Source organism: Nocardia panacis, from assembly GCF_003598715.1.
Classification (GTDB): Bacteria; Actinomycetota; Actinomycetes; order Mycobacteriales; family Mycobacteriaceae; genus Nocardia; species Nocardia panacis.
This window is the reverse complement of sequence record NZ_QZFU01000015.1, coordinates 1-57,125: the sequence shown is the minus strand read 5'-3', so window position 1 is coordinate 57,125 and position 57,125 is coordinate 1. Positions and strand designations below refer to the sequence as shown.

Here is a 57,125-nt window from a genome sequence, read left to right as displayed (position 1 = left end):
CTACCGCCACGAGAATTCCAATATCCACCGCGCCGCCCACGAATTGGCCGCGCGCGCCACCGACGCCTACGAGAACGCCCGTGCCGCGGTGGCCCGCTTCCTCGGCGCACCCGCGCCCGAACAGATCATCTTCGTGCGCGGCGCGACCGAGGGCCTGAACCTCATCGCACAAACCTGGGGCCGCAGGCACATTCGCGAAGGCGACGAGATCCTGATCTCCCACCTGGAACACCACGCCAATATCGTCCCCTGGCAACTACTGATCGCCGAGACCGGCGCGACACTGCGGGTGATCCCGGTCGACGACACCGGTCAGGTGCGGATGGACGAGTTCTCTCGCCTGCTCACCGAGAAGACCAAAATAGTCGCGGTATCCCATGTCTCGAACGCACTCGGCACCGTGACCCCGGTCGAGGACATCGTCGCCGCGGCCAAGCGCGCGGGCGCGCTGACGGTTGTGGACGGCGCACAATCGGCGCCGCACATCGGGATCGATCTCGCCGCCCTCGCCCCGGACTTCTTCGTCTTCTCCGGTCACAAGATCTACGGCCCCACCGGGATCGGCGCGGTCTACGGCGCGGCCGACATACTGCGCGAGCTGCCGCCCTGGCAAGGCGGCGGCAATATGATCGCCGAGGTCACCATGGACCACACCACCTTTCAACCGCCGCCGGCGCGTTTCGAGGCGGGCACCGGAAATATCGCGGGCGCAGTCGGTTTGGGCGCGGCCATCGACTACGTATCGGGCATCGGCATCGAGAATATCGCCGCCTACGAGCATTTCCTGCTCGAGTACGCCACCGCCGCGCTGCGCGAGGTGCCGGGGCTCCGGTTGATCGGCACGGCCGCGGACAAGGCGAGCGTGCTGTCCTTCGTTCTCGACGGCTACCGCCCCGAACAGGTCGGTCGAGCGCTGAACGAGCAGGGTATCGCGGTGCGCGCGGGCCATCACTGTGCCCAGCCGATCCTGCGCCGCTTCGGACTCGATGCCACCGTGCGCCCGTCATTGGCCTTCTACAACACCTGCGCGGAGGTCGACCGGCTGGTGGCGACCCTGCGCACGCTGCGTTGAGCCGAATTCGGCCGCCCAATACACTTGCGCCATGCTCCGATTGGCCATCGCGACCTGCTTGAAGTACCCGAATCTGCTCGCGCCCTACGATGATCTGACACCGCTGCTCGCCGCCGAAGGTATCGAGGCGCACCTGCTGCCCTGGGATGATCCGGCCGTCGACTGGTCCGGATTCGACGCGGCCGTACTCATCGGCGCCTGGGGCTATCACCGCCGCATGGCCGAATTCCTGGATTGGCTTGGCCGCCTGGAGGATTGCGGCACTGTCGTGCTGAACTCACCCGACCTGATCCGCTGGAACAGCCGCAAGACCTACCTGCGCGAGCTCGCCGAACGCGGAATCCGGGTGGTGCCCACCGTTTTCGTCGAGCCCGGCGAGCAGATCCGGCTGCACGACATCCTGACCGACCGGAACTGGCCGCAAGCCGTACTGAAACCGGCGATTTCGGCGGGCGCGGACGATACCGCGCGAATCTCCCTGGCGGAGGCCGACGCCCACCAACCAAACCTCGCCACTATCCTCACCTACGGTCCCGCCATGATCCAGCCGTTCATGCCCGAGGTCAGCGCGGGCGAATGGTCGCTGTACTACTTCGCGGGCGAACTCAGCCACACGGTCGTCAAGCGTCCGGTCGCGGGCGACTACCGCGTCCAACACGATTTCGGCGGCACCGTCGAGGCCCTCGACCCGCCGACCTGGTTGCGCGACCAAGCCGAGGCCGCACTCGCCGCCCTGCCCGAATCGCCGCTTTACGCCCGAATCGATGGACTCTGCCGCGACCGTGACTTCTACCTGATGGAAGCCGAACTCATCGAGCCGTACCTGTATCTCGAGTACTCCGAGCCCGCACCGAAACGTTTCGTAGGGGCTCTGGCCGGGCGCCTTCGATAGCGCCCGGCTCCGCCGCTCAGGCCGACCGCTCGCGATATTCGTCCCGGTCGGTCTCCTCCTCCGGCTTGCGATGGCAGAGTTTGCCCAGTTCGCCGGACAGTCGCCTGCTGCGGCGGACGACGGGCTCCGCCGGATCGGCACTGCCCTTTTCCTCAGGGGCATCGGCTGCTGTACTCATACCTCGATGCTAAGCGCCCGGGGTGAACAGTCACGATTCGGAAGGCACGCTGAAACCCGGCAGGGCGCGGGCGCGGCGCAGCACATCCTCCAGGTCCGAGGGTTCGCCGACCGATTCCACCGCCGATCGCTCGATCATCGCGGCCTGTTCCAGCAGCACCAGCCGCTGCTGCGGTCGGGTCGTGCGATCGAGGATGGTGGCGATGGCGTCCAGCTGTCGAATCATGATCGCGGGCATTCCGACCCCGGACTGCCGGATCTTCTCGAAGGCGCGCTGCACCAGCCGGTCGTAGCTCACCTGCGCGGCGATCACCCGGATCCGGCCCTCCCGATCCCGATGCACCGGGTTCGGATCCCAGGAGACCGCGATCCGACACAGGCAGTCGCCCAACCAGTCGATGCAGGTCAGCGCGGTGAAAGTGTCATTGGTCGCGGCGGAGAGGGCGCGCAGCGCGATCTCGACCAGTTGGTCGATGCCGAAGGAGATATCCTGCGTCAAGGTGCGGGTCGGCCCCGCGACATGTCCGCGCGCGAACCGCTCGGCCACCTTCTCCGCCGCCGCGGCGGGCCACACCGTCGCCACCACCTGACCCTCGGTCAGAAAATGTCCGGGCCGATACGGCAGATGAATCACCGCCTGCGCCTCCGCCGCGATCCGCACCAGCCGCTCGTAGCGGAAATATTGCAGATAACCGCTGCCCGTCACCCGCACCTCGCCACCCGAGGTCGCCAGTAACCGCAACAACTCCCCGACCGAAGGACCGCTCACCACGCCCGGTTGCGGTTGCCCCGCCGCCAAAGCAGTCGACACCTCACCCGCGATACTCGCGATCACATTCGGCAACTGGATCATCACCGCCACGTGATTGATGAAGTACATGAGCACCGCGAGATCGACCACCAGCGAGGCGATCGATACCGTCGTCGAGATGTGCGGAACGAAATCCGAACCGATCGACACCAGCGCGGCAATGGCGTAGACGAAGGTCGCCACGAAGGTGCCCAGCGTGACCTGGGTGCCCCGATCCCGAATGAAGTTGCGCAGCATGCGCGGGCCGAACTGGGTCGAAGCCAGTGTCAGCGCCACGATCGTGATCGAGAAGACCACGCCGACCACGGTGATGATCGCCGCCGCGATCGCGGTCAACAATTGGCGCGCCGCATCCGGAGTGCCGCCGATGAACCACGAGGGAATATCGAACGCGCCCCGATACACCGCCCGATCCAGCAGGTAGGTGAGCACGAACAGGCCGATGGCCCCCAAGACCTCCAGAGCGGGCACGAACCACAGATTGGTCCGCAGGGCGTCCCGCCGACGATCGATCTCGAGATAACTTCGGGGCACTGCGCACTCCTGCGGTCACCGTTCCCGACTTACCTCGAAATCTATACCCTCGGGTCAGGCATGATAAAGCCGCGCACTTCGGTCAGCTTCTGCACTCACCCAGCGATCTCGACGAGTTGCTTGCCGAGGTTGCGACCCTCGAAGACCGCACGCAACGCGCTCGGCGCGGATTCCAGTCCACTACTGACGGTCTCGGCAATGGTGATCGCGCCCTGCGCATGCCAATCACGCAATGCCACAAAGGCTTCCGGAAAACGGTCGAGGTAGTCGAGGAAGATGAACCCTTCCATCCGCGCCCGATCCAGCGCCAACCGCATGTAGTTTCGCGGACCGGAGGCCGGATCGGCGCCCTGATACCCGGAAGAGATGGCCCCGGCCAGCACGACACGCGCACCACGCGCCAGATGCGCCAAACCGTGTTCGAGAATACTGCCGCCCACACCGTCGAAGAAGACGTCGACGCCCTCGGGAGCCAGACGGGTCAAACAGGCATCGATATCGTCGTTCTTGTAGTCGATGGCGGCATCCAGACCCGCCTGCTCGGTGATCCAGGAACACTTCTCCGGGCCGCCCGCGACACCGATCACCTTGCAGCCCAAAACCTTCGCGATCTGGCCCGCGATAGACCCGGTCACACCGGCCGCCGCCGAAACCAGCACCGTCTGGCCGGGCTCGGGACGGCCGATATCCCTCATCCCGAAGTACGCGGTCAAACCCGGCGCACCGAACAGACTCATCATCGACTTGGGCGAGACCCCCTCGGGCACCACATTCAACCCGAACAGCCCGCCCGCCGACCGGACGACATAGTCCTGCCACCCCACCATCCCCGCGACCCAGCTGCCCACCGGACAATCCGGGTCGTTCGACAGCACCACCTGGCCGACCCCGCCACCACGCATCACCTCGCCGAGCGGCACGGCGTCCATATAGTTGTCACCCTCATTGAGCCAACCCCGCTGGGTGGGATCGATGCCGAGCCAATGCACCCGAATCAAGGACTCTCCCGGCCCCGGAACCGGCACCGGCACACTTCGCAACTCGAAATCCTCATCCCGCAACGTCCCTTCCGGTCGTCGCCGCAATACCCACTGCCTGTTCATCGCATCAATCACCGGGCGATCCTAGGCTGCCGCACCTCATCGCTCGACCCATTTACGTCCCGCTGTCTGGTACGTCCCGCTGTCTGGGGAGGTCCAGCGTTTCGGGCCGGTACGTTTGATCCACGTATGGTCGAAGCCCGCGCGAAAGGCGCGTCCACCACCGAGGCCGTCCGCGTCGGCACCGCGCACACCGGCCGCATCATCACCGCCGCCGCCCCCACCCTGCCGGTTCCTACTGTTCTTCGAAGAGCTGAACAGCGATCCGCGCGTGATGGATGACCTGTGCATCCGTTTCGCGAACAATCATCTCCGCCAACGGCTCTCGGTACTCGGGCCACTCGGAGTACACCATGGCGCACACGGCCGCCCGACGGACCCTGGCGTCTTTGTGATGCGTCGCCTCCAGGATGCGCATGATCACCGGGTCGGCTGCCCGCTTCGGAGACCCGGCGCCCAGGATCAACACGGACCTCGTCTGCTCCGCCGGGTAGACGCTCGTATCGAAATTGACCAGCAGTTCATCGAGGCTCCAGAAGATGACCTCCGCCGCCAGACGCGTCGTCACCTCCCGCACCCGCGCGTCATCCTCACCCGAGACGACCAGGTAGCGCGCATCAACGAGTTCGTCGGCGACATAGTTGACCGACAAGCCGCCCGGGAGCGACCATTTCGCCTCATAGAAAGCCCGACTGTCCGGATCTCGGGCGGTATCTCCCTCATAGGTCCAGCCATCCGCCGCGGCCAGAGCTCGGACTTCGGCATTGTCCACAGCGTCTCGAATGACCAAACGATGACCCATGTAACGTCCGACCGCCACCCAACCTCCAATTCGTATGCCCCCCAAATCACTTCGACCCTAGCCGGTTCGGCCATCGATCCGTTCCCGGATGAGATCCGCATGCCCGTTGTGGCGGGCGTACTCCTGAATCATGTGGGCGAGGATCCAACGCAGGCTGAAGTGTTCGCCGGTCGGCCGGTGCACACCGAACGCATCGAGCGACTCGCAGCCATCGGCGATCTCGCGAGACCGATCACATGCGCTGTGCCACAACCGAAGTGACTCCTCCGCATCGGCATCTTCCACATCGAAGTCGGCGCCGTCCGGGGCATCCCCTTGCCAATACACGAACGAGTCATCCGAGCCGGACAGGACGCGGGCGAACCAGCCCAGTTCGACATCCGTCAGATGGCGGACCAGTCCCAACAATGACAACCTGGACGGATCCACTGCCCGCCAACGCAATTGGTCCGGGGTGAGTCCGGATGGCCGTGGCCATCGAGCACCCGGCGGGTAGCCAGTTCCCGGCATCCGGCACCCCTCGGCGGCAAATTCGATGACGCGTTCAGCTGGGCGAGCAGGCGTCGCGGATCGCTGCGGTGTCCCAGTAGAACGGGTGCACCTTGGTGATCCGGCCGTCTTCGATGGTGATCGTTTGCAGGATCGGGAAATCGAGGTTCCGGCCGGTGGTGCGTGAGCGGGCGCGTACCCGAGTCAGAACGACGAGGGGGCTGGTGTCGGTCAGGAAAGTCTGATCCACCATGTCGAACGTGTGCCATGTTCGGCTCATGGCGAGGAAGAACTGCTCCATACCTTCGTGACCGCGCCAAATTCCGCCGTATGGAAGGGCGTCGGCCTGGTACAGCACGACGTCCGGCGCGAAGAACGGTGCCAGCGGTGCGAACGACGCCTTCCCTGGCCCACCTTCGGAAAGGTATTCCGCTTCCGCGCGATACATGCCCTCGAGTACGGACTTGGCGGTCGTTGTCGACAGTGTGGTCATGACGATGAGTCTGAAGCGGCATGCCGAGATGTGCCGGCAAGAATCTGCCGCCGCAGTTCGAGGGCCTATGCACCGATGACCACGAACGCCGCCGGCTGGGGCGGGGGGCTTCCTCCGCGCGGGCTGTCGATTGGATTCGCGCGGGTCGCAGCCAAGGCCGCCGAACACTGCTCGACATCCTCACCACCGACCCGCCCTCGTCGCCGAACACGCGGTGCGGAGCTGTTCAAACCGATGGGGACGGCCCCCGGTTCGGTTGCGGATCGAACTGAAGAAAACCGCAGCCAGTCGACCCCACCGAAACGCAAGAAACATTCCCAAACTGCGGAAGACCAAGCCTGGTAGCCCACCCAACGCGCCCGGCACATCACCCGGGACGAACCCACCACGGTGCCAAAGCGCTCTCCCGAAAACCGGGGCAAAACCATCACCCCAAACGCAACAAAACCTACCTACCTCCACCTGTCAGAATTAGACCCACTCTCCCGACTGATCCCGGACCCGGTATCGGGAAACTCCCCAAACCTCTCATTATAAAGATGAGCAAAGAAGTAGCACATCCTCTCGCACTCGGCATCCATAACCGCAATGGAAGGATCCGCAACGACCGCCTCATAAAACTCCCGCCCCATAGCGACAATAAACCCCCGACAGTACAGAAACCCATCATCGGACCCATCGGTCATCTCATGAATATCCCGACGATCGATATCGAAAAGCACCCGCTCCAAAACCCGGTCCAGAGCAGCCAACTCCGACCCCTCCGCTCCCGAAGAAATCTCCTGCAACCGAGCAAGAAACTCATCGAGATGAGATTCGACGAGAAACGCAACCTCATCACTATCCCGCCCGGCAAGCCCTCGTCGAGTCGAATCGCCCACACCTCCGACCCGGACCCAAGCCTCCTCGATGACATCCCAAAACCGCGAAACCTCAACAACACTCGGAAGAGAACTCATAGCCCCGGACGCTACCAACCCGCACCGACAGATACCTCGAACCAGCAGGTCGGATCATGCAGCGGCCCGAAACTCCTCCTCCGTCGCATCGACAACCGAACCCCCTGGATCCCGAACAACCCACGGCAGAAAGGACCGAGTCACGAACATGAGGAGGAACCCAACCGAAGCGGCAGCGAAGGAGGCGAACGCAATGGCATACGGTGACTGGTACTCGGACCCGCTCGTGATCTGCAAAAACGAGAAGACTGTCGACACCCCGACGATCCACCGCAACCACACCCCACCGCCAACCCACGCCCCCAACAACGGGATGGCCCACAACAAATACCAGGGATGCATAACTGGAAACAGAACAACCACACAGGCAAGCGAAACCCCAAGCCCCCCAACGCAAGAAATTCGCCCACGATAGACGGAAAGCAGCATCCAAAGGGAAACGCCCCCGGCCACAGCCTCCCCCAACGGTCGGGTGAACCCGAGCAGCGAAGTGGTGTGATCCCCGATCCCGAGCAAAACCCCACCGAATCCAACCCCCATCCCCAAAGCGGTAGTAGGCGAAAGCCAACTCCGCACCACGGTAGCCGTATCAAGCGTCCGAACCCACCCGAACCCGAGCCCGCTAACCCCACTCACGGCCAACAAAACAACCCCGGCAACAACCCCGGTGACGGCGACAGACCCGAATACCCCCCAAACGCCCCGCCCCCAATATCGAGCCAAAGCAAGCCCAACAAACCCAAGCGCTGCCAACGCCGGAATCTTGACCATCGCAGCCAACCCGATCAGCGCACATCCACCCACCAGCAACCCCCAGAAAGGCCGCCCCCCATCCAGTGCGGCCAGCGCGATAGCAACACCGGCAAGCATCAGCCCGATCATCAACGACTCGTTGTGCACCCCGGCAACCAAATGAAACAGCACCAATGGATTCAAAACCCCAACCCACAAGGCAAGAGATTCCGAAACCCCACCTCTTCGAGCCAACTGCGGCACCGCCCAGATGATCAAGGCAATTCCGAGCAGCGCCGCAACCCGATGCAACAGAATGCTCGCCAAAATATCATCCCCGGTGGCTTCGGAAATGCAGCGAGCCAACGAGAGGAACAACGGCCCATAGGGTGCCGGTGTATCCCGCCATATGGTGGGAACAGCCCTGGTCAACACATTGTCTATCCCGAGGCCGGGTCCCGGCCCGAGCGTGTAGGGATCCAATCCACGCGCAAAAATCTCCCCCTGCGCCAGATAGGAATAAATATCCTGACTGAACAAGGGCGGAGCAACAACAAGCGGCCCGGCCCACAGCCCGAAAATAGCGAGCAGCGACCCCCGATCGATCCGGTCCAGAAACCGTCCGAGCAGCAACCACCCGGCCACGATCATCGCCATCCCGAGCAGGCACATGGTCATCGCCGAAATGGGCGCTCGCGCAAAGAGACTGAGAAAACGAACCCCCTGCGTGGGATCCTGCAACACGGGTTGCGCCCCGGCTCCGAGTGCTCCGATGGCCACCAGCACACTCCCGGTGGCCCCGAACAGTCGTATCCGCCCCACCTGCGTGTCCACCGATGTCACCGCCGGACAGTAGACGAACTATCCGACTGTCAGATGTCCGGCGGATGGCCGCCCGCGAAACTCAGCCCGCGTTGTACCGACGCAGATACTCGGCGAAGCGTGCCACGTCGGTGTCGGACCAGTCGTGCAGTCGCTCCTCGAATACCTCATGTCTGACCTGTTCGGCTTCGCGCGCGACGCGTTTGCCCTCGGTGGTGGGTCGCAGGATGTTGTTGCGCCGGTTGGTGTTGTCGACCTCGCGGGTGAGGTAGCCGAGTTCGGCCAGCGCGGTGACCTGCCTGCTGATGGTGGATTTGTCGAGGTGGTAGCGCTCGGCGAGGTCGGTGGCCTGGCAGCCGTCGCGTTCGATGATCAGGTCGAGGATGCTGAAGGCGACCAGGGACAGTCCGGGATGCAGGGCGGCGGCGGTGCCGCGCGCGCGGCGGGCGAAGGCGGTGAGTTCGCGCTGGATGGTGTCGATGGCCACTGTGCGATGCGCAGGCATAGTTGTATGATACAACATTGATAGTTGTATTTACCAACCATTGGGAGTCGATTCATGGTCAGGCATCAGCTCCGGCATGTGGCCGGACACCTGCTCACACCGCTGCTGATGTGCCTCGGCATGGCACTGGCCTATCTCGGCGCGTTTCATCAGCCCGCGCCGCATCATCTGAAGGTGGCGGTGATCGGAGCGACGCCGCAGACTCAGGTGCTGGCTCAAACAATGAAGGATCGCGCGGGCGATGCCCTCGAGGTGATCACGCTGCCGTCTCGTGACGCGGCCCTGACGCAACTGCGGGACCGTGATTTGGCGGGCGCGTACCTTCCTGATGGTCCGCGCCCCGAATTACTGGTGGCGAAGGCGGGTTCGGACACCACGGCCATGGCCGCCGAGGCGATCTTCCACCAGGTGGCGGGTCGGCAGGGTGTGCCGCTGACGGTCACCGATATCGCGCCGCCTTCCAAAGGTGACCCGACGGCGCAGGGGATCTTCTTCCTGCTGGTAGCACTGAGTGTCGGTTCCTACGGCAGTGTCGCGGCGATCGGTGCGGCGGGCGCGGAGCTGCGCATGGCGGTGCGCGCGGCGGTCGGTGTCGGCGCGGCCCTGGCGGTGAGCGTGATCGGGATAGTGGTCGCCGGACCGGTCTTCCATGTCATCGACCACGACTTCGGCGCCATCTGGGCCATGGCCTGGTTGTATTGTGCCGGAATCGTTTTGGTCGGGATCGGCCTGCACACCTACTTGCGGCGCTGGACCACGCTGGTGCTGATGCTGCTGTTCGTCATGCTCAACTTCACCAGCTCCGGCGGCATCTACCGGCCCGAACTCCAGGGCGGCTTCTTCGGTGCGCTGCACGCGTTCTGGAATGGCGCGGGGTTCGTGGAGGGTGCGCGCAGCCTGCTGTACTTCGACGGCGGCGCGGGTTTCACTACTCGCCTGCTGAGTCTGTTCCTCTGGTTGGCGGTGGGTATCGCGCTGGTCGTCCTCGGCGGGATGCGCGAGCGTCGTTCCGTCGAACCGGTCACCGAGCAGGCTGCCGAAGAGGAGATCGAGGAGGCGGTTGGCGTCTAATGGGTCCGTGTATCGAGCGGTTCCAGTAGCCGGTGCGGTGTCCGCAGTGCGCGCGACACCGGATCGTCGCGAACAGTGAAATCGGCCCCCGGCCCCGGATGAATCTCGAGTTCGTCGGGGCCGGGAGTGCGTCGGCAGGTGGCGCAGTGGCCGGTGGGGTCCACCCGCGTGCCGCATTCGGCGTGCAGGAACAACCGGCGCGGACCGCCCTCGGGCGCGGTGTGCGCCTCCCCCCACTGGGACAGGGCGTAGAGCGCGGGCCACAGTGACCGACCCCGGTCCGTGAGTACGTACTCGTCGCGCCCGCCGTGTGGCTGCCTGCCCAGCAGGCCCTCGGTTACCAGTGTGGAAAGCCGCTGGGTGAGTACGGCTTTGGAGATATCGAGGTGTTCGGCGAAGTCGGTGAAGCGGCGCACGCCCCAGAAGGCGTCGCGCATGATGAGCATGGTCCAGCGCTCGCCGACCAACTCCAGCGCCCTGGCCAGCGAACAGTCCTGCTTGGTGTAGTAGACGCCGAGTGCCACATGATCAGCGTACCCGATTGGTCTGTTGACCAGACCGACGACGGGATCGTACGCTCTGATGGTTCGGTCAACAGACCAAACGTCGGAGAAAGGCTAGAACCCATGCGCACGCGCACCCTTCTGGTGGCGAGCGCGGGCACACTGCTCGCGCTGATCGCGTTCACCGTCCCTCTGGCCGCCATCAACCCGACGGCGCTCGCCCTCGGCGCGGATGCCGCCGGTCGCACCTGGATTCTCAGCTCGATGAGCGTCGGACTCGGAGCCGCGCTGCTCTCCGCAGGCACCATCGCCGACGACTTCGGTCGCCGACGCACCTTCGTCGGGGGCGCCGTGCTGCTGGCTTTGGCCTCTTTCGCGGCCGAATTCGCCACGGGGACCCTGCTTTTCGTCTTGGCGCGAATCGCACAGGGTGTCGGCGGCGCGGCACTGATCGCGGCCGGTCTCGGACTCATCGCGCACGCTTTCCCGGCCGGACCGGCGCGCGCCACCGCCAGCGGCGTGTGGGGAGCCTCGGTGGGCGGCGGAATCGCCTTGGGGCCGTTGCTCGCCGCCGTGCTGGGACGCATGATCGACTGGCGTGCGCCATATTTCGTGACGGCGATCCTCGCGGCATTGGTCGGCATCGCGGCGCGATGGTTGATCGAGGAGTCGCGCGCCGACCACGCGACCAAGCTGGATATCGCGGGGACCTTGCTGCTGGCGGGCGGAATGAGCGCGCTGCTGGCGGCCCTGATCGAGGGGCGCTCCGGTGGGATTCGGCCGATCGTCGTGCTGCTCGCGGTCGCCGCGGTGCTGTTGCTCGCGGCGTTCGTCGCGGTCCAATGGCGGAGCAGTCACGCCATGCTCGACCTGCGGCTGTTCACCGAGCCCGCCTTCCTCGCCGCCTCCGGTGCGGCCTTCATGACCGGCGCCGGTGTGATCGCGATGATGTCCTACCTGGCCGGATTCGCCGGTGTGGCACTGGGGATGTCGACACTCGCGGGCGCGTGGCTGATCTTCGCCTGGGCCGCGACCAGTGTGGTCACCGCATTGTTCGCCCGCCGAATTCAACTGTCGGGACGGGTGCAGTTGGCCATCGGGCTGGCGGCGGTCGGCGTCGGTCAGTTGACGCTGCTCGGACTCGGAGCCGAAACAGGTTGGCAGCGTATGGTTCCCAGCTTGATCCTCATTGGTATCGCGAGCGGTGTGGTCAATGCCGCGCTGGGGCGGGAGGCGGTCGCCTCGGTGCCTGCAGGGCGGGGGAGTCTCGGCAGCGGGGCCAATAACACCGCGCGCTATGTGGGTTCGGCGGTCGGCGTCACCGTGGTGTCCGTGATCGCCGCGCGCCCGGCGGGTTCGGCGGAGGTGTTCACCGGATGGAATCACGCGACATTGTTCACCGGCGCGGTCTCCCTTGTCGGGGCACTGCTGGTATTGGCCTGCCGCCCTCGGGTGGTCGCGACCGTGCCGGTATCCGCCGCCGGTTGACATCAGTTCACGCGCAGCGCGAGATCGGCCAACTCCGTCCAATCCGCGAGCACCTGCTTGCGCCGCGCGCGATCCCGTCCGACCATCTCGTCGAGCGTGGTCCCGCGCACCAGATTGATGGTCAGCCAGAAGGCCGATTCCAACCTCTCGCGCGTGATGGCGGAATCCATCCGCGCCGCGCAGGCGTCGAGCAGCTCCGCCGTGAGATCGTGCTGCACCCGCAGCATTTCGCGCCGCAGCGGCGGGTCGTTGGCGATCCCGACGTATAGCTCCACGGCCGCTCGTCCGAGCTTGCCCGCGAAGGTGGCGGTGACCAGCTCCACCAAAATCGCTCCGGCCGTGGAGTTTTCGGGTAGCGAACGGATCCGCCGCCGCATGGCCTCGCGCTGACGCTGGGTCAGGTGACCGATGGCCCTGGCGAACAATTCCTGCCGGGTGTGGAAGTGGTGTAGCTGCGCGCCCCTGGTGACGCCGGCGCGGGCGGTGATATCGGCGATGGATGCCCCGCCGTAGCCGATGTCGGCGAGGCTGTCCACGGCGGCGTCCAGTAGTAGCGCGCGCGTGCGCAGACTCTTCTCCTGGTGCTTGTTCGGTGGTAGTGGCGAGCCCATACCCCCAGTTTAGCCCCGAGAAATTGCATGCCGCCTTGCATGCAATTGGGTGTTGTTTGTACTGTCTTGATATGGCCGTCGACCGCATGCTGCCCACCGAGGAGGCCCGCGACCTCCTCGAACTCACCCGCGAGATCGCCGACAAGGTGCTCGAGCCGAACGCGGTGGAGTTCGAGCGGCACGAGCGCTATCCCGCCGAGGCGTTTCGCGCACTCGGCGCGGCCGGGCTGCTGAGCCTGCCGTATCCGGAGGAGTTCGGCGGCGGCGGGCAGCCGTACGAGGTGTATCTGCAGGTGCTCGAGGAGTTGGGCGCGCGGTGGGCGGCGGTGGCCGTCGCGGTGAGCGTGCACAGCCTGTCGTGTCATCCGCTGTTCGTCTTCGGCACCGAGGAGCAGAAGCGGCAGTGGCTGCCGGAGATGCTGTCGGGCACCATGATCGGCGCGTACAGCCTGTCGGAGCCGCATACCGGCTCGGATGCGGCGGCGCTGCGCTGCCGCGCGGTGGAGGTTCCGGACGGCTACCGGATCACCGGGGCCAAATCGTGGATCACCAATGGCGGCAAGGCCGACTACTACACGCTTTTCGCGCGCACGGGCGAGGGTTCGCGGGGTGTGTCGTGCTTCTTGGTGCCGGGCGATACCGAGGGGCTGACCTTCGGCAAGCCGGAGGAGAAGATGGGGTTGCGCGCCGTCCCCACCACCGTCGCCTCCTACGATGACGCACTGATCCCGGCGCAGCGCCGCATCGGCGAGCCCGGTCAGGGGCTGGCCATCGCCTTCAGTGCGCTCGATTCCGGTCGACTCGGAATCGCCGCGGTGGCAACGGGTTTGGCGCAGCGCGCCCTGGATGACGCGGTGGCCTACGCCAAGGAGCGCGAGGCGTTCGGCCGTCGCATCATCGACCATCAGGGCCTGGGTTTCGTGCTGGCCGATATGGCGGCGGCGGTCGATTCGGCCCGTGCCACCTATCTGGATGCCGCCCGTCGCCGTGACGCCGGACTGCCGTATTCGCGCCAGGCCAGCGTGGCCAAACTGGTCGCCACCGATGCCGCCATGAAGGTCACCACCGATGCCGTTCAGGTCTTCGGCGGTGCGGGCTACACCATGGATTTCCCGGTCGAGCGGTATATGCGCGAGGCCAAGGTGATGCAGATCTTCGAGGGCACCAATCAGATCCAGCGACTCGTCATCGCGCGCCACCTCGCCGGTTGATCCGAATCGGGGGTGCTCGCCGGTAGCCTGCTGCTATGGCTGACCTCGACGATGCGAAGACCATCCTGACCACGACCTACCGGCGCTCGGGGGAGCCGGTGTCGACGCCGACCTGGATGACGCCGTTGGCGGCGAACACCCTCGGATTCTGGACCTCGTCCGCATCGGGCAAGGCCAAGCGGCTGCGGCGGGATTCGAGGGTGGTCGTGCAGCCCTGCAATCAGCGCGGTGTGCCGCGGCCAGGGGCGACAGCGGTCCAGGGGACGGCCCAATTGTTCACCTCCGGTCCCGTCTTCGATCGGGTCCAGGCCGCTATCAAGGCGAAATATGGTGTGCAGGTGCCGATTTCGAAGTTCTTCAACTGGGTCGGCCACCTGTTGCGCGGTGGTGCGCCCTACGGCGACATTGTTGTCGTCGTCACAATTCAGTCTTGACACGACCTCGCCCCCACCGTAATTTCACGTGAAATAGTTTCATGCGAAAAAGGTGGTCCGAGTATGGCCAATGTCGGTCTGCTCTATGTCGGAGCCGTCTTGCTGATCAACGGGCTGATGCTTTTGGGCATCGTCCCGAATCGATCGGCAGCCGTGATGAATCTGCTGGTCGGCGCGCTGCAATGCGTGGTGCCGACGGCGCTGCTGATCCAAGCCCACGGCGAGCAAACCGCGGTGCTCGCCGCCTCCGGGCTCTACCTGTTCGGGTTCACCTACCTCTACGTGGGCATCGGCACCTATATCGACTGCGCCCCACAGGGTTTGGGCTGGTTCTCCGCCTTCGTCGCGGTCGCGGCCGTGGTGTACGCCGGTATCTCCTTCGGCATCTCCCACGATCCGGTCTTCGGTGTCATCTGGTTGTCGTGGGCGGTGCTGTGGGCACTGTTCTTCCTGGTACTCGGCCTCGGGCGGGAAAAACTGACCGGGTTCGCCGGATGGACCGCCGTGCTGCTGAGTCAGCCGACCTGTTCCCTGCCCGCCTTCCTCGCCCTGACCGGGCACTTTCACCCCACCGGCGCGCAGGCCGCCGGGTGGGGGGTCGGTCTGGCCGTACTCATCGGCCTGGCCTGGATGCTGGGCGCCCGCACGACTTCCCTTGCCGCTCAACCCGAATACGAAGGAGCACCATCATGAGGCACGGCGACATCTCCTCCAGCCCCGATACCGTGGGCGTGGCCGTAGTCAACTACAAGATGCCTCGGCTGCACACCAAGGCCGAGGTCATCGAGAACGCCAGGAAGATCGCCGAGATGCTGGTCGGCATGAAGACCGGCCTGCCCGGTATGGACCTGGTGGTGTTCCCGGAGTACTCCACCCAGGGCATCATGTACGACGAGCAGGAGATGTACGCCACCGCCGCCACCATTCCCGGCGAGGAGACGGCCATCTTCTCCGCCGCCTGTCGCGAGGCGGGAGTGTGGGGCGTGTTCTCCCTCACCGGCGAACAGCACGAGGAGCATCCGCGCAAACCTCCGTACAACACCCTCGTCCTGATCAACGATCAGGGCGAGATCGTGCAGAAGTACCGGAAGATCCTGCCCTGGTGCCCGATCGAGGGGTGGTATCCGGGGGACACCACCTACGTCACCGAAGGCCCGAAGGGCCTGAAGGTCTCGCTGATCATCTGCGATGACGGCAACTACCCGGAGATCTGGCGCGACTGCGCGATGAAGGGCGCGGAACTCATCGTGCGCTGCCAGGGCTACATGTATCCGGCCAAGGATCAGCAGGTGCTCATGGCCAAGGCCATGGCATGGGCCAACAACTGCTACGTCGCGGTGGCCAATGCCGCCGGATTCGACGGCGTCTACTCCTATTTCGGCCACTCGTCGATCATCGGCTTCGACGGGCGCACCCTCGGCGAGACCGGTGAGGAGGAGTACGGCATCCAGTACGCGCAGTTGTCCATCTCGGCCATCCGCGACGCGCGCACCTACGACCAGTCGCAGAATCACCTGTTCAAACTGCTGCATCGCGGCTACTCCGGTGTGCACGCGGCGGGCGACGGCGACAAGGGCGTCGCGGACTGCCCGTTCGAGTTCTATCAACTCTGGGTCACCGACGCGGCCAAGGCGCAGCAGCGGGTGGAGGCCATCACCCGCGACACCGTCGGCGTCGCCGACTGCCGCGTCGGTTCGCTCCCCATCGAGAAGACCCACGAGGCATAGGAATTCGCATTGCCGTACCTGACCGATATGCTCCACGACCAGAACCGTGCCAAGGCCGCTGATCCAGTGGGATTCGACCGGGAGCGGCCGGCCGCGCGGCTGGGTGCGGCCATCCTCGGCCAGCCCGAGGCGATCGACGCCGTCGTGCGCGCCATCACCCTCGCGCACGTCGGCGCCGCCGATCCGGAACGGCCGCTGACCAGCATTCTGCTGGTCGGGCCGACCGGTGTCGGCAAGACCGAACTGGTGCGACAGGTCGCCGCGGTCCTGCGCTCCGGGCCGGAGGACCTGTGCCGCATCGATATGAACGCGCTCGCGCAGGAGCACTACGCGGCCTCGTTCACCGGCGCGCCGCCGGGGTACGCGGGCAGCAAGGAATCACTGTCGCTCTTCGATAAGGGCGTGATCGAAGGCGATCCCTACACGCCGGGCATCGTGCTGTTCGACGAGATCGAGAAGGCCGATGCCACGGTGGTGCGCGCACTGTTGCACGTCCTCGACACGGGGGAGTTGCGGCTGGCGAATGGCAAGGAGCGCATCTCCTTTCGCAACAGCTACGTCTTCCTGACCTCGAATCTCGGTTCGGTGGCGCTGGCGCGCGAACAGCGTTCCCTGCGCGGGCGGCTGCGGCGCGCGAGCGCCGGACGGACGGCCGACCGGGCGGTGGTGCATCGGGCGGTCGAGGATTATTTCGATCCGGAGTTCTATAACCGGATCGACGAGATCGTGGTGCTCAATCGCTTCGACGAGCCGACTGCCCATTCGGTGGCCCGCTTGGAGATCGAGCGACTGGCGGTGCGGCTCGAACGGCAAGGGGTGCGGCTGGATTGCGATGCGAGCGTGTCGGATCTGTTGGTCCGCACCGGATTCGACCCGGTGTACGGTGCGCGCGGACTGCGACGCGGTCTGCGCAGGTTGCTCGCCGAGCCGGTCGCGGAAGCGATTCTGCGGCAGCGGGTTCCGGGAGAGCCGCTGGTCCTGCACGCGGAGATCCGCGATGGGCGAACCGTGGTGCGCTAGGTCAGCGTGGTGATGACATCGAAGTCGAAACCATTGGCCACCGCGAGGTGGATCCGTTGGCGCGCTTCGCGTCCGCGGAATTCCACGGTCCCGCGCGGACCCTCGTAGGCGATACCGTCGGCATCGCGACCCAGGTCGACCGTATCGCCCGCGCGCGCGACGAGTGTCGAAAGTAGTTGCGCCCCTTCGTAACATGATTCGGCAGCCGCGCCGATCACCGGCGCGACGGTGCCGTGCAGCGCGGCGTAGCGGCCAACCAATTCCATCGCGTTGCCGTCCACGAGCGAGGAAAAGTAGCCGGAGGCGACTACCAGACCTCGGGTCGCGTCGTACCCGCTGGCCAGCAGCATGTTCTCCTCCATCAGCGGGCTGAACCGCAGGACGCTGTCCTGAAGCCCGCGCTGGGCGAAGGCGCGGTTGAACTCCACCGCGTCCTGCCCGACCAGCAGCATGAGCACCGCCTCGCAGCCGGAGCGGGCCACCCGATCCACCACCCGGCGCATATTGCCGCCGCCGAGTTCGACGAAGGCGCCGCCGACCAGATGCAGACCCAGTTCGGTGGCGTATTCGCGGACTGCGGCCAGTGAGCGCTGCGGCCACACGTAGTTGTCGCCGACGACGAACCAGCGTTTGGTCCCGGCATTGTCGCGCAGCCAGCGCAGCGCGGGTTCCAACTGCTGACGCGGGGTTTCGCCGCAGCAGTAGACGCCCGCGTGCCGTTCCCCGCCCTCGTAGAGGGAGGTGTAGGCGTAGGGCACCCGGTCCGCGAGCACCGGAATCAGGGCGCGGCGCACCGAGGAGATATGCCAGCCGCTGACCGCGTCGATCCGGCCCGCCGCCACCAGCCGGGCCACCCGCGCGGCCACCGCCGCCGGACGTCCGCCGCCGTCGACCAGTTCGATCTGCACCTCGCGGCCCAGGACGCCGCCGCGCTCGTTGAGATCGTGTGCCGCGAGTTCGCTGACGGCCGCGCAGGAGGCCCCGTACACCCCGGCCGGACCCTGCAGTGGCACGACCATGGCGATACGCCAGGATTCGGCGCGCGCTCGCTGCGCGGCTGCCGCGCCGGTCACGCCCGGTCCACGGGGTTCGGCGGGCGGATGCGAACGAAGGTGCCTGATAACATTTCCCCTGAAGTATCGAGGGCGTTCGCCTCGCCCGCAACGGTTTCGAGAGGATTGCGATGGCGCAGCATTCCGCCCCGCCTCCGGACGGCCGCTCCCTCACAGCGCGGGTCATGACGGCGGCGCGACAGGTCGGCGCCGCCATCGAGGCTCAGCTCGCGCCCGAGCAGCTCGGCGTGGACGATTGGTTGGTCATCGAGGCGCTGGCCGAGGTGCCGGAATTGGCCATGTCGGAGCTGCGGTCGCGGACGCTCACCTCCGCGCCGACCCTCACGAGGGTAATCGATCGACTTGTCACCAGGGCGCTGGTCTATCGCGAGGTCGATGCGGAGGATCGTCGGCGGGTGCGGTTGCAGTTGAGCAAGCGGGGCATCGAACTGTATCGACGGTTGGCGCCGAATATTCAAGCGGCCGAGCATAGTTGGTTGACCGAGAATCCCGAGCCCGCTGCGGTACCGTGGCTTGGTGCCGGGTTTGCCCGTTGAATTCCTAGACGCTACCGAGTTGCGGGCGTTGTTGCCGCCCGCCGAGGCGGTCGCGGCGATCGAGGACGCACTGCGCGGCGGGCTGGATCCCGGTGCGGATCCGGCGCGTGGGCGGGTCCTACTGCGCACCGGTGAATTCCTCATCATGCCTGCGGATTTCGGCGATTACGCCGGTGTCAAGGTGGCCACGGTCGCGCCGGGCAATCCGGCGCTGGGACGTCCCCGCATCCAGGGGCTCTATGTGCTGTTCGACGCCGAGACGCTCACGCCGCGTGCGTTGTTGGACGGTCCGGCTCTGACGGCGGTGCGCACCCCGGCCGTCTCGGTCGCGGCTGTTCGGCCGGCTCTCGGCGGGGCGCCGCGGGTGGTCGTCTACGGGGGTGGGCCGCAGGCGCTCGGACATGTCGAGACATTGCGTGCCGTCGCGGCCGTCGACGAGGTGTGCCATGTGGTGCGCCATCCAGGGAACTACCGCGAATTGGCCGCTTCGGCACGGGTATTGGCATACGGCGAAGCCGAAGCGCTCGCGGCGACGGCGGCCGCCGATGTGGTCGTCTGCGCGACGGGTGCGCGCGACCCCCTATTCGATTCCTCGATACTGCGTGCCGACGCGATCGTCATCGCCATCGGTTCGCACGATCCGGGGCAGCGCGAGGTCGACGCGGCGCTGTGTCGGCGGGCGCGGGTCGTGGTCGAGGATGTCGCGACGGCGCTGCGGGAGGCGGGCGATATCGTGCTTGCCGTCGCCGAGGGTGCGCTGGTCGCGGGCGATCTTGTCCCGCTGCGCGCGGCGGTTTCGGACCCGCGAGGGTACGGGCGGGATCGGCCCCTGCTGTTCAAGGGCACCGGAATGTCGTGGCAGGACCTGGTGATCGCGGTCGCGGCGGTATCGGGTCGCTAGCGTATCGGCGCTGCGCGCGGCGTGCGCCCGTCGGTGGCGCGACAATCGTGGCGTGACGACCGACGAGACTGATCGGGATGCCGCCTATTCGTGGGAGGTTCGATACGGAAGCCGGGTGGTGGAGTACGGGGTGCAGCGCTGGGGCGAACCGCATCCGTGGACCGGAGCGACCACGCGGTTGGCCTTCGAGATCGCGGGCGAGCTGTTCGAACAGGCCTGCCTGTACGCGATGGAGGAGAGTCGCGACACCGCCATCGACGCCGAGGCGAAGGGGCGGGCCGCGCCGGAGCCGATCGGGCAGGTGATCGTGGTGCTGCGCGATCCCACCGGGGCCGAACTGGCCAACCTGACCGCGCATCTGCGCCACCGACCGATCACCAGGACCGAGGTGGAGGACTATCGGGCCTTGATGCAGGCATGGGCCGAGGATGAGCGGCGCATGGCCGCGCGGGCCGCCGCACCGCCGCCCGAACCCGCCGAACCCGAGATCCTCGCGCCGCCGCACGAATTCGAGCAGAACCCTGCGCCTGCCGCCTATGATCCGCGGCACCGGGTGGTCGACGATCTGTTGCAGCAGGCGGTGGAACTGCGCGAGAGCGTGGTCGACCCGGATCATTGCCGCCGCAGGGCCTATCAGGCCGAGCGGCGGTTGGTCGAGGATCAGGACGCGGAGCGGCTGATCGCGGCGGGCCGCGACGAGGCCGCGCGGGCCATCGCCGCCGAACGGGTGGCGCGCAGCGCGCAACTCGTCTCACTCTGGCAGGGACGAATGGCCGATTCGACCGAGATCTATTTGCGTGCCGCGGCATTGGACACCGAGGCGGCGCGGCTCAGTCGGGCGCTCGACGGTCCGGATTGATGACCGCGCTCAGGCACTCGGCGAGGTGGAGCAGGTCGATATCGCGCTGTGGATGGCCGTCGAACTGGAGGCCGACCGGCAGTCCGTCGCGGGTGGCGCCGATGGGGAGGGTGATCGATGGCAGGCCGAGGATCGCGGCCGGGCCGGTGTGCCGGAGGAACGTGGGGAAGGTGGGCGCCTCGACGCCATTGTGGACCAGGTGCGTGCCGCTTCCGACCGGGACGGCGGGCAGCACGGTGGTCGGCATGACGGTCGCGGCGAATTCGGTGCGGGCCGCCGCGGCCGTCTCGCGCAGGCGGGCTTGGGTTTTCAGGTCGGCTCGATACTGCTGCTCGGGGATGGGGAACTCGAGCAGCGGGGTGAGGATCTCGCGTACGTCCGGGGAGGCGATCGAGGCGATGACCTCCTCGAATGTCGCCGTCGAATCGGCGAGGTAGGCCCGGAAGGCGGCGGGGGTCTCGGCCAGCGAAACCCACATGGCGAGCGGAAGCAGTTCGTCCAGGGAGCCGCCGTGGACGCTTTCGTCCACCGGGATCAGTTGGTGGCCTGCGCGTTCCAGCGCATCGAGCGCGCGGGTGGCGAGGCGGTGCACCTCCGGATGCAGATCGCGCCACCCCTCCTGCGGGATCGCGAGCCGCTGCGGTCCCGAACCCCTTGGGGTGGACGGTTTTCGGCCGGTCAGGACGGCATCGAGCAGTAGAATATCCGGCACCGTGCGCGCCATCACGCCGATCGCGTCGCGAGTGGGGGACAGGTGCAGAACTCCGGATTCGGGATAGCGCCCGGTGCTCGGGCGGAAGCCGATGATGCCGCACACCGCGGCGGGGATGCGGACCGAACCGCCGGTATCGGTGCCCAGACCCGCCGGGGCCAGGCCCGCCGCCACGGCCGCGGCCGTGCCGGAACTGCTGCCGCCCGCGAGGTGGGTGGGGGCGACGGGATTGCGCGCGGTGGGTGCGGCAGTGCACGCACCCGTTGCGCCGTAAGCGAGTTCGTGCATGCTCGTCTTGCCGAGCAGTACCGCGCCCGCCGCCGCGAGCAGCCGCCAGGCGGCCGAATCGGCGGTGGGGATGTGCTCGCGCAACCGCGGTGTCGCGGCGGTGGTGCGGACCCCGGCGATATCGATGTTGTCCTTGATGGCAAGTGGAATGCCTTGCAGTGGACCGGGATTGGGTGCTCTTGTGGCGAATTCCGGTGTGGGCGTGATGTATGCGCCGAGGGCGGCCAGTGCGCGGGTGCGCGCGATCAGGTCCTCGGCGTACTCTCGCGCGCTCAATCGTCGCGCCCGCAGCGCCGTTCGCGCCTCGAGCACCGACCAGGTGTGGCTGTCGGACATCGCGGGATCCTCCTGTTCGCCGCGGACCCCAGCACCATAACCCGCCGCGTGTCGTATCGGAGGTGAAAAGCGAAGTATCGGACTTTCGAATGCGTTCGGTGGCCGCATCGCCCCTTGTGTCGACCATCATGGCAGAAACGGCCCCCACTCCCGAATTTGGGAACAGCATTTCTTTGGTCGATCGCGAATTCACGATGCATCCTGATTGCGTCATTGATTCACAGAGAGAGGTTTTGAAAATGACGAAACTCGCCGAACTCGCCGATCTGGAGACCGAAATGGGAATGGCCGAATTCCCCCTTGGTCGAGAGGTGCTGGCCGATGCCGCCCCCGCACTGCTGGCCGCGATCGAGCGTCAGTTGACCGGTGCGGTGCGCAGCCAGAAGTTCCAGTCCATCATCGGGACCGGAGCGTAGTCAGCGCGGTGCAGTAATCCCTGCGGCGGGCACCGCCCTGGCCCGCCGCAGGGTTCCACCGTCGAAAAACCCGTCGTGAGGAGCCGTCATGGCCTCGGATTCGATTCCGCTCGAGATTCCCGAGTTTCGACCGATGTGGCCCGAATCCGGATTGGACGCGGCCGCGCTGCGGCGGGCCGAATGGACGCCGCTACCATTCACGGAATTCGTCGTCAAAATCCATAGTCGATGCAATCTCGCATGCGACTACTGCTATATCTACGAAATGGCGGACCAGGGCTGGCGCAATCAGCCCAAGGTCATGCGCCGCGAAACTTTCACGACCGCCTGCGCGATGATAGGCGAACATGCGCTGCGGCACAAAATCGACGCGGTCCAACTGGTGTTCCACGGTGGCGAGCCGCTGTTGGCGGGCCATGCCGAACTCGCATTCTTCGCGCGACATGCGCGCGAAACGCTCGGCAAGCACCTCGGTGTCCAGCTGAGCATGCAGACCAATGGCGTGCTGCTCGACGACGAATTCCTGCGCCTGTGCGCGCAGTGGAATATCGGCATCGGCGTCAGCCTGGACGGCGACGCGACCGCCAACGACCGGCACCGGCGCGATCGGCGGGGTCGCGGCAGCCACGCCGACGTGGCCGCCGCACTGGCGCGGCTGTCCGCGCCGGAGTACCGGCATCTCTACGGCGGACTGCTGTGCACCATCGACGTCGCCAACGATCCGATCCGCACCTATGAGGGCCTGCTGCGTTTTCGGCCGCCCTCGGTGGATTTCCTACTACCGCACGGCAACTGGACCAACCCGCCGCCGCATCGCGTCGCGGACTCGACGGAAACGCCCTATGCCGACTGGCTCATCCCGATCTTCGACCGCTGGTACGGCGAGCGTGCCGCGACGACGAGCGTGCGGCTGTTCGAGGATATCGTCGATCTGCTGATCGGCGGCACGGCCGGTTCGGAACTCATTGGCCTGGAACCCATTCAACTGGCCGTCATCGAGACCGACGGCACGCTCGAACAGGTCGACGAGCTCAAATCGGCCTATGCGGGGGCCGCCGGGTTCGGTCTGCGCGGGCTGGGCAATGCCCTGGACGAGGCGATGCGGCTGCCCGCGGTCATCGCCCGACAAATCGGCGTGGAGGCGCTCAGCGACGAGTGCCGGGCCTGCCCGATCCACACCGTGTGCGGCGGCGGTCACTACGTGCATCGCTACCGCGCGGACAGCGGATTCCGGCACCCCTCCGTCTACTGCGCCGATCTCACCAAATTGATCCGTCACATCGACTCGCGGGTCGGCACCGATCTCGCGCGGTCGCGCCAGACAGGAGAAGGTTCGTGAACGGCGTGCACATCGACAGCGTCACAGCGGATTTGAGTACCGGGTTCGGATCCTCGGAGGCCATCGCCGATCTATTCGACGAGGTGGTGCTGACCCGCATGATCCTGCTGCGGTTGCTCATGAGCGAGATCGCACCCGAGATCGCCGACGCGGCGGGACTCCCGGCGGCCTACCGGCGGCTGGCCGAACTACAGCGCGAGTATCCGAGGCAGGTGCGCGCGATGCTGAGCCATCCGCATACCGGGACCTGGTTGACGCGCACCATCCGCCGGGTCCGCGGCACCGATTCCGCGACGATGCCGCTGTGGGTCGAATGCGGCTACCTGGGTTGGCTCGCGGCGGCTTGCGCGGTGATGTGCGAGTCGGCCGGGGAGTTGGCGGTCGTGGTGCGCGCGGGTGCGGTGGTCTTGCCGGGCATCGGTCTGGCTCGACTGGGTGCGGTGGACGGCCACGCCCGCCTCGAATGGTCAGGCGGGGCACTGACATTCACCATGGATGATGTTGTCGTCCGGGTCCGCGCCCTGGATGCCGAGGACGAATCCGGCTGGCTGCCCATGCGCAAGGTCCGTGCCGATATCGTCCTGGACGATCTCGACCCGCTGCGCGACCTGCAGCAGGACGAAGCCCCCAGGCTGACAGCCGCCGAAGCGGAGACCTGGCGCGAAACCTTCGCCGACGCTTGGGATCTGCTCGGCCGGGACTTCGCCGGGTATCGCCAACCCATGCACGAGGCGCTGCGAATGCTCGCACCGCTGAGCGCGCGGCCGCGCACCGATGCCGCCAGCCACACCGCGACGGCGGGCGGCGGATGCGTGTACACCACCGCGCCCGCGGATCCGTGCCAGTTGGCGTTGACCCTCATCCACGAGGTCCAGCACACCAAGCTGAATCTGCTGCTCGACCGGGTGGACCTGGTCGAATTCGATCCCGGCCCACTGTTCTACGCCCCGTGGCGCGACGATCCGCGCCCGCTGCCCGGACTGCTGCACGGGATCTACGCCTTCTTCGGCGTCACCGATTTCTGGCGGGTGCATCGGCATTCCGACTGCCACGGTGGCCCGGCGGCGCATATCGATTTCGTCCTGTGGCGCGGGCAGGTGGCCGAGGCGATCGAGCAGGCGGCGGGTTCGCGCGCGTTGACCGCCGCCGGATTGACGCTGGTGCGCACCTTGGCGGCCGCGATGGAGCCGTGGTTGCTCGAGGATGTGCCCGCGGTGGCGAGATCCACCGCGGCCGAGGTGGTTCGGGCGCACCGGACGTTCTGGCGGGTACGGAATCTGCGTCCGGATGCGGGGGATATCGCGGAGTTGGCGCGGCGGTGGCGTGCGGGCGAGCGGCGGCCGGAGTTGCCTGCCGTGTCCCGGCCGGTCGACCAGGACGCGATTCCCGCCGGTTACCGCACGCTGGCACTCGCGCACGCACTGCGCGATCGGAGCATGGCGGTCTCTGGCGGCGATAGGGAGTATCTCGCGGGCCGCCACGAACAGGCGATGGTGTCCTACCTGGCCTCGCTGCGCGAGGATCCGTCGCGCCCGCAGGTGTGGGCCGGAATGGCGCTGGTGCTGCCACAATTGTTCCGAGATCGCGATTTTGAAGTCCTACACACGCGGAGCGAGATCGTCGCGGCGCTGTACGCCGTGCTGCGCGCGGACGATGTGGATATCCTCGATCTACTGCGCTGGTTGGCCGAGCCTCGGGATCATTGACGGGCGGTCGCCCGGCGCAGTGCCGCGGGCAGGTCGTCGACCGAGGGGAGGACGGCCGCGACATGGGCGTCGGGGCGGATGAGGAAGACCGCCCCGACGGGCAGCGTGGTCCCGGCGGCGTTCACGACGCGCAGGGGGAAGGGCGAATCCGGCGCGACCGCGCCGGGATTCGTCGTCACGACGAGGAATCCGTCTCTGGCGATGGCGCGCAGCCGTGTCGGGCTGCCGTCCAGGGTGATCGGGACATCCGGCACCAGCGTGCCCGGCGCGATGGGCGCCTCGGGATTGGCTGTGGTCAAGGGTGATTCGACATACCGGTGCGGTTCGCAGAGCCGTCCCGAGTCGACCGCGTCGGCGAGGGTGGGATCGGCGGCCACCGCATCCAGGGTCTCGCGCCGCCGGCGCTGGAGTTCGGGCGTGCGCGGGACGAGGAAATCCATGGTGTGCGTGGTGATATCGATATTCTCCCGCGCGGCCGCGTGCCGTTCCGCGTGGTAGGAGTCGAGCAGGGCCTCCGGCGCCCAGCCGCGCAGCACGAAAGCCAGCTTCCAGGCGGCGTTCTCGGCGTCGGCGACACCGGAATTGAGGCCGCGCGCGCCGAAGGGCGCCACCAGGTGCGCGCAGTCGCCCGCGAGCAGCACCCGGCCCGCGCGCAGGCGGTCGGCGATGCGGGAGTGGAAGCGGTACACCGATTTCCAGACGATCCCATAGGGTCGATCGCCGATGATGCGGCGGATACGGGCGTCGAGTTCGCCGGTGGATTCCTCCGCGTCGAGGTCGTAGTCGCCGGGGACCTGCCAGTCGATGCGGAAGGTCGAATCCGGGCAGGGGTGGATCAGCACCTGGCGTCCCGGATTCCACTCCGGATCGAAATAGAAGCGCCGCTCCCGCGACCAGTCGGGCAGATCCGTGCGGATATCGCAGATCAGGAATCTGTCGTCGAAGCTCTCACCTTCGAAACCGATGCCGAGCAGGCGGCGCAGTTGCGCACCCTGCGCGCCCGCACAGGCCACCGCGTAGGCGGTGGCGATCTCGGTCTGTCCGCGAGAAGTGGTGCAGCGCAGTGTTATCCCCTCCGGATGCTGCGCGATATCGGTGACCAGGTGATCCCAGCGCACCTCGATGCGCGGTTCGGCGGCGATGCGTTCGTCGAGAATCCGCTCGGTGCGCGACTGCGAGAGGTTGACGAAAGGCGGGAACGGTGAGCAGCCCGGATCGGTGAGCTCGCGGGAGAACAACTCGCGATCCCGGTAGAAGGTGCGGGCCGTGGTCCAGGTGAGGCCCTCCTCGGCGATGCGCGCGCCCGCGCCGACCGCCGCCCAGATATCGAGTACATCGCGCTGCTGACAGATGGCTTTGGAGCCGATCGCGTCCCGGCTCGGGCGACGATCCAGCAGCAGCACCCGAATTCCCCAGCGGGCGAGCAGCAATGCGGTGGTCTGGCCGACCGGTCCGTTGCCGATGACGGCCACCTCGGCATGCATCGCTACCCCTGCAATCGCGCCCACACCTCGCGGTCGCGTTCGGCGGTCCAGATGATGGGGCGCTCGATTCCGGACAGTTCGTCCCACAGTCGGGACACATCGAACGGCAGGCAGTGTTCGAAGATGGGCCAGCGACCGTAGTCCTCGAAAAGGGCGGCGTGGGTGGCTTCGAATGCCTCCTTCAGCGTGCCGCCGCGCTGTTGGACCGCGCCGACCTCGGCGATCATCACCGCCAGGAAGTGGCGGGTCTGCTCGATCGCGGCTTCGACGGCCGCGCGACCGTGCGAGACCGCGCCGCGTCCGCCGATGAGTGTTCGCGCGCCGAGCGCGCGCACCGTGTCCAACGTCGTGCTCGACCATTCCCGGTGGAACGCGTCGCCGGTGTAGAGCGCGGCCTGCGCCTCCACCAGGTCGCCCGCGAAGAGAATGCCCTGGCGGGGGAGCCAGGCGACCAAATCGCCCTCGGTGTGGCCCCTGCCGGGATGGCGCAGTTCCACCGTGCCGCGGTCGCCGCCGAGTTCGATGGTCATGGTGTCGGCGAAGGTCATGGTGGGGTGGGTCAGACCCGGCACCGACTCCGCGCCGTTGGCCAGGCGGGGCATGCGGGCGAATTCGCTTTTCCAGTCGGCGAGTCCGCGTTCCTCGATCAGGTCGGCGGTGGTGCGGTGCGCCACGATGGTCTGCGCGTCGAAGGCCGACGCGCCGAGCACCCGCACCGCGTGATAGTGCGAGAGCACCAGGTAGCGCACGGGTTTGTCGGTGTGCTCGCGCAGCAGCGTCAACCATTTGCGCGCCGCGACCGGCGTGGCGAGTGCCTCGAAGCAGAGCAGGAAATCCTCGCCCTCGATCGCCCCGATATTCGGGTCGCCCTCGGCTGTGAGGGCGTAGACGCCTTCGGCGAGGACCTCGAGTGTGCGTTGTTTCTCGCCGAGATCGGCGGAGGAGGCGAAGGACGGCATGGGCGCACCTCTCGATAGTTCCATTCGGAGGCATTATGGCGGTTCGAGCTCGAACGGGTGGCCGAATCAGCCGAGCCGGGTGCGAACAGCGAGGCCGGCGCAGGCGACGACCGCGAGTCCGCCCAGAACGGTTGGCCAGGTGAGGCTTTCGCGCAGCAGCAGGGCCGCCCAGCAGATCGACAGCACCGGCTGGACGAGTTGCACCTGGCTGACCTGCGCCATCGGCCCGATGGCCAGGCCGCGATACCAGGCGAAGAAGGCCAGGAACATGCTCACCACCGAGAGGTAGGTGAGGGCGAGCCACTGGGCCGGGGTTCCGGTCGGGGGCTGTTGGGCCGCGCCGATGCCGGTGAGTACGACCATGAGCGGCGCGCCGAGCACCAGCGCCCAGCACATCGTCTGCCAGGATCCGAGCACCCGCGACAGCAGCGCGCCCTCGGCATAGGAGATGGCGGCCGCGCCGACCCCGCAGAACAGGAGCAGATCGGTCAGGTGCAGCGAGCCGAGGCCGCCGTTCTGGCGGGCGGCGAAGACGACGGCGAGGACCGCGCCGATACCCGCCGTGATCCAGAAGGCGGTGCGCGGTCGGTCCCGTCCCCGCAGCACGGCCATGACCGCCGTGGCGGCGGGCAGCAGGGCGATCACGACCGCGCCGTGACCGGCGGGCACCGTTTGCATTGCAAAGGAGGTCAGTAGCGGGAAACCGACGACGACCCCAGCCGCGATGATCGCGAGACCGATCCATTGCCTGCCGCGTGGCAGTGGCTGCCGGGTCAGTGCCAGCGCGGCGGCGGCGAGCACCGCCGCGACGACGGCGCGCGCCGAGCCGATGAACAGCGGCGACATCCCGCCGTCCGCGACGGCGATTCGGGTGAACGGGATGGTGAAGGAGAATCCGACGACGCCGAGCAGACCCCAGCCGAGTCCGGTGCCGGACGATAGCGCCTGTGCCTTCTGAAGGGTAGCGCTACTATTGTGACTCATGTCTGACGATAACAGTTCGCGGATCGCGGCGAAACTGCGCGAGTGGATCGCCACCGCGCCACCGGGCGCTCGGCTGCCCTCGACGCGGGCGTTGGTGGCCGAGCATTCGGCCGGTCCGGTCACGGTGCAGAAGGCGCTGCGGACGCTGTCCGCCCAGGGGTTGATCGAAACCCGGCCCGGTGCCGGTGCTTTCGTTCGCGCCATCCGGGTGGCCCGCCCGAACGAATACGGTTGGCAGACGGCGGCGCTCGGCTCACAGCCGCGCCGCACCCCGCAGTTGTCGGCGGCGCTGCGCATCGCGCCCAATGAGGTGATCGCGATGAACTCCGGCTATCCGGATCGAGAGCTGCTGCCCGAGCGGCTGATTCGGGCCGCCTTCGGTCGCGCCGCGCGCGGGGAAGCGGTGGTCGGCAGGCCGCCCGCCGCGGGTCTGCCCGATTTGCAGGCGTGGTTCGCCACCGAACTGGGTGCGGCCACCCCCGTCGGCGTCGCACCGCCCGCCACCGCCGATGTCATCGTCATGCCCGGCAGTCAGAGCGGGTTGAGCATCGTCTTCCGCGCTCTGGTGGGTCCCGGTCGACCGCTACTGCTCGAATCGCCCACGTACTGGGGTGCGGTCCTGGCGGCGGAACAGTCGGGTGTGCAGGTGGTTCCGGTGCCGAGCGATATGCGCGGGCCGGATCCGGACGAACTGGCCCGCGCCTTCGAGCGCACCGGATCGCGGGCCATGTACGTCCAACCGAATTTCGCCAATCCCACCGGTGCGCAATGGAGTTCGGAGATCGCGGCGGAGGTGCTCGCCGTCGCGCGTCGATTCGGGGCCTTTCTCATCGAGGACGATTGGGCGCACGATTTCGGGATCACCGCCGAGTCGACCCCGCTGGCCGCGCGCGACGACGCCGGGCATGTCGTCTATCTGCGTTCGCTGACCAAGAGCGTGTCGCCCGCGGTGCGCATCGCCGGACTCATCGCCCGAGGTCCGGCCCGCGAACGCATCCTCGCCGCCGCGCAGGCCGAATCCACCTATGTCAGTGGAGTTTTGCAGGTCGCGGCGCTCGATATCGTCACCCAACCCGCCTGGCGCACCCACTTGCGCGGAGTTCGCCATCAACTCGGCGCGCGGCGCGATCTCTTGGTCGAGGCATTGCGAACCCATATTCCCGCAGCGCATTTGGAGGCCGTGCCGCGCGGCGGTCTGAATCTGTGGACGCGCCTGCCCGAGGCCACCGACCTGACGCGGCTGATGGCCGACTGCGAGGCCGCCGGTGTGCTGGTCGCGCCGGGGACCGAGTGGTTCCCGGCCGAACCCACCGCGCCCTACCTGCGGCTCAACTATGCCGGACCCAATCCGGGGGCCTTCCCGGCGGCCGCGCAGGTCATCGGGGCCGCCCTCGAGCGAAACGCGTGCTCCAGTCGGTGAGCAACTCCCGCAGTTCCGGTGGGGTGCGGACCGTGAATTCGCAACCGACGATGCCCAAAGCCAATGCGGCCCATTCGAGTTGGTCGGCGCGCATCCGCATGACGCAGTGTTCGTCGTCGATCGCCTCCAGTTCGGCGTAGTCGCCGATGCGGACATCCGCGGCGTCCACATTGGTGTGCAGGAGGACCTCGATGGCGAAGGGGGTCGGAGGGTTGTGGATGCGTGAGCGTATGTATTCGACGGCGTCGACGGCGGGCAGTTCGCGGGGTCGGAAGCGGCTGCCGGTGGGGTGCGGGCGGCGCAGGCGGTCGAGGCGGAAGCTGCGCCAATCCTGCCGGTCCAGGTCGTAGCAGACCAGATACCAGCGGCGGCGGGCGGAGATCAGGCGCAGCGGTTCGACATGGCGGATCGAGGCCGCACCGTCGGCGGCCAGGTAGTCGAACCGCACCCGCATCGTGTCGCGGCACGCCTGCGCGAGGACGACCAGCGCGTCCGGATCGGTGACCGGAACCCGTTCGGGTATCCGGCGTTCGGCGGATTCGGTCATCGCGCGCACCGAGTCCACCCGGTGGCGCAGTCGCGGCGGCATGACATCGGTGAGCTTGGTCAGCGCCCGCACCGAGGATTCGGCGATACCCGCGACGGCCGAGTCCGCGGCGCCCTGCAAGCCCAGGGCCAGGGCGACCGCCTCTTCGTCATCGAGGACCAGCGGCGGCAAAGTCGCGCCGGGCGCCAACCGGTAGCCGCCTTCGACCCCGCGCTGCGCCTCGACCGGGTAGCCGAGTTCGCGCAGCCGATCGATATCGCGACGTACGGTCCGCAGCGAGATGCCGAGTCGATCCGCCAAATCGACGCCCGACCAGTGCCGATGGGTCTGCAAGAGCGAGAGCAGGCGCAGCATCCGCGCACTCGTGTCGGCCATTTTTACGGCTCCCCGGCAATTAAGGCCAGAAACTGGCACCAATGGTGCCTAGCGTAGGGGACGAAGCCGACGAGAGGATGTTCGAATGACCACCGACACCACCCTGACCCGTGAGCGCGCCGATCTGCTGGAGACCTTGCGCGCGCACCGGGGATTCCTGCGCTACACCGTCCGGGAGCTCACCGACGAGCAGGCGGGCCAACGCACGACCGTGAGTGAGCTGTGTCTCGGCGGGCTCATCAAGCACGTCGCCGAAACCGAAAGCGGCTGGGTCGATTTCATCGTCGACGGCAACTCGGCGATCATGTCGGGGAAGGATTTCAGCAAGTGGACCGAGGCGGATTTCGTGGAGCGCGCCAACGGATTCCGCATGCTGCCCGGTGAGACGCTGGCCGGATTGCTCGCGGAGTACGAGCGGGTGGCCACCCGCACCGACGAACTCGTCGCCACCCTGCCCGACCTCGATCTCTCGCATCCGCTGCCGCCCGCGCCGTGGTTCGAGCCGGGCGCGCGCCGCAGCGCCCGCCGGGTGCTGCTGCACATCATCGCCGAGACCGCGCAGCACGCGGGTCACGCCGATATCCTGCGGGAGGCACTCGACGGCCAGAAAACCATGGGCTAAACGGGTTTCTCGGAGTGGGTGCCCCAGCCGATGTGCGCCTCTTGGTGCATACGTTCGACCATGTGCGGGTAGTGCAGCTCGAAGGCGGGGCGCTCCGAACGAACGCGGGGCAGTTCATAGAAGTTGTGCCGCGGCGGGGGACATGTCGTGGCCCATTCGAGGGAGTTGCCGTAGCCCCATGGATCGTCCACGGTGACGACCTCGCCGTAGCGATAGCTCTTGAAGACATTCCACAGGAACGGCAGCATCGACGCGCCGAGCAGGAATGAGCCGAGGGTGGAGACCGTATTGAGCGCGGTGAATCCGTCGCTGGGCAGGTAGTCGGCGTAGCGGCGCGGCATCCCCGCGTCCCCGAGCCAGTGCTGGGCCAGGAAGGTGGTGTGGAACCCGATGAAGGTGGTCCAGAAATGCCATTTCGCCAGCCGCTCGTCGGCCATGCGGCCCGTCATCTTGGGGAACCAGAAGTAGATGCCCGCGTAGGTGGCGAATACGACCGTGCCGAACAGCGTGTAGTGGAAGTGCGCCACCACAAAATAGGTGTCGGTGATGTGGAAGTCGAGCGGCGGGCTGGCCAGGATGACACCGGAAAGGCCGCCGAAGAGGAAGGTGACCAGGAAGCCGACCGAGAACAGCATCGGTGATTCGAAGGTTAATTGACCCCGCCACATGGTGCCGATCCAGTTGAAGAACTTCACGCCGGTGGGCACCGCGATGAGGAAGGTCATGAACGAGAAGTACGGCAGCAGCACCGCGCCGGTGGCGTACATGTGGTGCGCCCACACCGCGATGGATAGTGCGGCGATACCGAGGGTCGCGTAAACCAAAGCGGTGTAACCGAAGATGGGTTTGCGGCTGAAGACGGGGAAGATCTCGGAGACGATGCCGAAGAACGGCAGCGCGATGACATATACCTCGGGGTGTCCGAAGAACCAGAACAGATGTTGGAACAGCATCAACCCGCCATTGGCCGGATCGTAGATATGTCCGCCGAGGTGGCGATCGTAGAACAGCGCCAGCGCCGCGGCGGTCAGCAGTGGGAAGCAGATCAGGATCAGGACACTGGCGATCACCACATTCCAGGTGAACAGCGGCAACCGGAACATGGTCATGCCCGGACAGCGCAGGCAGACGACGGTGGTGATCATATTGACGCCGCCGAGAATGGTGCCGAGGCCGGAGACGCCGACGCCGAGGATCCACATATCCGCGCCGACACCGGGCGAATGGATGATATCGGCCAGCGGCACATATGCCGTCCAACCGAAATCGGCCGCACCGCCGGGTGTGAGGAATCCCGCCGTGGCCAGGGATGCGCCGAACAGATAGAACCAGTAGCTCAGCGCGTTCAAGCGCGGAAATGCCACATCGGGCGCGCCGATCTGCAGGGGCACCAGAATATTCGCGAAGCCGAAGATGATCGAGGTGGCATAGAACAGCAACATGATCGTGCCGTGCATGGTGAATAGCTGATTGAACTGTTCGGGCGAGAGGAACTGCAATCCGGGCCGCGCCAGTTCCCCGCGCATGAGCAGCGCCATCAACCCGGCGATCATGAAGAAGGCCATCGAGGTGACCAGATACATCTGGCCGAGCACCTTCGGATCGGTGGTGGTGAGCATCCGATGCAGCGCCGACCCCTTCGGCGCGCGTCGCGCCGGATGGGGCCGGGTCACCACCGGTCTGGGAGATATCGCAGTCACCACACCCTCCTCATACGGTTCCGACGGAACCTCGCACCGAATCTCGGGCAATCGGAAGGTATTCGGCGCATTCGGCGCGGAAAACCCCTGCGGTGCAGGAGATGACCTTTTGGTACCCTTTCCCGCGACGGGCAGTGACCTTGGTCCATCGCCCGAATGACCTGCGCCCCTTGTGTATCCAGCTCGGGTGAATGGGAGCACAATTCAATCCCATTGATGCCCAATGTCTTTCGAATATCGCTTGAATCACGACGGATTGTCCCCGCATGTGGTGATTCGTCTACCTTGGCGAAATGCCCACCACATCGCAGCCGATCGCCGACCTGTCGAAATCGATCGCTTTCGCGGAGGATCACCGTTTCGGCGACGCCGAGCTGTTCTTCTCCACCACCGACCGCCGCGGCGTGATCCGCCAGGGCAATTCGGTCTTCGTCCGTATCGCCGGATACTCGCAGGCCGAACTGGTCGGCGCGCCGCACAATATCGTGCGGCACCCGCGGATGCCCGCCGGTGTCTTCGCGCTGATGTGGGATCGGCTCGAGGCGGGGCTACCGGTCTGCGCGTATGTGCGCAACCAGGCCAGGGACGGTGCGTCGTACTGGGTGTTCGCCACCATGAGTCCGCTGCGCTCGGGCTACCTCTCGGTGCGGGTGGCGCCGCGCGCCGAGGCGATGGGCCGAATCGAACGGATCTACGCGCGCGCCCACGCCGTCGAACAGCGACTGTGCCGCGCGGGCGTCGGCCGCCGCGACCGCGCCGTCGCGGGCCGCGCCGAGATCGAAAAGGCTTTGCGCGAGGACGGATTCGGCTCCTACGACGAATTCGTGCTCGACGCGCTGCCACTCGAGGTCGCCGCGCGCGACCGGTTGGTCTCGGCCACCTACCTGAGGCCGCAGGCGCGGGGTCCCATCGCCGAGGTGCTCGGCGGCGTCGCGGTGCTCGACCGCGCTCTGGACCGACTCGTCACCCGGCTGGCCGACTACCGTGACCTGTGCGATCAACTGGCCGACGCCTCCGCCCAGCTCATCGATATCACCGAGCGCATGAACCGGTCCGTCGCCGCGGCCGCGGCCGCGTCCGCCCCGATCGCCGAATCCCATCCGGTGCTCGCCAATGTCGCGCAGGTCATGCGCGAACCGATGGATCAGGCGGTCGTCGAACTGCGCGAGCTGCGAACCGGATTGGACCGGCTGCGCGGCAGCGTGGCCGATCTGCGGTTCCGGATCTCCCTGGCCGCGCTCTACAACGATATGGTCGCCGCCTTCGCCGCCGAGGTGGTCGACGGGACCGCACCGCCCCGCTCACTGGACGCCGTGCCCGCGCTGTGCGAGGCCGCGGCCTCCGGACTCACCGAGATGTCCGAGCGGGTCGACACCGTCAATGCCCAGATGCGCGCGGTCGCGGCGAGCACCGAGCGGGCCGCGGACGCGCTGGATCGGTTCCGGCGCTTCCTCGGGCAGTGGCGGATTCTGGTGCTGCGGCATCGTGCTCGGCCGCTGATCGGGGACAGGCTCGAACCCATCGATGCCGAGATCGGGGTGAGCTGGGACTGGATGGAACTGCTGTACACGCTGGGCCGCGAGTTCCGGTCCGGGGCCGTGGTTTTCGATGTGGAGGCAGTGGGCAGGCAGTTGGACGGGATCGAACTGGCCGCCGCGATCGTCGGTATCGCGGGGTGACTCTGTCGGGTCATCGGTCCCCGCGGTTGGGGTAGGACGACCCTCCCGTTCATGCCGCGCGCCTAGCACAGTGTCGGGAGGTGCCCCCGCACCACTTCGCCCGCTACCCGTGGCGGCCGCACCGCACACTCGAATCGAAACCGAAAGGCAGGCACCGATCTTGGCGCGCGACCTGACCCAGCGCGAACTGCTGGCCGAACTGGAGTCCACCGCCGAAACCTGTGTGGACAGGCATCTGAAGCTGTCCAAGGACTGGCAGCCGCACGACTACATCCCGTGGGATGAAGGACGCAATTTCGCGATGCTGGGTGGAATCGATTGGGATCCGGAGCAATCCAGGCTCAGCCCGGTCGCGAAGGCGGCCATGGTCACCAATCTGCTCACCGAGGACAATCTGCCCTCCTATCACCGGGAGATCGCCGAGAACTTCTCCCGCGACGGCGCGTGGGGCACCTGGGTCGGTCGCTGGACCGCGGAGGAGATGCGGCACAGCGTGGTGATTCGCGACTACCTGGTGGTGACCAGGGGTGTGGACCCGGTCGCGCTGGAACAGGCCCGAATGGCTCACATGACCAATGGTTTCGCGCCGGGGACCGAGGCATTCGAGGACGACGGTGCGGGATTCCTGCACTCGGTGGCCTATGTCAGCTTCCAGGAATTGGCCACCAGGGTTACCCACCGCAATACCGGCCGGGTCTGTCAGGACGAGATCGCCGACGCGATGCTGGGGCGCATCGCCGCCGACGAGAATCTGCACATGATCTTCTATCGCACCGTCTGCGGTGCGGCCCTTGATCTTTCGCCCGATCAAGCGGTCTCCGCCATTGCCGACGTGGTGCAGAATTTTCAGATGCCCGGCGCACAGATGCCGAACTTCCGGCGCAACGGGGTGCTCATGGCCAAACACGGCGTCTACGATCTGCGCCAGCATCTCGAGGAGGTGCTGGAACCGGTCCTGCGAAAGTGGAATATCTTCGGCCGCACCGATTTCGGGGCGCGCGGCGAGCAGGTTCGGGAGGGATTGGCCGCCTTCCTCGACGATATGCGGGAAGTGCGGATTCCGCGCTTCGAGGAGCAGCGCGATCGCGCACTGGCCCGCGAGGCGGCTCGTGTGTGATCGCGCGGGCGCATGGTTGGTGCTGATCTTGGGATTCGCGGGATGGTCGGCATCGCTGACGCTGACCATCGAGCGGTTCCGACTGCTCACCGAACCGGGCTACACCCCGTCGTGCAGTATCGACCCGACCATTTCCTGCGGGTCGATCATGGCCTCGCCTCAGGCCGCGGTGTTCGGATTCCCCAATCCGATCATCGGCGTGGTGGGGTTCTCGGTGGTGGTCACCCTCGGCGTGTTGGCGGTGGCTGGAACTGCGGTGCCGCAGTGGTTTTGGGGGTCGGTGGCCCTCGGCGCCGGTCTCGGTGTCGCCTTCGTCGGCTGGTTGATCTTCCAGGCGCTCTACCGCATCAACGCGCTGTGCCCTTACTGCATGGTTGTCTGGGCCGCGACGCCCGCGCTGTTGGCGACCTCGGCCAGGCAACTATGGCCGAACTCGATTGTGGTCCAATGGCGTTGGACGTTGCTGACTGTTGGCTACGTGATCGTCGCGGTGCTGGTCTTCCTGCGCTTCCAGGACTACTGGCTATCGCTGCTCTGATCCGATCCGGTTTCGGGTCCGGATCGAGTCCCTGATCGAACCTGCGCGGCCGACAATCGAATCGGAGGTGAGGATCACCAAGGACCCGCTGGATGACGAGCCGACGGATTCGAGCGCGGCGCAGGCGGTGTCGTGGGCCAAGTGGCAGAGCCGCGTGGACGGAATCCGGCCGGAACAGGGCACTTTCGAGCACTGATCCCGGCAGCGGCGCGCGAGTCGGTGGCGCGCCATCCGGTGCTGGCCCGGCTGCTGAGTGACCATCCCGACCTGGAGCACTCCTGCCGCGAGTTGCCGAGGAAGCTGAATTCCCTTATGCGGCATCCGGAAGCGGTGCGCATACTCGCCGCAGCGGTGCGGACGGTCGCCGAGCGCGGCGCGGAGGCGGTGCTCGCGGATCCGGTGCGTGGCATGGCGACACCGCTGACCCCCGAGCAGCGGGCGATCTCGCGGCAGGTCCGCGACCGGGTGCGGCAGATCCGTCCACGGGATCGGCTCCAGCCCGGATTCGATGCGAGCAGGCACCACGACGGCGCGTATCAGCGCGAGTTCCTGGATCGGCAGTATGCGGCCTGGCCCGAGACGCAGCGTGCGCTGAACGAACTCGCCGGGGAGATCGCCGGACAGACCGGCGGCGCGGCGCATTGGCGCACCCAGCCGAAGGATCGCGAACGTGCGTGGGAAAAGATCGGTGAATACCGAGGGGATGTGTCTCGGCTGGTGGATCTGGTCGGCGCGCGGATAGTGTTCGATCGGGTCGACGAGGTCTATCGCGCCCTGGCATGTATTGCCGACGACACGCGCGTCGAGATCGTCTATATCAAGGACAGATTCGACTGCCCGCAGGCTTCGGGCTATCGGGATGTATTGCTCAATCTCCGAATGCCCAATGGTCATATCGCGGAACTCTGCCTGCATCTGCGGCGTATCGAAGCGGTGGTGCGATATGAGCACGCGCTGTACGAGGTGCAGCGGGATTTCGAAACGTTGGCCCGCCGTGAGAATCGCGAGCTGAGTCCACGCGAGGCGGCCCTGAATATCGAGGTGCGCAGATATCTCAACGGGTTGTTCTGGCAGGCCACGGTGCTGGGGCTGCCCGATGGTCCGGCCGATTCCGACGGTTCGTCGAAGGTCGGATCCTAGCCTGTCGAAGCAATGTATCGTATTGATATGGGTTTCCGGAAGGGATTGTCGCATGGCCTGGCTCGAGAAATCTCCGGCATACTATCGTTTCTATAATGGGACGATGCGACTGACGGAATCCGGCTCGGGCATGCCGGTGGGGGAGAAATTGAATATCCGCACCGGATTCTTCGAGTCCGCGTCATTCGAGGATATCGGCAAGGTATTGCGTTCCGGTTCGGATATGGATTTCGCCGAGATGTCGCGCGAGGAGTTCATTCGCGAAACCGAGGATGCGCGCAGTTACTATCTGCGCGGCGAAGGGCCGATCTTCGAGATCTACGCCCGGATCAACGCGATCTACGACAATGCCGAAACCGGGGAGCGGACCATCGATGCGGAGCAGGTGCTCGCGCTGTGTCGCCGCACCTTTCGGATGTGGGGAGCGGAGGCGGCCCGCCGTGCCGCGGGACAGTCGCCCGCGTTTCAGTGCGCGCCGGTGGGTGGCAGATGATCCTCCGGCCCTTCGGGTCGCCATGGTGAGGCCGCGCGGGCCGCGCTCGGTGTGCTCCCGGTCCAGCGCAGGTAGGCGCGGCGGAATTCCCTGGCATCGGTGAAGCCGACCTCGCCCGCGATGGCGCTGATCGACAGGCTCGAGGTGCGCAGCAGGACGTTGGCGCGCTCCAAGCGCACCCGGTCGCGGATCTCGCCGAAGCGCTGACCGCCCTCGGCCAGCCTGCGATGCAGGGTGCGCTCGCTCATCATGAGCCGCTTGGCGACGGCGGCCTGGGTGGTGGGTTCCCAAATACGGTCTCGGAGCACCTGTTCCACCTCGGGCGCGATATCGGTTCGTGGCTGGTCGATCCTGGATCGCCGTACCCGCCCGGCACTGGGCAGGGTGAGGGCCGTCTTGTGGAAGTGCACGCTGGTCGCCTGCGCGTCGAACCGCACCGGGCAGCAGAAGAATTCGGCACAGGACCCGGCATGCGCCGGTGGCGGGTAAGCGAATTCGATCCGCTCCGGCTCGGCCTTCGGCCCGAACAGCCACGACGCGACGGCGATGGTCAAACAGCACGCCTGCTCACTCAGTCGCGGCAGCAGCGCCGGATTCGGGCACGGAACGGCCAGGGTCAATGCGATCTCCTCGGTCCCGACGGCGATTTCGAAGTCGAAAAGACTGTCCGCGGCCCGCTGCAGCGCCGCGGTCAGCTTCTCGGCTCCGGATCGGGATTCGGGCAAGTCGGGTTCCATTCCTGATGTCGAGAGCTGAGCCGGAAAGACGCCGGTCAATGTTAGGTGCGCAACCCGCTATGCCCACAGTGGGAAATTCTCATAGCCGCCCCCACCCCGCCGTGACCACGGCAACTCACCCCAACAGCCCACAGGGGTGGCAGAAATCACGTTTGAACAACCCCCGCACCGGTATCAATCAGCAACCGCCCGGCCAACATTGCGACCGTCCGAAACCCCCCACTAGAGGCGCACACAGAACTGAGACGAGATCCCCCAACAAATCCCCCCGCCCGGCCACCCCCGTCGCCCACCCAGACCACTCACGACAAGCCCGAACCGAACCGCAACAGGTCAGCCCCGGAATCCCCGAACCGCAACAGGTCAGCCCCGGAACCCCCGAACCGCAACAGGTCAGCCCCCGAATCCCCGAACCGCAACAGGTCAGCCCCGGAACCCCCGAACCGCAACAGGACAGCCCCCGAACCGCACGTCCCAGCACCGCCGCCACCACCCCCTTGGGGGTCCGGGGGCAAAGCCCGCCGGGCGGGGCGTGGGGGTTGCACCCCCACAAAAAATGACGAAACGAGCCTGCGAGCGCCCCCCGCGAGCATGGCTCGCCTACGAGTGGAGTGCCCCCGGCAGGAATCGAACCTGCGACCTAGGGATTAGAAGGCCCTTGCTCTATCCAACTGAGCTACGGAGGCAACGCGTTCCACCTTGACCGAGAACGGCCGCGCTGTCCAGCAGCGCAATTATAGCGACCGTCCAGATCGTCAGTTTCTCAGCGTCAGCAACATTCCAGCCACCTTGCGGGCCTCCGTCGGGCCACGAACGGAAACCAGCCTAGTCGCCCAAGCCCGGACGGGCCATGGATTAATGCCCGAACTAGGCTCGAAGCCATGTCGTCAGCGCAGGACCCGCCAGCGGAACAGGATGTCGAAGCGGCGCGGTCCGGATCCGCGGCGGGATTCGCGGTGCTGTCGGTGCTGGGTCTGGCGATCGCCGCCGTGGTGGCCGCGCTGGTCGTCGGACTCTCGGCGGCGCAGGCGCTGAGCCTGCTCGGCATACCCGATCCCGGCCCGCTGACCACCTACGGACTGCCCGCCGTGCGCGCCCTGGCCAACCTGGCAGGCGCGATGACAGTCGGCTCACTGCTGTTCGCCGCCTTCCTCACCCCGCCCCAAACCAATGGCCTGCTCGACACCGGCGGCTACCGCGCCTTGCGGCGCGCAAGCAATACCGCCCTGCTGTGGGCATTCTGTGCCGCACTGCTCGTCCCGCTGACCGTCTCCGACACCACGGGCAGACCGGTCGGCAAGATCCTGCGCCCGGAGGAGCTCTGGCGGGCGGTGAACCAGGTCGCCCTGGCCGAAGCCTGGCGCACCACGGTGTTTTTCGCGCTGATCGTCGCGGTCGGCGCTCGGCTGGCGCTGCGCTGGGGCTGGACGCCGCCGCTGTTCGGGGCCGCGCTGGTGACCATGATGCCCCTGGCGCTGACCGGACATTCCTCCTCCGGCGGCTCGCACGACCTGGCCACCAATAGTCTGATCCTGCACCTGGTTTCGGCGGCGGTCTGGGTCGGCGGGCTGTTCGCCGTACTCGCCCACGCCCGGCGCGGCGGCGCGCACATCGACGTCGCCGCCACCCGCTTCTCCTTCCTGGCCGCCATCGCCTTCGCGGTCATCGCCGCCAGCGGCGTGATCAACGCCTGGGTGCGCGTCCCCGCGGGCGAACTGTTCACCACCACCTACGGGCGATTGGTGCTGGCCAAGGCCGCCGCGCTGATCGTGCTCGGCCTCATCGGATTCCAGCAGCGGCGCGCCTCGATCCCGGCGTTGAAGGCCAACCCGCGCGCCGCGGGCGCGCTTATTCGCTTCGGCGGCGTCGAGGTGCTCATCTTCGCGGCCACCATGGGACTCGCGACCGGCCTCGGCCGCACTCCGCCACCGCCTCCCGAGAAGATTCCGTCCCCCATCGAGGTGGAGATCGGCTACGACCTGGCAGGCCCGCCCACCCTCGGCCGCATTCTGTTCGACTGGCGTTTCGACCTGATCTTCGGCACGGCGGCGATCGTGCTCGCGGTGCTGTACCTGCTCGGCGTGCGCCGACTGCGGGCGCGCGGGGACGCCTGGCCCGTGGGTCGGACCATCGCCTGGCTGTCAGGATGCGCGGTGCTGCTGTTCGGCACATCCTCCGGTGTCGGGCGGTACGCGCCCGCGATGTTCAGCGTGCACATGGGCCAGCACATGGCGCTGTCGATGCTCGCGCCCATCCTCTTCGCGCTCGGCGGCGTGGTGACGCTGGCCTTGCGCGCACTACCCCCGGCCGGTCGGGGCGGGGTGCCGGGACCGCGCGAGTGGATCCTCCTCTTCGTCCACAATCCGGTCTCGCGCCTGCTGACCCACCCCATCGTGGCGTCGGTCATCTTCGTCGCCGGCTTCTACGCGCTGTACATGGGCGGTATCTACGACAAGTTCGTCAATGCCCACGCCGCGCACCTGCTGATGAATCTGCACTTCCTGATCAGCGGATACCTCTTCTACTGGGTCGTCATCGGCATCGACCCCAAACCCCGGCGGGTCGAACCGCTGACCAGACTCGGCATGGTCTTCGGCTCCCTGCCGTTCCACGCCTTCTTCGGCGTCGCCCTCATGAGCATGACCACGGTGATGGGCGGCTGGTTCTTCGGTGCCCTCGGACTCGACTGGCACGGTGACCTGCTCGGCGATCAGCGCACCGGCGGCTCGATCGCCTGGGCCAGCGGCGAGGTGCCGCTGGTGGTGGTCATGCTGGCACTGCTCATCCAGTGGTCGCGCAGCGACGCGCGCCTGGCCCAGCGCACCGACCGCGCCGCCGAACGCGATCACGACGCGGACCTGGCCGCACACAACGCCATGTTCGCTGAACTGGCCAAACGTGATCGCGGGGCGCAGTAGTGACCAGCGCCGAGGACATATCGCAGCGCCGCGTGCTCCGAGCGGATGTGCGCGCGGCGCGTAAACGGCTCACCGGCCGCATCCGCACCACCCCCGTCTTCCACACCAGTGTCAACGGGCCGAACGGCCAGGTCCCGGTCACGCTCAAACTCGAATATCTGCAGCACGGCGGCACTTTCAAGGTGCGCGGCAGTCTCAACGCCATGCTCGCCGCCGATCCCGCCGCCGACCGGGTGATCATCGCCTCGGGCGGCAACGCGGGCATCGCGGCCGCCTTGGCCGCCGCCGCGCTCGGCATATCGTGCACCGTCGTGGTCCCCGAATCCGCACCGCACACCAAAGTGGCCGCCATGTGGTCGCACGGCGCGGAGGTGCTGTGGCACGGCACCACCTACGCCGAGGCCCACCGCTACGCCACCGACCTGGCCGCCGAGCGAAATGCCTTGCCGCTGCACGCCTTCGACCTGCCCGCCGTGGTCGCGGGGGTCGGCGTGGTCGGGCTGGAACTCGAGGAGCAGGTGCGCGGCCGTCCGCCGATCCTCGTCGCCGTCGGCGGCGGCGGACTGATGGCCGGTATCGCGGCCGCGCTGGGTCGGCGCAGGCAGGTCATCGGGGTGGAGCCGGAGGGGATGCCGATTCTGCGCGCCGCGCTGTCGGCGGACCGGCCGGTCGAGGTCGGTGCGTCCGGTTTGGTGGCGGATGGTCTGTGGGCCAGCAGAATCGGCGATATCGCCCTGGATGTGGCCCGCCGCTACGGCGTGCGATCGGTGCTGGTCAGCGATGACGCCATCGCCGCGGCGCGGGACTATCTGTGGCGGGAGTTCCGCATCGTCGTCGAATTGGCGGGCGCGGCGGCGCTGGCCGCCGTGCAGAGCGGGGTCTACGCGCCACCGGCGGGGGAGCGGCCGGTCATCGTGCTCTGCGGCGCGAATGCCGAACTCGGCGGCTGAAGACATTCGGTCGCTGCGCGATTGCCGGGCGTAGATTGGCGGACAGTCGACAAGCCGAGGAGACACCGTGTCCGAGACCGAATTCGATTCCCTGCTCGCCGCGCTCACCCTGGAGCAGAAGCTCGGGTTGCTCACCGGAGCCGACCTCTGGTCCACCGTCGCCGAACCCGCCGTCGGACTGCGCTCGATGACACTGTCGGACGGCCCTTCCGGGGTGCGCGGACCGGTGTGGGACGAGCGCGACCCCTCCCTGAACCTGCCCTCGGCCACCGCGCTGGCCGCCACCTGGGATCTGCAACTGGCCGCCCGCTACGGCGCGGCCTCGGCGGCCGAGGCGCGCCGCAAAGGTGTGCACGTGGTGCTCGGACCCACCATAAATCTGCACCGAAGCCCGTTGGGCGGCAGGCATTTCGAAGCATTCTCCGAGGACCCGCTGCTCACGGGCGAACTGGCCGCCGCGTACATCCGTGCGGTACAGGCCAATGGCGTGGCCGCCACACCGAAACACTACGTGGCCAACGATTCCGAGACCGAGCGCTACACGGTGGATGTCGAGGTCGGCGAGCGCGCGCTGCGCGAGCTGTATCTCGCGCCGTTCGAGGCGGCCGTGCGGGCGGGCGCGTGGTTGGTGATGTCGGCCTACAACTCGGTGCACGGTGTCACCATGTCCGAGAATCCGCTGCTGACAACGCCGCTGCGCACCGAATGGGGTTTCGACGGTGTGGTGGTCTCGGATTGGACGGCGGTGCGCAGCACCGAGGCCGCGGCCAACGCGGATCAGGATCTGGTGATGCCCGGTCCCGACGGGCCATGGGGTGCGAAACTCGTTGCGGCGGTGCGGGAAGGCGCGGTGTCGGAGGCGGTGATCGACGCCAAGGTGCTGCGGCTGCTGTGCTTGGCCCGGCGGGTCGGCGCGCTCGGCGCGAATGTAGCGGTGGGGCAGCAGATTCGGGAGGACGGCAGGATCGTCGCCCGCGAGGTGGCGGCCGCGGGTATGGTGCTGCTGCGCAATGCGGGCGAATTGCCTTGGCCCAGTGCGGGTCCCGGATCCGTCGCGGTGATCGGCGAGGCGGCGCTGTATCCACGCACCCAGGGCGGCGGTAGCGCCACCGTGGTGCCGGAGGAGGTGATCAGCCCGGTCGCGGGGCTGCGGGCCGCGTTGCCCGAGGGATCGATCACGGTGCACCCCGGTGTTCCGGTGCAAACCGGAATCCATCCGCTGCCGCTGTCGGTCATCTCCGATCCGGTGACGGGGGAACCGGGTCTGCGCGTCCGCTTCTTCGACGCCGAGGGCGCGGAGTTGCTCAGCGAACATCGCCGTGCGGCCCAACTGGTCTATATGGGGCAGGCGCCGCAGGGTGCGGCGGTCATCGAATTGACGACGAATTACCTTCCGGGGCCGGATGATTCGGCGGCCGTACGCCTCGGCGTCGCGGGTCTTGGGCACACGATCATGACAGTGAACGAAGAAATCGTCCTCGACACCGAATTGGTCGCGACGGGGGAGGTGTTGGGCGCGGCGTTGTTCGCGCCGGGCGTGGCCGCCGTGCCGGTGGTGCTCGCCTGCGGCCCGATTGCCGTGCGGGTCCGCCAGGATCTCCAATCCGAGGGCGCGGCAATGGGTTTGGTGGTCATCACGCTGGGCACCGAAGCGGCGCTCATGGATACCGCCGACCTACTCGCGGATGCCGCGGCCATGGCGCGGGCGGCCGAGGTCGCCGTCGTGGTGGTCGGCACCGACTCGCTCACCGAGAGCGAGGGTTTCGACCGGGTCACCCTTTCGCTGCCCGGTGAACAGGACGCGCTGGTCCGCGCCGTCGCGGCGGCCAATCCGCGCACCGTGGTCGTGGTGAATTCCGGTGGGCCGGTGCTCATGCCGTGGCGCGACGAGGTCGCGGCGGTGCTGCTGTCCTGGTTCGGTGGACAGGAACTGGGGCACGCGCTGGCCGATGTGCTGCTCGGGCGGCGCGAACCGGGCGGCAGGTTGCCCACGAGCTGGCCCGCCGCGGCGGCGGATGTGCCGGTGCTGTCCACCACGCCGGTCGACGGGGTGCTCCGCTACGACGAGGGCATCCATCTCGGGTACCGGGCGTGGTTGCGGGCCGATCGCTCGCCCGCCTATCCGTTCGGGCACGGGCTGGGCTATACGAGTTGGGAATTCGGCGGACTCGTCGTGGAACTGGGTGCGGACGGGGCGGTCGAGGTGCGGGTCGAGGTGCGCAATACCGGCGCTCGTGCGGGCAAGCAGGTCGTTCAGGCCTATTTGTCCCGACCGGAGTCGGCGGTGGAGCGTCCGGTGCGCTGGTTGGCCGGGTTCGCGACGGTCACGGCCGCTGCCGGTACGACCGCCACGGCGCGGATTTCGGTGCGTCCCAGGGCGTTCGAGCATTGGGATGGCGGTTGGCAGGTCGAGCCGGGCGCCTTCACCCTGCATGTCGGTGCGAGCGTGCTGGATCTCCCGTTGACCGCCGTCGTCGATCGCTGAACCCGGTGGTTGTCCACATCCGGTGAAGTTGTCCCCAATCGCCATTCGACTCGGTCGGACCGGCCGCGGATCCCGCAGGCTGGACTGGTCCACATGGGACGGGCAGCAGTCGAAAGGTGAAGGGGTGTAACCGTGTACGAGACGAATGTGACGATCGTCGGCAATATCGTCAGCCAGCCGGTCCGGCGCGATCTGGGCAATGGCGATGAGCTGCTGACCTTCCGGTTGGCCAGTAATTCCCGCCGCCTCGATTCCGGCACGGGGGAGTGGGTGGACGCAGGCGCCCTGTTCCTCAACGTCGCATGCTGGCGCAGACTCGTCGCGGGCGTCGACGATTCGTTGCGCCGGGGCGATCCGGTGGTGGCCTACGGCCGACTGCACATCCACGAGTTCACCACCCGCGACGGCGCCGCCCGCCGCGAGCCGGAACTGCGCGCCATCGCGATCGGCCCGGATCTGGCCCGGTGCTCGGCGCCCATCACCCGCCGGAATACCTATGATGGTCCGGGCGCTGTACCTCGGGGCGTCGTCTGCGCCGCGCAGAATGGCTCGCCGCCCGCCGCAGGGACGCGCGCCGACCCCGAATCCGCCATCGCCTCGTAGCCCCGCACCGGGCGGCGGCTCTGCGTTATTTCACCGATCCCAACACCGTTAGGCTGCTGCATATGGCTGAGTTCATTTATCAAATGAGGAAGGTTCGCAAGGCACATGGCGACAAGGTCGTGCTCGACGATGTCACCTTGAACTTCCTCCCCGGCGCCAAGATCGGCGTTGTCGGTCCGAACGGCGCCGGTAAATCCAGCGTGCTGAAGATCATGGCCGGACTGGACCAGCCGAACAACGGCGACGCGTGGCTCGCGCCGGGTGCGACGGTCGGCATTCTCCAGCAGGAGCCGCCGCTCAACGAGGAAAAGACCGTGCGCGGCAATGTCGAGGAGGGCCTCGGCGAGATCAAGGTCAAACTGGACCGCTACAACGAGATCGCCGAGCTCATGGCCACCGACTACTCCGATGAGCTGATGGAGGAGATGGGTCGGCTGCAGGAGGATCTGGATCACGCCAACGCGTGGGATCTGGACTCCCAGCTCGAGCAGGCCATGGACGCGCTGCGCTGCCCGCCGCCCGACGAGCCGGTCACCCAGCTCTCCGGTGGTGAGCGTCGCCGGGTCGCGCTGTGCAAACTGCTGCTGTCCAAGCCCGACCTGCTGCTGCTCGACGAGCCGACCAACCACCTCGACGCCGAAAGCGTGCTGTGGCTCGAGCAGTTCCTGGGCCAGTACCAGGGTGCGGTGCTCGCGGTCACCCACGACCGGTACTTCCTGGATAATGTGGCCGGCTGGATCCTCGAGCTGGACCGCGGTCGCGCCTACCCGTACGAGGGCAACTACTCCACCTACCTGGAGAAGAAGGCCGAGCGACTCGAGGTCCAGGGCAAGAAGGACCAGAAGCTGCAGAAGCGCCTCAAGGAGGAGCTGGCCTGGGTCCGCTCCGGCGCGAAGGCCCGTCAGGCCAAGAACAAGGCCCGCCTCGGTCGCTACGAGGAGATGGCCGCGGAGGCGGAGAAGATCCGGAAGTTGGATTTTGAGGAGATCCAGATTCCTGCCGGTCCGCGCCTGGGCAATGTGGTGGTCGAGGTCGAGCACCTGGACAAGGGCTTCGGCGAGCGACAGCTCATCAAGGATCTGTCCTTCACCCTGCCCCGCAATGGCATCGTCGGCGTGATCGGCCCGAACGGTGTCGGCAAAACCACCCTGTTCAAGACCATCGTCGGACTCGAACAGCCCGATAGCGGCATCGTCACCATCGGCGACACTGTCAAGCTGAGCTACGTCGACCAGAACCGTGCGGGCATCGATCCGAAAAAGACGGTGTGGCAGGTGGTTTCGGACGGCTTGGACTACATCGAGGTGGGCCAGCAGGAAATGCCCTCGCGCGCGTACGTGAGCGCGTTCGGCTTCAAGGGTCCCGACCAGCAAAAGCCCGCGGGTGTGCTCTCCGGTGGTGAGCGCAACCGGCTGAACCTGGCCATGACCCTCAAGCAGGGCGGCAACCTGATCCTGCTCGACGAGCCGACCAACGACCTCGACGTGGAAACCCTCGGCTCGCTGGAGCACGCGCTCGAGCTGTTCCCCGGCTGCGCCGTGGTCATCTCCCACGACCGCTGGTTCCTGGATCGCACCTGCACCCACATCCTCGCGTGGGAGGGCGATGCCGACAGCGAGGCCAAGTGGTTCTGGTTCGAGGGCAACTTCGAGGCGTACGAGGCGAACAAGATCGAGCGTCTCGGCCAGGAAGCGGCTCGGCCGCACCGGGTTACGCACCGCAGGCTGACTCGCGACTGATCGCTCGCCCGCAGGGCCGGCGCAGCGCGCGCCGCCCCTGCGGGCGAGAAGCCAACTCATCGGTATCCCTCGTGGCGGGACGGCTTTCGCCGTAGACCTCGTTAGGGTGGAGTGGTGGATGCAATGGCGCAGTCCGTGCGGTCGGCCGAATCGGGTGCAGACAGGTCTTTACCCACCCTCGAGAAGCTGATTGGCTGGACCGGAGCGACACCGTTGCCGCTGCCCGAATCCCAGGGCGCACCCACCTGACATTCGGCGGTCCGGTCGTAGCTGCGCCGTACCGACCCTATGGTTTCGGCAACCGTGGGGCGACTTGTGCGGTTGCGTGAACAACCCGTGTTTAGAAGGGTTTTCACCCCCGTCCCCTCGGCGCACAGCTACTCTCGGACCGGCGTCACTTTGTTACGGAACCGATATCCGAGGAGTAGGCGAAAAAATGACGGTCTCGTCCGAATTGTCCAGTGCGGCGTGGGCCGCGAGTCTGCCGCAGACGCTGCGCGGCGAACTCGCGATGCTCGAGGAAGCGTATTTCCGCCACGTCGACGCGGGCGATGTGGACTGTGCGATCACCGGAATCACTCAAATCTTCCGGCGGCACCTGGAACTGGCCATGTACCGGCAAGAGGGGCGGGCACTGGTCCGCGTCTACCACCCCGATGACGGCTCCGGCCTCGGTGCGGCCGTGCAGCTCGTCACCGACGATATGCCGCTGCTCGTCGAATCGATCACCTCCTCGCTGACCCGCATCGGGGTCAGCATCACCGAGGTGATCCACCCGATCTTCGAGGTCGAGCGCGACGACACCGGACTGCTCACCTCCGCCGCCGCCCATGAGGTGGAGAACAACGGCAATGCCGGGCTGCGTGAATCGTGGATGCACGTACAACTGCACCCGTCCACCAGCAAGGCCCTGCTCGACAAGGTCGCCGCGGCCATGCCCGATGTGGTGGCCGATGTGCGCCAGGTCATCGGCGATACCGAGGCCATCAAGGCGGTGCAGCGCCAACTGGCCGACGACCTGGAACTCAGCGCGAAATCGGGGACATCCCCGTTCGTGGTCGACGATCTGGTCGATACGGCGAATCTGTTGCGCTGGTTGGCGAGTGGGAACTTCACCTTCCTGGGCTACGCGCGCTACCGCCTGGCCACCGAACAGGGCCAGGAGACTTCCAATGCCATGCCGGGCACCTGCCTCGGCGTGCTGCGGCCCGGAGTCGGCACCGACTTCCGGGTGCCGATCAATGGCGGCGACCGCCCGCTGCTGGTGCTCACCCAGGGCCTGGTGCCCGCGACGGTGTATCGCTCGGTATTCCCGTACTTCATCGGCGTCGCCGATGTCGACGACGCGGGCGCCATCATCGGCGAACATCTGTTTCTCGGTGTATTCACCGTCTCCGCCGTGCACGAGAACGTGCTCGACATCCCGATGATCGAGCGCCGGGTTCGCGCCGTGATCGAGGAGAGCGGCTTCGACCTGGAGTCCTTCTCCGGTCAGGCCATGCTGGAGGTCATCCAGTCCTTCCCGCGCACCGAGCTGTTCTCCTCCGACGCCGACACCATGCGCCGCACCGCCGCGGCCGTGCTCAGTGTCGGATTGCGCCGCCAGGTAAGGCTTTTCATGCGCTCGGACGGCTACGGCCGCTTCGTGGCCTGCATGGTGTACCTGCCGCGCGACAGGTACACCACCAGGGTGCGGCTCGAGATGCAGGACATCCTGGTGCGCGAGCTGGGCGGCAATTCGATCGACTATTCGGCGCGGGTCAGTGAGAGCGAACTGGCCAGCGTCTACTTCACCGTGCGCATGCCGGAGGCGGATCACGGCGCACCGCGCTACGCCTCGGCCACCGCCGACACCTCCGAGGCGAACCGGGTTCGCATCCAGTCGCTGCTCGCCGAGGCCAGCCGCACCTGGGAGGACCACCTCGCCGACGAGGTCAGCAACTCCTCGGTCCTCGATCCCGGCGTGGTCGAGCGGTACGGCGAGGCCTTCCCGGAGGGCTACAAGCACGATTTCGCGCCCGGCCGCGCACTGCTCGATATCGTCCGGCTGGAACGTCTGGCCGAGGGTGCGATCGACCAGTACCTCTACCGCAGACCGGATTCCGCGCCGGGATCCTGGCGCTTCACCCTCTACATCGGCGGCACCGGCGTCTCGCTGAGCCAGGTGCTGCCCGTGCTGCAGAGCCTCGGCGTCGAGGTGGTCGACGAGCGTCCGTACCGGCTCGAGGTGGCCACCGTCCCCGGCGCGCCGACAGTCGAGCGCTGGATCTACGACTTCGGCCTGCTGGCCCGCCCCGAACTGCTGCGCAGCGCACTGGACCGGGACCTGGACGCCGAACTGCTCGAGACCTCCGTGCGCGCGCACGCCCTGGCGGAGGAGGTGCGCGGCCTGCGCGAGCGCTTCACCGCGGCCTTCGAGGCGGTCTGGTACGACCGCGCCGAGGCGGACGGCCTCAATGAACTGGTGCTGCGCGCCCGACTGCCTTGGCGCTCGGTCGCGGTCCTGCGCACCTACGCGAAGTACTTGCAGCAGGCCGATTTTCCGTACAGCCAGGCCAATATCGCGCGGGTGCTGCTCACCTATCCGGATATCGCCGGACTCCTGGTCGACCTGTTCGCCGCTCGTTTCGATCCGGACACCCACGCACAGGCGCAGGCCGCCGAACTGGAGTCGCAGTTGCGTGCCCGCGTCGATGAGGTGGTCAGCCTCGACGCGGACCGCATCCTGCGTGCCATGCTCGGGCTGATCAAGGCGACCCTGCGGACCAACTACTACGTCGCCGATGCCGAGGGGAATGCCCGGCCGTACATCTCGGTGAAGGTGGAGCCGAGGGAGATCGCGGAATTGCCGCGTCCGCGTCCGCTGTTCGAGATCTTCGTGTACTCGCCTCGGGTGGAGGGTGTGCATCTGCGGTTCGGGTCGGTGGCGCGGGGTGGGTTGCGCTGGTCGGATCGTTTGGAGGATTTCCGGACCGAGGTGCTCGGTTTGGTGAAGGCGCAGGCGGTCAAGAACGCGGTGATCGTGCCGGTGGGCGCGAAGGGCGGGTTCGTGGTGAAGCGGCCGCCCGCGGCGACCGGTGATCCGGGGGTGGATCGTCAGGCGTTGGGCGCCGAGGGCGTGGAGTGCTATCGGACGTTCGTGTCGGGTTTGTTGGATGTGACCGACAATGTGGATCGGGTGTCCGGGAACGTTGTCGCGCCGGAGCGGGTTGTTCGTCATGACGGTGACGACACGTATTTGGTGGTGGCGGCGGATAAGGGGACGGCGACGTTCTCCGATATCGCGAATGATGTGGCGAATCGGTACGGGTTCTGGTTGGGTGATGCGTTCGCGTCGGGTGGTTCGGCGGGGTATGACCACAAGGCGATGGGTATCACTGCCAAGGGTGCGTGGGAGTCGGTGAAGCGTCACTTCCTCGAGCTCGGGATCGATACCCAGACAACCGATTTCACTGTGGTCGGTGTGGGTGACATGTCGGGTGATGTGTTCGGCAATGGGATGTTGTTGTCGGAGCACATCAGGTTGGTGGCGGCGTTCGATCACCGGCACATCTTCTTGGATCCGGATCCCGATGCGGCGGTGTCGTTCCGGGAGCGGGAGCGGATGTTCGGGTTGCCGCGTTCGTCGTGGGCGGATTACGACACGTCGTTGATCAGTGCGGGTGGTGGTGTGTTCGACAAGACGGTGAAGTCGGTGCCGATCTCGCCGCAGGTGCGTCGGGCGTTGGGTCTCGCGGATGGGGTGACGGCGTTGGCGCCGCCGGAGTTGGTGCGGGCGATTCTGTTGGCTCCGGTGGGGTTGTTGTGGAATGGCGGTATCGGGACGTATATCAAGGCGTCGACCGAATCGAACGCGGAGGTGGGGGACAAGTCGAACGACAGTGTCCGTGTGAATGGTGATCAGTTGCGGGTGAAGGTTGTTGGTGAGGGCGGGAATCTGGGTGCGACGGCGTTGGGTCGGATCGAGTTCTGCCGCAACGGCGGGAAGATGAACACCGATGCGCTGGACAATTCGGCGGGTGTGGATTGCTCGGATCACGAGGTGAATATCAAGGTCCTCCTCGATGGTGTGGTTTCCAGTGGTGGTTTGTCGGAGGTGGAGCGCAATCCGTTGCTGGCCTCGATGACCGACGAAGTCTCACATTTGGTATTGCGGGACAACATCAACCAGAACTTCCTCATGGGCGTCTCGCGCACCGATGCCCCCGCCATGCTGAATGTCCATCAGCGTGTCATCGACGATCTGGTGCAGCGGCGCGGTCTGGACCGGGAGATCGAGGCACTGCCTTCGGACGCGGAAATGAATCGCCGCGCCGAGGAGGGCACCGGCCTGGCCTCGCCGGAGTTGGCGAATCTCATGGCGCACGTGAAGCTTTCGCTGAAATCGGATCTGCTGGCCACCGATCTGCCCGATAGCGCCTACTTCTCCAACAGGCTGCCGCAGTACTTCCCGACACCGCTGCGCGAGCGCTTCGCCCCGGCCATCAAGCGGCACCGGCTGCGGCGCGAGATCGTCACCACCATGATCGTCAATGAGATGGTGGATTTCGGCGGCATCACCTACCCGCATCGACTGGCCGAGGAGATCGGCGCGTCCACCACCGATGCGGTGCGCGCGTTCGCGGCGGCCACCGAGATCTTCGGCCTGCACGCCATGTGGGATCGGATTCGCGGTGCGGATACCGCCACAGTGGTGCGCGATCTGCTGGAGTTGGAGACCAAGCGGACGCTGGATCGCGCCTCGCGCTGGCTGCTGTCCAACCGCCCGCAGCCCATCGCGGTCGGCGCGGAGATCAACCGCTACAGTCGCGGCGTGCGCGAACTGGCACCGAAGGTGCCCGGTTGGCTGCGCGGACACCATGTCTCGACGCTGACCGATCAGTCCGCCGAATTGATCGCCAAGGGCGCGCCGCCCGAATTGGCCACCGAGGTGTTCGGCCTGCTCAACCTGTTCCCGCTGCTGGATGTGCTGGATATCGCCGATATCACCGATCGCTCCGGCGACGAGGTGGGCGCGCTGTACTACGCGCTCAACGAGCACCTGAAGATCGATTGGCTGCTGGAGGCGGTCAGCCACCTCGAGCGCGGGGATCGCTGGCATTCGCTGGCCCGGTTGGCGCTGCGCGACGATATGTACGGATCGCTGCGCTCGCTGACCCTCGACGTGCTCTCCGCGGGCGACCCGGAGGAGACGGCCGACGAGAAGATTGCATACTGGGAATCGAAGAACCAGTCGCGGCTCGGGCGTGCCCGCGCGGCGCTGTCGGAGTTGTTCGAGTCCGGAACCCACGATCTCGCCACGCTGTCGGTCGCGGCGCGGCAGGTGCGCAGCATGGTGAGCGGGGTGGGCGCGCAGTCGGAGGTACCACGTTGACGGATGCCGGTTCACTGAACGGCCGCGGGTCGGCGCACGGCGGTAGTGCCGTGCTGCCCAAGCGCTTCCATGCCAAGGTCGAGGTCAGGTGGTCGGATATGGACGTGTTCCAGCACGTCAATCACGCCCGCATGGTCACGCTGCTGGAGGAGGCGCGCATTCCGTGGCTGTTCGGGGACGGCTGTCCCACCGCGCCGCTGCGGGACGGCTGTGTACTGGCCGACCTGCACGTCCGTTATCGCGGGCAGTTGCGGCACGAGGACACTCCGCTCGATATCGCCATGTGGATCGAGCAGGTGCGGGCGGTGGATTTCACCGTCGGCTATGAGGTGCGCGCCAATGGCGCGGCCCCGGATTCGCCGCCCGCCGTGCTGGCCTCCACACAGATGGCGGCGTTCGATATCCGGACTCAGCGACTGCGCAGGCTGACGGAGGCCGAGCGCGACTATCTGAGCGAATGGTTGCAGGACTGAGGTCGGCGTGACGGAGCGGCGGGTGCTGGAATTCCCGGATCGGGCCGAACGGGAGAATCTGGCGACCTTCCTCAGTCGCGCGGTGCGGTTGGATCCCGCCGCGGTGGTGCGTTTGCGCCGCCGCGGCGATCGGCAGGTCGCGGCCTGGGTGGCAACGGGTTTCGAGACGCTGGCCATGCGTACGGTCGATGCCGGGCTCGGTGTCGACGATGTCACGGTGGGGGCGGATGTGCTGCTGGCCGGGCTGCCGGCCGACGGCCCGGTCGAACTGGGCTATTCGATGGATTCGGCCTGGCGGGGTGCGTTGCCGCCGGTCGAGGGGTTCACCCATGTGGACGATGTGCCCGCGCGCACCCTGGTCGACCTGGCCGAGCAGGGTGCGCGGCTGGCCAAGGAGCAGGGCGGCCACGGCCCGCCTGTCGCGCTGCTGGATCAGCCGGTGCTCACCGTCTCCGGCGCCGGAGCCGGTGTCGCGGTGCCCATGCGCGTCGTGTTCGCACTCACCGCCATGGATTTCATTCCGCACGCCGCCCGGCCCGAGCGCATCGGGTCCGCGGAGATGGTGCGGGTGCGTGCCACCCGGACCTGGTTGCGGCTCGACGCGCGTTTCGGTTCGGTGGCGCGGCGGCTCGGTGGCGGGATTCCCCTGCTGGCGAACTGAGGTCGCGGGGTCGAGAAACCCATCCGCGCGCGTTCGCGCGCACTAGACTCCGGGCTGGGTGCGGATCGGTAGGTTATGGCCTGCCGTTCCGAGACCCGAAGGGAGACAATTCAATGCGTATGCGACAGACCATCTCGGCCGGGGTGTTCGCCCTGGCATTCGCGCTGACGGCCCTGGCCCCGGTCGCCGCCGCCGATACCGGTAGCGGCGGGGCGGGCAGTTCCCAGTACGGGACGCCCGGCACCGGCTCCACCTCGGGCAGTTCCAGCCTGGTGCGCAGCATCATCTGCCTGTTGAAGACCATGCAGCGCCAGGTGGAGCCGGATTCCTGCGGACCGTGGGGCTGACGGCGGCGCGAAACACCAAACCGGTTGCCTGGCAGCGGCTTCGGCGGGCAGCTACGATATCGCCGGAGGCGTGGAAAGGTGCGGGCATGCGGGTAGTGGCGTGGGTTGTGGCGGTGGTCGCGATGGTCTTGGGTTCGGCCGCGGTGGCGCGGGCCGACGCGCCCACCGGATCGAGTTCCGGCACAAATGATCTGGTGTGCGTGCTTGGGCACTACACGGTGGGTCGGGATCTGCCGGGTTGCCCGGATCGGAGCCGCCAGATCACCGTCCCTACCGACGAAACCTCAAGCTACCCCGCACAGCCGTAGTACGGCGGTGGTCGCCGCCGCCGCGACGATGACGGCAAGCAGCGGTGCCTTGCGCCAGGCCAGCACGGCCGCGACGAGGACGCCCGCCGGGAGCGCGAAGCCGAATTTCCCGGTGCCCGCCGGGATCGCCGTCACCGCGACCAAGGCGGTGAGCAGCACGGTCGCGCCGATCTCCAAGAGGCGCACCGCCCGTTGCGGGAATCGAATCCGGTCCCGCAGTGCCGGACCGGCCCAGCGGAACGCGTAGGTGCCTAGGCTGAGGGCGATCATGCCCACTGCGAGCATCATCCGACCGTCACCCTGTCGATGACTCGCCGCGGCCGAGCGCCGCGGCCGGAGGAGGTAGCGGAGTGTGACCACGTAGGCCGCCGGGAGGCCGCGAAAACAAACACCGCGGGCGTGCGAGCTCCCATGCCGCGACGAGCAGGCCCGAGAGGGCGAACAGCACCGGCAGTCCCGCGGGGACGAAGGGTGCGGTGGCCAGCGCCGCGACCGCGCCGAACAGTGCCGCCCGCAACGTGATTCGATCACGGAAGGCCGGAATGACCAGTGCGAGCAGCACGGCAGGGAAGACCGCGTCCAGTCCGAACGCCCCGGTATCGGGCACGATCGACCCGATGAGTGCGCCGAGCGCGGCCCCGCCGGGCCAGACCACGCCGACCCCGAGTCCGCACAGCCAGTACGCGGCGCGCTTGCGCTCCTGATCGGGTTGGGCCAGTGCGACGGCGACGGCCTCGTCGTTCATCACGTGGAGGCCGATCGGTCGACGCCAACCGGTGCCGACCACCTCCGGCACGGATAACCCATACGGTAGGTGCCTGGCATTGACCAGCAGCCCGGCCAGCGCCGCCGCGATCGGGCTGCCGCCAGTGGCGATGATCCCGATGAACAGGAATTCCGCGCCACCCGCCAGCACGATGCAGCCCAGCACGATCGGCAGCCAGAAGGGCAGTCCGGAGGCGACGGCCGTCGCGCCGTAGGAGATGCCGATGACACCGACCGCGAGCAGTACGCCCGCTATGCCGGTGATCGTGTCCTTACCAAGTGTTCGCCATATCGAACGCACGTATTTTATGGTGAACATGGCGGGCCGCCGAGTCAATATGGTTTTCTTGTGTGCGGTTTATCACAGGATGGGAGTGCGTGTGCGCAAGGATGTGTCGGGCCGGGCCGCCCAACCCGGCCCCAGAGAGGTCGTCGCCGCCGCGCTGCGCCGGGAACGCACCCGTGCCGCCCTCTCCCTCAGCGAGTTGGCCGCACGCGCCGGAATCGCGAAATCCACGCTGTCCCAGTTGGAGTCGGGTGGCGGCAATCCCAGCATCGAAACCCTGTGGGCGCTCTGCGTGGCCCTGGACATCCCGTTCTCCCGGCTGCTCGATCCGCCGCGACCCAGCGTGCACGTGATCCGCGCTGGGGAAGGTCAGGTGGTCTCGGCCGCCGTCTCGCACTATCAGGTGGCGCTACTGGCCGCCGGTCTGCCGAGTTCGCGCCGCGACATCTTCCGGGTCACCGCCGAACCCGGTCAGCCGCATCGCTCTCAGCCCCACATGGCGGGCGTGGTCGAACACGTGATGTTGGCCGAAGGGCGCGCCATGGCGGGCCTCGCCGCCGAACCGGTCGAACTGCGACCCGGCGACTACGTGCAGTATCCGGGCGATCTGCCGCACGTCTTCGAGGCGTTGGCACCGGGCACCTGGGCGATCCTGGTCAACGAATACACCTAGGGCCAATGCCGCTCAGTTAGTGGGTTGGGCTGGGTGTCAAGTGGATCGTGTTGTCGTGCGCGTGGGGGCATGAGAGTAGGACAGCGGAACTACTGGTAGAGAGATCTTGTCCGCCAAGACAAACCGCTC

56 protein-coding genes and 1 tRNA gene (1 of these 57 running past the window's edge) are annotated in these 57,125 nt (G+C 66.9%); 35 read left to right on the top strand and 22 right to left on the bottom strand.

The window, feature by feature from the left end:
* Positions 1 to 1,072 carry the 3' portion of a family 2A encapsulin nanocompartment cargo protein cysteine desulfurase gene (locus D5S18_RS07475; RefSeq protein WP_239003609.1) on the top strand. The gene continues 293 nt to the left of window position 1, outside the view, so the window shows 1,072 of its 1,365 coding nt (coding positions 294–1,365); its start codon lies beyond the left edge, outside the window; its stop codon occupies positions 1,070 to 1,072.
* Between the two features lie 31 nt (positions 1,073 to 1,103).
* Positions 1,104 to 1,964 carry an ATP-grasp domain-containing protein gene (locus tag D5S18_RS07470; RefSeq protein ID WP_120039102.1) on the top strand — a complete coding sequence of 287 codons (861 nt, stop codon included), beginning with the start codon at positions 1,104 to 1,106 and terminating at the stop codon, positions 1,962 to 1,964.
* A gap of 16 nt (positions 1,965 to 1,980) precedes the next feature.
* On the opposite strand, the gene D5S18_RS34790 is transcribed toward D5S18_RS07470, so the two are convergent.
* The 9 genes from D5S18_RS34790 to D5S18_RS07425 all read right to left on the bottom strand — a co-directional run bounded on the left by D5S18_RS34790 (position 1,981) and on the right by D5S18_RS07425 (position 9,388).
* The gene (locus D5S18_RS34790; protein WP_158607821.1) at positions 1,981 to 2,142 is read right to left on the bottom strand and encodes a hypothetical protein; all 162 of its coding nucleotides are present in this window, start codon (positions 2,140 to 2,142) and stop codon (positions 1,981 to 1,983) included.
* Positions 2,143 to 2,172: 30 nt separating this feature from the next.
* A complete protein-coding gene (locus D5S18_RS07465; protein WP_120039101.1) occupies positions 2,173 to 3,486 on the bottom strand; it encodes a DUF2254 domain-containing protein in 1,314 nt (437 codons plus the stop codon).
* Between the two features lie 95 nt (positions 3,487 to 3,581).
* Entirely contained in the window at positions 3,582 to 4,601 is a 1,020-nt protein-coding gene (locus D5S18_RS07460; protein ID WP_239003608.1) for an NADP-dependent oxidoreductase, read from the bottom strand.
* A 220-nt stretch (positions 4,602 to 4,821) separates the two neighbouring features.
* Positions 4,822 to 5,406, bottom strand: coding sequence for a hypothetical protein (locus tag D5S18_RS07450; RefSeq protein WP_147403877.1), 585 nt, complete (start codon positions 5,404 to 5,406; stop codon positions 4,822 to 4,824).
* Between the two features lie 39 nt (positions 5,407 to 5,445).
* Positions 5,446 to 5,793, bottom strand: a complete 348-nt coding sequence (locus tag D5S18_RS07445) for a mycothiol transferase (protein ID WP_239003607.1) — start codon at positions 5,791 to 5,793, stop codon at positions 5,446 to 5,448.
* Positions 5,794 to 5,932: 139 nt separating this feature from the next.
* Positions 5,933 to 6,370, bottom strand: a complete 438-nt coding sequence (locus D5S18_RS07440) for a nuclear transport factor 2 family protein (protein WP_203236645.1) — start codon at positions 6,368 to 6,370, stop codon at positions 5,933 to 5,935.
* A gap of 452 nt (positions 6,371 to 6,822) precedes the next feature.
* A complete protein-coding gene (locus tag D5S18_RS07435) occupies positions 6,823 to 7,329 on the bottom strand; it encodes a DUF4240 domain-containing protein (RefSeq protein ID WP_120039096.1) in 507 nt (168 codons plus the stop codon).
* A 54-nt stretch (positions 7,330 to 7,383) separates the two neighbouring features.
* On the bottom strand, positions 7,384 to 8,904 hold the full coding sequence (gene mptB, locus D5S18_RS07430; RefSeq protein WP_120039095.1) for a polyprenol phosphomannose-dependent alpha 1,6 mannosyltransferase MptB: 1,521 nt from the start codon (positions 8,902 to 8,904) through the stop codon (positions 7,384 to 7,386).
* A gap of 61 nt (positions 8,905 to 8,965) precedes the next feature.
* Positions 8,966 to 9,388 carry a MarR family winged helix-turn-helix transcriptional regulator gene (locus D5S18_RS07425; protein WP_120039094.1) on the bottom strand — a complete coding sequence of 141 codons (423 nt, stop codon included), beginning with the start codon at positions 9,386 to 9,388 and terminating at the stop codon, positions 8,966 to 8,968.
* Positions 9,389 to 9,442: 54 nt separating this feature from the next.
* Between D5S18_RS07425 and D5S18_RS07420 the strand changes: the two genes are divergently transcribed.
* The gene (locus D5S18_RS07420; RefSeq protein ID WP_120039093.1) at positions 9,443 to 10,459 is read left to right on the top strand and encodes a hypothetical protein; all 1,017 of its coding nucleotides are present in this window, start codon (positions 9,443 to 9,445) and stop codon (positions 10,457 to 10,459) included.
* Here D5S18_RS07420 and D5S18_RS07415 read toward each other — a convergent pair.
* Positions 10,456 to 10,983, bottom strand: coding sequence for a winged helix-turn-helix transcriptional regulator (locus D5S18_RS07415; protein WP_120039092.1), 528 nt, complete (start codon positions 10,981 to 10,983; stop codon positions 10,456 to 10,458). The genes D5S18_RS07420 and D5S18_RS07415 overlap by 4 nt on opposite strands.
* Before the next feature lie 102 nt (positions 10,984 to 11,085).
* Between D5S18_RS07415 and D5S18_RS07410 the strand changes: the two genes are divergently transcribed.
* Positions 11,086 to 12,450 (top strand): MFS transporter, encoded by a 1,365-nt coding sequence (locus tag D5S18_RS07410; RefSeq protein WP_120039091.1) that lies wholly within the window; start codon positions 11,086 to 11,088, stop codon positions 12,448 to 12,450.
* Positions 12,451 to 12,452: 2 nt separating this feature from the next.
* On the opposite strand, the gene D5S18_RS07405 is transcribed toward D5S18_RS07410, so the two are convergent.
* Positions 12,453 to 13,061: a TetR family transcriptional regulator gene (locus tag D5S18_RS07405; RefSeq protein ID WP_120039090.1), complete on the bottom strand. Its 609-nt coding sequence runs from the start codon at positions 13,059 to 13,061 to the stop codon at positions 12,453 to 12,455.
* Positions 13,062 to 13,132: 71 nt separating this feature from the next.
* Here D5S18_RS07405 and D5S18_RS07400 point away from each other — a divergent pair, with 71 nt between their 5' ends.
* The 5 genes from D5S18_RS07400 (at position 13,133) to D5S18_RS07380 (ending at position 17,453) form a co-directional block, all read left to right on the top strand.
* Positions 13,133 to 14,272: an acyl-CoA dehydrogenase family protein gene (locus tag D5S18_RS07400; RefSeq protein WP_120039089.1), complete on the top strand. Its 1,140-nt coding sequence runs from the start codon at positions 13,133 to 13,135 to the stop codon at positions 14,270 to 14,272.
* Between the two features lie 35 nt (positions 14,273 to 14,307).
* Positions 14,308 to 14,706, top strand: a complete 399-nt coding sequence (locus tag D5S18_RS07395) for a PPOX class F420-dependent oxidoreductase (protein ID WP_120039088.1) — start codon at positions 14,308 to 14,310, stop codon at positions 14,704 to 14,706.
* Between the two features lie 63 nt (positions 14,707 to 14,769).
* Positions 14,770 to 15,399 (top strand): AmiS/UreI family transporter, encoded by a 630-nt coding sequence (locus tag D5S18_RS07390; RefSeq protein WP_120039087.1) that lies wholly within the window; start codon positions 14,770 to 14,772, stop codon positions 15,397 to 15,399.
* On the top strand, positions 15,396 to 16,433 hold the full coding sequence (locus D5S18_RS07385; RefSeq protein ID WP_120039086.1) for an aliphatic amidase: 1,038 nt from the start codon (positions 15,396 to 15,398) through the stop codon (positions 16,431 to 16,433). The genes D5S18_RS07390 and D5S18_RS07385 overlap by 4 nt, the downstream gene beginning before the upstream one ends.
* Before the next feature lie 9 nt (positions 16,434 to 16,442).
* Positions 16,443 to 17,453 carry an AAA family ATPase gene (locus D5S18_RS07380; RefSeq protein ID WP_120039085.1) on the top strand — a complete coding sequence of 337 codons (1,011 nt, stop codon included), beginning with the start codon at positions 16,443 to 16,445 and terminating at the stop codon, positions 17,451 to 17,453.
* Here the strand turns inward: D5S18_RS07380 and D5S18_RS07375 are convergent.
* A complete protein-coding gene (locus tag D5S18_RS07375; RefSeq protein WP_120039241.1) occupies positions 17,450 to 18,472 on the bottom strand; it encodes a substrate-binding domain-containing protein in 1,023 nt (340 codons plus the stop codon). The genes D5S18_RS07380 and D5S18_RS07375 overlap by 4 nt on opposite strands.
* Before the next feature lie 164 nt (positions 18,473 to 18,636).
* Here D5S18_RS07375 and D5S18_RS07370 point away from each other — a divergent pair, with 164 nt between their 5' ends.
* Genes D5S18_RS07370 through D5S18_RS07360 form a run of 3 tightly spaced genes read left to right on the top strand, consistent with a single transcriptional unit; the run spans position 18,637 to position 20,822 of the window.
* Entirely contained in the window at positions 18,637 to 19,062 is a 426-nt protein-coding gene (locus D5S18_RS07370; RefSeq protein ID WP_120039084.1) for a MarR family winged helix-turn-helix transcriptional regulator, read from the top strand.
* A gap of 19 nt (positions 19,063 to 19,081) precedes the next feature.
* Positions 19,082 to 19,963: an ornithine cyclodeaminase family protein gene (locus D5S18_RS07365; protein ID WP_239003605.1), complete on the top strand. Its 882-nt coding sequence runs from the start codon at positions 19,082 to 19,084 to the stop codon at positions 19,961 to 19,963.
* A 52-nt stretch (positions 19,964 to 20,015) separates the two neighbouring features.
* A complete protein-coding gene (locus tag D5S18_RS07360; protein ID WP_120039083.1) occupies positions 20,016 to 20,822 on the top strand; it encodes a hypothetical protein in 807 nt (268 codons plus the stop codon).
* On the opposite strand, the gene D5S18_RS07355 is transcribed toward D5S18_RS07360, so the two are convergent.
* Positions 20,794 to 22,158 (bottom strand): amidase family protein, encoded by a 1,365-nt coding sequence (locus D5S18_RS07355; protein ID WP_158607820.1) that lies wholly within the window; start codon positions 22,156 to 22,158, stop codon positions 20,794 to 20,796. The genes D5S18_RS07360 and D5S18_RS07355 overlap by 29 nt on opposite strands.
* A gap of 239 nt (positions 22,159 to 22,397) precedes the next feature.
* Here D5S18_RS07355 and D5S18_RS34785 point away from each other — a divergent pair, with 239 nt between their 5' ends.
* From D5S18_RS34785 to D5S18_RS07345, 3 genes are all read left to right on the top strand, one after another.
* The gene (locus D5S18_RS34785) at positions 22,398 to 22,574 is read left to right on the top strand and encodes a hypothetical protein (protein ID WP_158607819.1); all 177 of its coding nucleotides are present in this window, start codon (positions 22,398 to 22,400) and stop codon (positions 22,572 to 22,574) included.
* An 88-nt stretch (positions 22,575 to 22,662) separates the two neighbouring features.
* Complete coding sequence (locus D5S18_RS07350; protein WP_203236643.1) at positions 22,663 to 23,913, top strand: FxsB family cyclophane-forming radical SAM/SPASM peptide maturase; 1,251 nt, start codon at positions 22,663 to 22,665, stop codon at positions 23,911 to 23,913.
* On the top strand, positions 23,910 to 25,619 hold the full coding sequence (locus D5S18_RS07345; protein WP_158607818.1) for an HEXXH motif domain-containing protein: 1,710 nt from the start codon (positions 23,910 to 23,912) through the stop codon (positions 25,617 to 25,619). The genes D5S18_RS07350 and D5S18_RS07345 overlap by 4 nt, the downstream gene beginning before the upstream one ends.
* On the opposite strand, the gene D5S18_RS07340 is transcribed toward D5S18_RS07345, so the two are convergent.
* From D5S18_RS07340 to D5S18_RS07330, 3 genes are read right to left on the bottom strand one after another with little or no spacing between them, the layout of a single operon-like run.
* Positions 25,613 to 27,103, bottom strand: a complete 1,491-nt coding sequence (locus D5S18_RS07340; protein ID WP_120039080.1) for an FAD-dependent monooxygenase — start codon at positions 27,101 to 27,103, stop codon at positions 25,613 to 25,615. The two genes, D5S18_RS07345 and D5S18_RS07340, sit on opposite strands and share 7 nt — an antisense overlap.
* A gap of 2 nt (positions 27,104 to 27,105) precedes the next feature.
* A complete protein-coding gene (locus D5S18_RS07335; protein ID WP_239003604.1) occupies positions 27,106 to 28,086 on the bottom strand; it encodes an MBL fold metallo-hydrolase in 981 nt (326 codons plus the stop codon).
* A 42-nt stretch (positions 28,087 to 28,128) separates the two neighbouring features.
* Positions 28,129 to 29,046 (bottom strand): DMT family transporter, encoded by a 918-nt coding sequence (locus tag D5S18_RS07330; RefSeq protein WP_120039078.1) that lies wholly within the window; start codon positions 29,044 to 29,046, stop codon positions 28,129 to 28,131.
* Between D5S18_RS07330 and D5S18_RS07325 the strand changes: the two genes are divergently transcribed.
* Positions 29,045 to 30,466: an aminotransferase-like domain-containing protein gene (locus tag D5S18_RS07325; RefSeq protein WP_120039077.1), complete on the top strand. Its 1,422-nt coding sequence runs from the start codon at positions 29,045 to 29,047 to the stop codon at positions 30,464 to 30,466. The two genes, D5S18_RS07330 and D5S18_RS07325, sit on opposite strands and share 2 nt — an antisense overlap.
* Here D5S18_RS07325 and D5S18_RS07320 read toward each other — a convergent pair.
* Entirely contained in the window at positions 30,423 to 31,388 is a 966-nt protein-coding gene (locus tag D5S18_RS07320; RefSeq protein ID WP_120039076.1) for a helix-turn-helix transcriptional regulator, read from the bottom strand. The genes D5S18_RS07325 and D5S18_RS07320 overlap by 44 nt on opposite strands.
* Positions 31,389 to 31,473: 85 nt before the next feature.
* On the opposite strand from D5S18_RS07320, the gene D5S18_RS07315 reads away from it, so the two are divergent.
* Complete coding sequence (locus D5S18_RS07315; protein ID WP_120039075.1) at positions 31,474 to 32,010, top strand: DinB family protein; 537 nt, start codon at positions 31,474 to 31,476, stop codon at positions 32,008 to 32,010.
* Here the strand turns inward: D5S18_RS07315 and ctaD are convergent.
* Positions 32,007 to 33,710 (bottom strand): aa3-type cytochrome oxidase subunit I, encoded by a 1,704-nt coding sequence (gene ctaD, locus D5S18_RS07310; RefSeq protein ID WP_120039238.1) that lies wholly within the window; start codon positions 33,708 to 33,710, stop codon positions 32,007 to 32,009. The two genes, D5S18_RS07315 and ctaD, sit on opposite strands and share 4 nt — an antisense overlap.
* Positions 33,711 to 34,003: 293 nt before the next feature.
* On the opposite strand from ctaD, the gene D5S18_RS07305 reads away from it, so the two are divergent.
* The 6 genes from D5S18_RS07305 (at position 34,004) to D5S18_RS07285 (ending at position 38,677) form a co-directional block, all read left to right on the top strand.
* Positions 34,004 to 35,389 carry a PAS domain S-box protein gene (locus tag D5S18_RS07305; protein ID WP_120039074.1) on the top strand — a complete coding sequence of 462 codons (1,386 nt, stop codon included), beginning with the start codon at positions 34,004 to 34,006 and terminating at the stop codon, positions 35,387 to 35,389.
* Positions 35,390 to 35,549: 160 nt separating this feature from the next.
* Positions 35,550 to 36,506, top strand: a complete 957-nt coding sequence (locus tag D5S18_RS07300) for an acyl-ACP desaturase (protein WP_120039237.1) — start codon at positions 35,550 to 35,552, stop codon at positions 36,504 to 36,506.
* Positions 36,507 to 36,525: 19 nt separating this feature from the next.
* On the top strand, positions 36,526 to 37,044 hold the full coding sequence (locus D5S18_RS07295) for a vitamin K epoxide reductase family protein (protein WP_239003621.1): 519 nt from the start codon (positions 36,526 to 36,528) through the stop codon (positions 37,042 to 37,044).
* Between the two features lie 67 nt (positions 37,045 to 37,111).
* Entirely contained in the window at positions 37,112 to 37,240 is a 129-nt protein-coding gene (locus D5S18_RS36085; RefSeq protein ID WP_282434829.1) for a hypothetical protein, read from the top strand.
* A gap of 23 nt (positions 37,241 to 37,263) precedes the next feature.
* Positions 37,264 to 38,184 carry a RelA/SpoT domain-containing protein gene (locus D5S18_RS07290; protein WP_120039072.1) on the top strand — a complete coding sequence of 307 codons (921 nt, stop codon included), beginning with the start codon at positions 37,264 to 37,266 and terminating at the stop codon, positions 38,182 to 38,184.
* 103 nt (positions 38,185 to 38,287) lie between these two features.
* Entirely contained in the window at positions 38,288 to 38,677 is a 390-nt protein-coding gene (locus D5S18_RS07285; protein ID WP_147403876.1) for a hypothetical protein, read from the top strand.
* On the opposite strand, the gene D5S18_RS07280 is transcribed toward D5S18_RS07285, so the two are convergent.
* Positions 38,650 to 39,414 carry an AraC family transcriptional regulator gene (locus D5S18_RS07280; RefSeq protein WP_120039070.1) on the bottom strand — a complete coding sequence of 255 codons (765 nt, stop codon included), beginning with the start codon at positions 39,412 to 39,414 and terminating at the stop codon, positions 38,650 to 38,652. The genes D5S18_RS07285 and D5S18_RS07280 overlap by 28 nt on opposite strands.
* Before the next feature lie 612 nt (positions 39,415 to 40,026).
* A tRNA-Arg gene (locus D5S18_RS07270) sits at positions 40,027 to 40,100 on the bottom strand.
* Positions 40,101 to 40,295: 195 nt separating this feature from the next.
* Between D5S18_RS07270 and D5S18_RS07265 the strand changes: the two genes are divergently transcribed.
* The 11 genes from D5S18_RS07265 (at position 40,296) to D5S18_RS34375 (ending at position 55,272) form a co-directional block, all read left to right on the top strand.
* Entirely contained in the window at positions 40,296 to 42,332 is a 2,037-nt protein-coding gene (locus tag D5S18_RS07265) for a bifunctional copper resistance protein CopD/cytochrome c oxidase assembly protein (RefSeq protein ID WP_120039068.1), read from the top strand.
* Positions 42,332 to 43,282 (top strand): serine/threonine dehydratase, encoded by a 951-nt coding sequence (locus tag D5S18_RS07260; RefSeq protein ID WP_239003603.1) that lies wholly within the window; start codon positions 42,332 to 42,334, stop codon positions 43,280 to 43,282. Before D5S18_RS07265 ends, D5S18_RS07260 begins: the two co-directional genes overlap by 1 nt.
* Before the next feature lie 67 nt (positions 43,283 to 43,349).
* The gene (locus D5S18_RS07255; RefSeq protein WP_120039067.1) at positions 43,350 to 45,767 is read left to right on the top strand and encodes a beta-glucosidase family protein; all 2,418 of its coding nucleotides are present in this window, start codon (positions 43,350 to 43,352) and stop codon (positions 45,765 to 45,767) included.
* Between the two features lie 132 nt (positions 45,768 to 45,899).
* Positions 45,900 to 46,370 (top strand): single-stranded DNA-binding protein, encoded by a 471-nt coding sequence (locus D5S18_RS07250; protein WP_120039066.1) that lies wholly within the window; start codon positions 45,900 to 45,902, stop codon positions 46,368 to 46,370.
* 62 nt (positions 46,371 to 46,432) lie between these two features.
* Positions 46,433 to 48,109 (top strand): energy-dependent translational throttle protein EttA, encoded by a 1,677-nt coding sequence (gene ettA, locus D5S18_RS07245; RefSeq protein ID WP_120039065.1) that lies wholly within the window; start codon positions 46,433 to 46,435, stop codon positions 48,107 to 48,109.
* Between the two features lie 123 nt (positions 48,110 to 48,232).
* Entirely contained in the window at positions 48,233 to 48,358 is a 126-nt protein-coding gene (locus D5S18_RS36080) for a hypothetical protein (RefSeq protein WP_282434828.1), read from the top strand.
* Between the two features lie 187 nt (positions 48,359 to 48,545).
* Entirely contained in the window at positions 48,546 to 53,483 is a 4,938-nt protein-coding gene (locus D5S18_RS07240; RefSeq protein WP_120039064.1) for an NAD-glutamate dehydrogenase, read from the top strand.
* Positions 53,484 to 53,497: 14 nt separating this feature from the next.
* Entirely contained in the window at positions 53,498 to 53,956 is a 459-nt protein-coding gene (locus D5S18_RS07235; protein ID WP_120039235.1) for an acyl-CoA thioesterase, read from the top strand.
* Between the two features lie 7 nt (positions 53,957 to 53,963).
* The gene (locus D5S18_RS07230; protein ID WP_120039063.1) at positions 53,964 to 54,617 is read left to right on the top strand and encodes a DUF8010 domain-containing protein; all 654 of its coding nucleotides are present in this window, start codon (positions 53,964 to 53,966) and stop codon (positions 54,615 to 54,617) included.
* 113 nt (positions 54,618 to 54,730) lie between these two features.
* Positions 54,731 to 54,964: a hypothetical protein gene (locus D5S18_RS07225; RefSeq protein WP_147403875.1), complete on the top strand. Its 234-nt coding sequence runs from the start codon at positions 54,731 to 54,733 to the stop codon at positions 54,962 to 54,964.
* Positions 54,965 to 55,050: 86 nt separating this feature from the next.
* The gene (locus tag D5S18_RS34375) at positions 55,051 to 55,272 is read left to right on the top strand and encodes a hypothetical protein (RefSeq protein WP_147403874.1); all 222 of its coding nucleotides are present in this window, start codon (positions 55,051 to 55,053) and stop codon (positions 55,270 to 55,272) included.
* On the opposite strand, the gene D5S18_RS07220 is transcribed toward D5S18_RS34375, so the two are convergent.
* Positions 55,249 to 55,560 (bottom strand): AzlD domain-containing protein, encoded by a 312-nt coding sequence (locus D5S18_RS07220; protein WP_120039061.1) that lies wholly within the window; start codon positions 55,558 to 55,560, stop codon positions 55,249 to 55,251. The genes D5S18_RS34375 and D5S18_RS07220 overlap by 24 nt on opposite strands.
* Positions 55,561 to 55,567: 7 nt before the next feature.
* On the bottom strand, positions 55,568 to 56,338 hold the full coding sequence (locus D5S18_RS07215) for an AzlC family ABC transporter permease (RefSeq protein ID WP_120039234.1): 771 nt from the start codon (positions 56,336 to 56,338) through the stop codon (positions 55,568 to 55,570).
* 73 nt (positions 56,339 to 56,411) lie between these two features.
* Here D5S18_RS07215 and D5S18_RS07210 point away from each other — a divergent pair, with 73 nt between their 5' ends.
* Positions 56,412 to 56,996, top strand: coding sequence for a helix-turn-helix domain-containing protein (locus tag D5S18_RS07210; RefSeq protein ID WP_439651092.1), 585 nt, complete (start codon positions 56,412 to 56,414; stop codon positions 56,994 to 56,996).
* Positions 56,997 to 57,125 lie beyond the last annotated feature (129 nt).

Coding starts and splice junctions, on each gene's coding strand:
- D5S18_RS34790 (WP_158607821.1), bottom strand. CDS start 2,142: ATGAGTACAGCAGCCGATGCCCCTGAGGAAAAGGGCAGTGCCGATCCG.
- D5S18_RS07400 (WP_120039089.1), top strand. CDS start 13,133: ATGGCCGTCGACCGCATGCTGCCCACCGAGGAGGCCCGCGACCTCCTC.
- D5S18_RS07375 (WP_120039241.1), bottom strand. CDS start 18,472: ATGGTCGTGCCACTGCAGGGTCCGGCCGGGGTGTACGGGGCCTCCTGC.
- D5S18_RS07325 (WP_120039077.1), top strand. CDS start 29,045: ATGTCTGACGATAACAGTTCGCGGATCGCGGCGAAACTGCGCGAGTGG.
- D5S18_RS07440 (WP_203236645.1), bottom strand. CDS start 6,370: ATGACCACACTGTCGACAACGACCGCCAAGTCCGTACTCGAGGGCATG.
- D5S18_RS07225 (WP_147403875.1), top strand. CDS start 54,731: ATGCGTATGCGACAGACCATCTCGGCCGGGGTGTTCGCCCTGGCATTC.
- D5S18_RS07370 (WP_120039084.1), top strand. CDS start 18,637: ATGGCGCAGCATTCCGCCCCGCCTCCGGACGGCCGCTCCCTCACAGCG.
- D5S18_RS07330 (WP_120039078.1), bottom strand. CDS start 29,046: ATGAGTCACAATAGTAGCGCTACCCTTCAGAAGGCACAGGCGCTATCG.
- D5S18_RS07420 (WP_120039093.1), top strand. CDS start 9,443: ATGGTCAGGCATCAGCTCCGGCATGTGGCCGGACACCTGCTCACACCG.
- D5S18_RS07240 (WP_120039064.1), top strand. CDS start 48,546: ATGACGGTCTCGTCCGAATTGTCCAGTGCGGCGTGGGCCGCGAGTCTG.
- D5S18_RS07435 (WP_120039096.1), bottom strand. CDS start 7,329: ATGAGTTCTCTTCCGAGTGTTGTTGAGGTTTCGCGGTTTTGGGATGTC.
- D5S18_RS34785 (WP_158607819.1), top strand. CDS start 22,398: ATGACGAAACTCGCCGAACTCGCCGATCTGGAGACCGAAATGGGAATG.
- D5S18_RS07410 (WP_120039091.1), top strand. CDS start 11,086: ATGCGCACGCGCACCCTTCTGGTGGCGAGCGCGGGCACACTGCTCGCG.
- D5S18_RS07280 (WP_120039070.1), bottom strand. CDS start 39,414: ATGGAACCCGACTTGCCCGAATCCCGATCCGGAGCCGAGAAGCTGACC.
- D5S18_RS07340 (WP_120039080.1), bottom strand. CDS start 27,103: ATGCATGCCGAGGTGGCCGTCATCGGCAACGGACCGGTCGGCCAGACC.
- D5S18_RS07405 (WP_120039090.1), bottom strand. CDS start 13,061: ATGGGCTCGCCACTACCACCGAACAAGCACCAGGAGAAGAGTCTGCGC.
- D5S18_RS07285 (WP_147403876.1), top strand. CDS start 38,288: ATGCGACTGACGGAATCCGGCTCGGGCATGCCGGTGGGGGAGAAATTG.
- D5S18_RS07305 (WP_120039074.1), top strand. CDS start 34,004: ATGCCCACCACATCGCAGCCGATCGCCGACCTGTCGAAATCGATCGCT.
- D5S18_RS07395 (WP_120039088.1), top strand. CDS start 14,308: ATGGCTGACCTCGACGATGCGAAGACCATCCTGACCACGACCTACCGG.
- ettA (WP_120039065.1), top strand. CDS start 46,433: ATGGCTGAGTTCATTTATCAAATGAGGAAGGTTCGCAAGGCACATGGC.
- D5S18_RS07335 (WP_239003604.1), bottom strand. CDS start 28,086: ATGGAACTATCGAGAGGTGCGCCCATGCCGTCCTTCGCCTCCTCCGCC.
- D5S18_RS07390 (WP_120039087.1), top strand. CDS start 14,770: ATGGCCAATGTCGGTCTGCTCTATGTCGGAGCCGTCTTGCTGATCAAC.
- D5S18_RS07220 (WP_120039061.1), bottom strand. CDS start 55,560: ATGATGCTCGCAGTGGGCATGATCGCCCTCAGCCTAGGCACCTACGCG.
- D5S18_RS07350 (WP_203236643.1), top strand. CDS start 22,663: ATGGCCTCGGATTCGATTCCGCTCGAGATTCCCGAGTTTCGACCGATG.
- D5S18_RS07355 (WP_158607820.1), bottom strand. CDS start 22,158: ATGTCCGACAGCCACACCTGGTCGGTGCTCGAGGCGCGAACGGCGCTG.
- D5S18_RS34375 (WP_147403874.1), top strand. CDS start 55,051: ATGCGGGTAGTGGCGTGGGTTGTGGCGGTGGTCGCGATGGTCTTGGGT.
- D5S18_RS36080 (WP_282434828.1), top strand. CDS start 48,233: ATGGCGCAGTCCGTGCGGTCGGCCGAATCGGGTGCAGACAGGTCTTTA.
- D5S18_RS07315 (WP_120039075.1), top strand. CDS start 31,474: ATGACCACCGACACCACCCTGACCCGTGAGCGCGCCGATCTGCTGGAG.
- D5S18_RS07385 (WP_120039086.1), top strand. CDS start 15,396: ATGAGGCACGGCGACATCTCCTCCAGCCCCGATACCGTGGGCGTGGCC.
- D5S18_RS07470 (WP_120039102.1), top strand. CDS start 1,104: ATGCTCCGATTGGCCATCGCGACCTGCTTGAAGTACCCGAATCTGCTC.
- D5S18_RS07265 (WP_120039068.1), top strand. CDS start 40,296: ATGTCGTCAGCGCAGGACCCGCCAGCGGAACAGGATGTCGAAGCGGCG.
- D5S18_RS07320 (WP_120039076.1), bottom strand. CDS start 31,388: ATGGCCGACACGAGTGCGCGGATGCTGCGCCTGCTCTCGCTCTTGCAG.
- D5S18_RS07425 (WP_120039094.1), bottom strand. CDS start 9,388: ATGCCTGCGCATCGCACAGTGGCCATCGACACCATCCAGCGCGAACTC.